Origin of the sequence: Streptomyces luteolus (assembly GCF_029968015.1) — a bacterium.
Lineage (GTDB): Bacteria > Actinomycetota > Actinomycetes > Streptomycetales > Streptomycetaceae > Streptomyces > Streptomyces luteolus.
The window spans coordinates 57,672-112,259 of sequence record NZ_JASCIS010000003.1 but is presented as its reverse complement, the minus strand read 5'-3'; the positions used below and the strand labels follow the sequence as shown (position 1 = coordinate 112,259).

Genomic DNA, 54,588 nt, shown 5'->3' with positions numbered 1-54,588 from the left:
CCGACGATCGTGAAGCTCCGCGACGGGCAGCGCAGCAACAGCATCTGCCACTCCGCGTCGGTCAGCTCCTGCGCCTCGTCCACGACGACATGGGCGAACGGCCCGGCGAGCAGGTCCGGTTCGACGACCGGCAGCGCGCCCTCGTCGATCAGGCTGTCCTGCAGATCCTTGCCGCGCAGCATCGTCACCGCGCCCTCACCGTCCGCGTCGGCCGCGATCACGTTCTCGATGACCCCCGCCATCCGCTCCCGCTCGGCGGCCACCGCGGCCTCGTGCCGGCGCCTGCGCCGCGACGCCTCCGGATCGCCGAGCCGCTGCCGGGCCGCGTCCAGCAGCGGCAGGTCGGACACGGTCCATGCCCGGGGTGCGGAACGCTGCAGCCTGCGGACGTCCTCGCGATCGAGCCAGGGCGCGCACATCCGCAGATACGCGGGCACCGACCACAAGTCGCCCACCAGATCAGTGGGTTCGAGCAGCGGCCACGCCCCGGACAGGGCCCGCACCAGCTCCCGGTCCTGCCGCAGCACCCGGCCGAACTGCTCCTCCGTCACCTCCTCGGCGCGCCCGGCGAGACGGGCTTGTTCGAGCAGGATCGTCACCAGCTCCTCCCAGACCACGTCCCGCGCCTCGTTGTGCGGGGTGCTCGGCCCGGCCGCGCGGAACGCCTCCGCCCAGTCGTCGGCGGTGAGCCGTACGTCGGCCCACGGCGTCGAGACGGTCATCGGCTCCGTCGGCGGCTCCTCGTAGAACCGCACGGCCGTCTCGATGGCCCGCACCATGTCCGCGGACGACTTCAGGCGCGCCACCTCCGGATCCGTCTCCTCCTGCGCGCCCGCGCCCTCCGCCACGAGATCCCGCACCGTGCACGTCCGCACCCCCTCCTCGCCGAGGCTGGGCAGCACGTCCGAGACGTACGCGAGATACGGCTGGTGCGGACCGACGAACAGGACGCCGCCCTTGCGGTGCCCGAGGCGCGGGTCGGAGTAGAGCAGGTGGGCCGTGCGATGCAGGGCGACCACGGTCTTGCCGGTGCCGGGCCCGCCGTCGACGACGAGCGCGCCCCGCGAACCGGCCCGGATGATGGCGTCCTGGTCGGACTGGATGGTGGCGAGCACGTCCCGCATCCGGCTCGACCGCTCGCCGCCCAGGCTCGCCACGAACGCCGACTGGTCGTCGAGCGCCGCGTGCCCCTCAAGGCCCTCGGCGGTGAACACCTCGTCCCAGTAGTCGCTGATCCGCCCGACCGACCAGCGGTACCGGCGGCGGCTGACCAGGCCCATCGGGTCGGCGTGCGTCGCCGCGAAGAAGGGCTCGGCCGCGGGCGAGCGCCAGTCGGCCAGCAGTCGGCGCCCCGAGGGGTCGGTGACTCCGAGCCGGCCGATGTACACGGGCTCCGCGTCGTCGGCGGTGACGATGCGGCCGAGGCACAGGTCGAGACCGAAGCGGCGCAGGGTGCGCAGCCGGCCGGTCAGGCGCCGCACCTGCTGGTCCCGCTCCATCGCCTCGCGCCCGACCCCGCCCGGAGCCCGCAGCTGGGCGTCGAGCTGCTCGGACAGCTCGGCGATCGACCGCTCCAGGCCGTCCGAGACGGCCGCGAAGTGCTTCTCGTCGGCGGCGATCAGGATCGGGTCGGCCTTGGCGGCGAGGTTCTCCGGGAGGGCGAAGGCGCTGGTGGTCAGTGGGGTCATGTCTCCCATTTCCGCAGGTCGTGGCATCAGGGGAGCGATTGTGAGGCATGGTGGGGGCCTTGCCGCAAGGCCCCCACTGCGCTATAAGTTGAAAGTGGCAAGGAGTGGGTACGCCCCCTTGCACTGCTCCCCGACCTTCCCTGACCTCTCCGACTGCACCGGCCGCGACGTCTTTCCCACGGGCTGGGACAACTCCCTTCACAGGCAGGGAGACTGGGCCGACCGCACCCGCCGGAGCCCAGGGAGCCCGTGATGCCCAAGTCCCCCGAGCCGTTCCTCGCCGCCTACGACGCGCTCCTCGACCGGTGGGGCCCCGGCGTCGAACGCCTCGACATCCGCACACCCCACGGCACCACCCGCGCCAACGGCCTCGGCCCGCACACCGCGCCGCCGCTGCTCCTGCTGCCCGGCGGCGGGGACAGCTCGGCCTCCTGGTTCGCCAACGCCGCCACCCTGGCCCGCACCCACCGCGTCCTGGCCGTCGACCTCATCGGCGATGCGGGCCGCAGCACCCCTGCCGACGACGGCCACCGCATCGCCACGGTCGCCCAACTCGCCGAGTGGCTGGACGCGTTGCTCGACGGCCTCGGCGTCAGCGGCACCGCTCTGGTGGGCCACTCCTACGGTGCCTGGATCGCCCTGCACTACGCCCTGGCCTCGCCCCGCGTCGAACGGCTGACCCTGCTCGACCCCACCGGCTGCTTCGCCGGATTCCGGCCCGCGTACCTGCTGCGCGCGCTCCCGGCACTGCTCGCGCCGAGCCCCGCGCGCGTACGGTCCTTCCTGCGCTGGGAGAGCGGCGGGGCGGCGTTCGACCCGGACTGGCTGCGCCTGCAGGAAGCGGCGGCCGGGGTGCGCCAGGCCCGCCCGGTCACCGGCCCGCGCCCCGCAGCCGAAGCGCTGCGCGCCCTCGACGTGCCGGTACAGCTCGTCCTCGCGGGCGCCGCCCGGACGCACGCCGCGGACCAGGTGGCCGCCACCGCGGCCCGACTGCTGCCACGCGCCGAGATCACCGTCCTGCCGGGGCAGGGGCATCACGGGTTCCAGCATCGGGCTGCGGACCAACTCGGCGCGCTGGTAGGGGAGTTCATCTCCGGGTGAGTGGGTGAGGTCACAGGCGTGCCCCGGCCCGGGAACACTCCGGGACCGGGGCACACTGCTCAGCTTCACCCGCGTACGCATCGATTCACCGGCGCGGCAACCGACTCACCTGCGCACGCATCAGAGCACCTGCGTACGTACCAGATCACCTGCCTACGCATCAGATCACCTGCCTACGCATCGGATCAGGCGCCGCTCGCGTCGAGCATCTCCTCGCGCTCCACGATCTTGACGCGATCGCGGCCCTGCGGCTCGCCGAGCGCCTTCTCCGCGGCGTCGAGCTTGTACCAGCCGTCCCACGTCGTGTAGCGGACGCCGCGCTCGCCGAGGAAGGCCTCGACGGCCTCGGGGGCGGGCTCCGACGGGGACTGCAGCCGGCCCTCGGCGTGGTCCTCCAGGAGGTTGGCGACGGTCTCGTTGGCGTCGCCCTTGGTGTGGCCGATCAGCCCGACGGGTCCGCGCCGGATCCAGCCGGTGACGTACGTGGACGACATGTGCGTGCCGCCGTCCTCGATCACCCGGCCGCCCTCGTCGGGGACCGTGCCGGAGGTGACGTCCCAGGGGAGCTTGGCCAGTTCGTCGGAGAGGTAGCCGACGGCGCGGTAGACGGCCTGGACGTCCCAGTCGGTGGTCCGGCCGGTGCCCTTCACGTTGCCCGTGCCGTCCAGTTCGGTGCGCTCGGTGCGCAGACCGACGACCTTGCCGTCCTCGCCGAGGATCTCCTGCGGCGACTCGAAGAAGTGCAGGAACAGTTTGTGCGGGCGGTCGCCGACGTCGCGGATCGCCCAGTTCTCCAGGGTCTTGGCGACCATATCGGTCTGCTTGTTCTTGCGCCGCTCGGCGATCGAGCCCTCGTCGTAGTCGATGTCCTCGGGGTTGACGATGACCTCGATGTTCGGCGAGTGGTCCAGCTCCCGAAGCTCCATCGGGCTGAACTTCGCCTGCGCCGGGCCGCGGCGGCCGAAGACGTGGATTTCCTTGGCGCGGTTGGCCTTCAGACCCTCGTGGACGTTCGGCGGTATCTCCGTCGGCAGCAGCTCCTCCGCCGTCTTGGCGAGGATGCGCGCGATGTCGAGGGCCACGTTGCCGACGCCGAGCACGGCGACCTTCTCGGCGGACAGGTCCCAGTCGCGGGGCACGTCCGGGTGGCCGTCGTACCAGGAGGCGAAGTCCGCGGCGCCGAGGGAGCCGTCGAGCTCAACGCCGGGGATGCGGAGTTCACGGTCGGCCATGGCGCCGGTGGAGAAGACCACCGCGTCGTAGAAGCCGCGCAGCTCGTCGAGGTCGATGTCCTTCGGGTAGTCGACGTTGCCGAAGAGACGGACCTGAGGCTTGTCCAGGACCTGGTGCAGGGCGGTGACGATGCCCTTGATCCGGGGGTGGTCGGGGGCGACGCCGTAGCGGATCAGGCCGAAGGGGGCCGGCATGCGTTCGAAGAGGTCGATGGACACCCCCGGATCGGCAGCCGCCGCGGACTTCAGCAGAGCGTCGGCGGCGTAGATGCCGGCGGGACCGGCTCCGACAATGGCTACCCGCAGAGGGCGCGGCATGTTCAGGTTCCCTTCGAGTGATGGCTGGTGCTCAAGGGGAAGCCTAAAGTAAGGCAAGCCTAAGTCGGTAGGCGGGTCCGCTTTATGAGCTCATAAGGCAGGGTTATGGCTTTGCCAAGTATGACTTTGGGCCGCTCGACGGCCTACCGTACCCGTCGCCGCAGGTCGGCCGCACATCACCGGAACAGCACCGCTCGGCAACCTCGCGGACGGCACCGACCTCTCCCTGCCGGTCGGCCCGGCCCTCGCCGCCGTCAGCTACCTCGGCCTGATGCTCCTCTTCCCGGAGCCCATCCAGCGGGGGGCAGGGTTCGGCCGTCGGGCCTAGGTCCCGCGCCCCATGCGCGCGGGGTTCCTGCTGGCTAGGGTCGGCGCTCATGCAAGCCGAGGAATTCACTCGCCGCGATACCGCGGAACGCAAGCGCGACACCCTGGACCGGCTGAACGCGGAACGTGACATATGGCTCTCGACGTCCCACCCGGAACACGGCCCGCACCAGGTGCCGCTCTGGTTCCTGTGGGACGGGCGGGCGGTGTGGATGTGCACCGGCGCGAACTCCGCGACCGCACGCAACGTACGAGCCGAACCGCGCGTACGACTGGCGCTGCCGGACACCTTCGACGTGGTCCTGCTGCAAGGCGAGGCCGAGCACTGGCCCGCGCGGGATGTGCCGAAGGGTCCAGCTGATGCTTTCGCGGGCAAGTTCGGCTGGGACCCGCGCACGGAACGGGAGCCCTTCCTCTACCTGCGCGTCCCGCCGCGGACGGTGCGCGCCTGGCGCGGAGAACCCGAGCTGAGCGGCCGGGTCGTCCTGCGCGACGGGGCGTGGCTTGCCCAGTGAGCGCGGTGTCACTCGGATGGTGCGTTCCCACCCGAGCGGGGCCGTCGTTGGGGGTGTGTGCGTATGACCAGTCATGATGCGAGTGAAGCCCCCCGGCCGACGCGGTGCACTTGCGGAGCAGGAGCGGGTGAAGTGGCCCAGGAATTGCCGGTGCTGGCAGATCTTCTGCAGGCACTCGACCGCCTGAAGAGCGATTTCGAAGCACGCCTCGTGGGAATCGACCCGACCGCCCGGACAAATGGCCCGACCGCTCGGGCTTCTGAACCATCATTCCCGCCTCAGTCCCCGCCGGAGCCGCCCTCACATCCCCGGATCCATGAACTCTCAGACGCGGCGGACCTTCTCCAGCCCTTCACGGACCTGCGCCCTGCGCAGCTTCGGAACGTACGCAGAGTCGCGGACGACATTCGCCTTCCGGCCCCCGAGAAACGTTTCTGCGCACAGCGGTTGGATATCGCCCTGGATTCCTTCGCAGGTGGGGTGGCCGTCGTACGCCACACGGACGGAGCCGCGCCGGTCACCTGAGACGGGTGCACTCCGCCACCGCCTTCCGGGCGGCGAGAAACCCGGCGACGCGGAAGGCCCGTTCATGGGACCCGAATGAATCGGCGCGGGCCTTTCTGAGTACGACACGGGCGGCGATCACGAACGGGTGCTCAGGCAGGCTCAATTGCTCCTGGATTCCGGTGGCGACGGCGGCGAAGAATCCCGGAAGGTCTTCGGCGGGTTCGTAGTCGACATCGATCCCGTCGGCGACCTCGAAGGTGAATCCCGCTCCCGGTTCGGCCGCAGGCTCGAAATCCACGGTGATGTCGGCGAATTGGGGTGCGCAGTTCTGCCGCTGATGCAGGACGCGTACGTCACGGATCGGGTGCGGCGGAAACCGGGGGAGCGCTGGCGTCATCCCGGCACGCTACCCGGGCCACCGACGCCCCGTCTCCCCGGACCTCATCAGGGGCCGGTTCTGGTACTGGGGCGTGACGGGACCGCCGGGACCGCCGGGACCGCAGCGCCTCGGTGGTCACGGTCTGACGGACTGCCAGATCCGGTCCGGCAGGGATGCCATGGCCGCGTCCAGATCCACGTCGGCGAGCGTGAGCCAGCGGCGGGCGACCGCGACGACCGGGCCCAGGACGAGTGCCTCGATCAACGGGGCGGGCAGCGCGGCCAGTTCACCGGCCGAGACGCGGGCCTCGATCCACTCGGCGACCGGCGAGAGGCGGGCCTCCTGGGAGTCGCGGACCGCCTCGATGTTCGCCATCTGGTCCTGGTCCACGGCGGCCGAGTGCAGCAGCCGCGAGGCGTCGGGGTGGTCGCGGACGAAGCCCAGGTAGGCGTGGACGACCCCGTCGACGGCCGCACGCGCCCCGGCGGCTTGCGTGAGGGCCGTGACCAGCTCGTCGAGCAGCCGCCCGAGCCAGCGCCCGGCGAGCGCGAGGACGACGCCGTGCATGCTGCCGAAGTGGTGGTAGAGACTCCCCGAACTCACCCCGCTGGTACGGGTGATGGCCTCCACGGTGAGGCCGGCCTCGCCCGACGAGGCGTAGATCCGCAGTGCGGCGTCAAGGACCTGCTCGGCGGTCGCTTGTCCACGCTTCTGCTTGGGGCTCATCGACGGGGCGTCCTCGGGGTCGGCACGGCTGGGGCGGGCGGGGCGCGGAACAGTGTGTACGCCGCAGCCGAAGCCTAGAGGACCCCTTCCGGAGAGGTTTGTGCGGGAACGGGCGTCCGGAACGGGATCCGGTCAACTGCCCCGCCCGAACTGGCCAGTTGTCGGCCAGCGCCTACGGCTTCCCGCCAGGGGCGCCGCACACTTCTGGAAGCGGTTGCTGTCGCTGACACGTCGACGACGACCCCGTTCCGCGTTCCGCGCCGCCGGCGGAAGGACGACAATGAGTGACCTCAACGACGTCGCCCCACGCCTCCTGCGGAGGCTGGAGAGCCGCCATCTCTTTCTCCGGGCGTCGGGGCCGGCACCGGCCGACCCGCGCCACCAGACCGTGATCCAGGTCTGCTGGAAGGACGGCGTCGACGAGTACGGCCTGCCCGTCGGCCACATGGTCCGCACCCGCTACCGCCGAGGCCTCATGGGCCACATCGTCGAACACTGGGCCGCCCACGCCTCCACGGACCCCCGCCGCCCGGTCCGCCCGGAGGTCGCCGCCCACCTCCACGACATCAACGACGCCCTGGGCGCGGTCCTGGACCACATCCATCCGCGATACAGCTAGGCCCGCGATCGAGCGCTACGAGGCGTTCGTCGCCCCGGACGGCCACCGCCGATGAGGTCCACCCCGATGAGTTCCGCGTCCGCCCCCGGTCTACCCCTTGAGACCGTACGTCGCGAACGCTGGAGGACCTCATGAGCCGCAAGGCGCTGCCCGAAGTCGTCGATGCCGAGACCTGGCAGCGGCACCTCGACGACCTGCGGATTCGGGAGAAGGCCGCGACCCGGGAGCTCGACGCGATCGCCGCGCAGCGGCGGCGTATGCCGATGGTCGAGATGCCGGACTACACCCTGGAGGGGGAGGACGGGCCGGTCCGGCTCGTCGACGTCTTCGACGGGAAGTCCCAGCTGATCGTCTACAACCACATGTGGTTCCCCGGAGAGAAGTGGCAGTGCTCGGGGTGCACCGGCTTCACCGCCCAGTTCACCCGGCAGGAGTTCCTCGACGCCTACGACGCGAGGTTCGTGATCGTCACACAGGGCCCGATCGACGAAGCCCTCGCGTACAAGCGCCGGGTCGGAAACCGGATGACCTGGTACTCCACCGCGAACAGCCCGTTCGGCACCGACGTGGGCGCGCCTCCCGGCGGGGGCTTCGCGCTCAACGTGTTCCTGCGAGACCGCGACACCGACACCGTCTACCGCACCTGGCACACCACCAGCCGAGGCGTCGAGCAGCTCAGCCACACCTTCCCCCTGATCGACACATTGCCGTACGGCCGCCAGGAGGAGTGGCAGGACGTCCCCGAGGGCTGGCCGCAGTCGCCGACGTACAGCCGCTGGCCCGGCTCCGAGGAGTTCGCCGCCTGGTACGGCTCCGAGGACTGAGCTCCTCAGGACGAGGAGTGCCCGGGGTGCCCGGGGTGCCCGGGGTGCCCGGGGTGCCCGGGGTGCCCGGGGTGCCCGGGGTGCACGGGGTGCCCGGTGTCAGGCGCGCGGCACGAGTGACCGTGCCGCGTCCCGTGCGTGCTCCAGCGCGCTCTCGCGGTCGGCGCCGCGCAGGCCGAGCACCACGCGCGTGCTCAACCCGTCGAGCAGCGCGAGGAGTTGGGCGGCCGCGGCCGCCGTGTCGTGCGGTGTGAAGCGGCCCTGCCGGACGCCGCGTTCGAGCAGGGCCGCCAGGTCGTCCTGCCAGCCCGCGTCAAGCTCGTCCTGCGGCTCGCGCAGCGCCTCGTCGGCCGGGGTGCGCGCCCACAGCTCGATCCACAGCGTCCACCGCGGATCGCGCGGGCCGAGCGGCAGATACAGACCCAGGAACTGGTCGAGTTTGCGGTCGGCGGTGACCCGGCGGGCGAGCAGCGCGCGCCGCTCGTCCGCGAGTCGGCCCTCGCTCCAGCGCAACGCCTCCAGGAAGATCCGGTCCTTGCTGCCGAAGTAGTACAGGATGTGGCCGCCGCTCATGCCCAGGCGGCGGCCGAGCGACGCCATCGTCAGCTCCGCCAGGCCGTGTTCGGCCACCGCTGTCATGACCTCGTCCAGGATCCGCTCCCGCGAGGGCCGCCCGTCGCGCTCCCGCGCCCGCACCGTCACCGCGGTGTCCTTCCTCCCGTACGCGCACTACGTGCCTTCCGGCTCCAGACCCTATCTGCGCAGCTCCAGGTCTTGACCTCGGGCCTTCCACCCCTCATCTTGAATGCTGTTCCAAAAATTTGAACGGCATTCAAGGAGCTTGGAGAGGCCCAGCCGATGACACAGCTGCCGACGACCCCATCGGAAGCGGATACGGACCACCCGGGCCGTACCGCACCGGACACAGGAACCGGCCGTGCCGACGAGGTCTTCCGGATCGAGACGTACGGCATCGAACCGATCCCCGAAGCCGCGCGCCACGGTGGCGCCAAGGACCTGTTCTGGCTCTGGTTCGGCTCCAACCTCACCTTCACGTACGTCATCAACGGAGCCCTCGCCGTCGCCTTCGGTCTCACCTTCTGGCAGGCCGTCGGCGTGATCGTCGTCGGCGGCCTCGCCTTCTTCGCCATCAGCGCCGCGGGCTACAGCGGCGTACGCACCGGCACCGCCACCCTCGTGATCTCCCGTGCCGCCTTCGGCGTACGCGGCAACTGGCCCGCGGGACTGCTCAACTGGGTTGTCTCGATCGGGTACACGGTCGTCAACACCGTCGTCGGCGCCCTGGCCCTGGAGGCGTTCTGCGCGCACCTCGGCTGGACCGGCACCTCCGCCCGCGCCTTCGCCCTCGTCGTCACCATGGCGCTGACCTTCGCCGTCGCGCTCTGGGGCCACGCCACCGTGCAGTTCGCCGAACGCTGGATGGCGTACGTCCTGGCCGTCGGCTTCGCCGCGCTCCTCGTCCTGCTGCTGCCTGGCACCGACACCGGCGCGAGCCCGACCGCGCCGGGTGCCGCCGGGTGGAGCCTCGCCTTCGTCGTCGCCCTCGCCGGGCCGTTCTCGTACCTGCCGATGCCCGCCGACTACACCCGCTACCTGCCCGCCCGCACCTCGCTGCGCTCGCTCACCTGGGCCGGTGCGCTCGGCGGCTTCACCTCGTCCGTGGCGCTCGGCGCGGCGGGCGCGGCCGCGGCCACCCAGGCCGATCTGACCGACGCCGTGGCCGGGACGGAGAGCCTGCTGCCCGGCTGGTTCAAGCCGCTGTTCCTCGCCCTGGTCCTTGGCGGCTGCGTCACCAACTCGATCATCACGCTCTACTCGTCCAGCCTGAACCTTCAGGTCCTCGGCATCCCCTGGAGCCGCGCGAAGACCATCGTGATCAGCGCCGCCGTCACCGCCGCGGGCTGCCTGTACGCGCTGTTCCTCACGGACTTCACCAGTGCCCTGCTCTCCTTCCTCTCCCTCCTCGTCATCGTGTTCGCGCCCTGGGGCGGCGTGTTCCTCGCCGACATGCTGCTGCGCCGCTGCCGGTACGACACCGCAGCGCTGCACACCGGACGCGCGGGCTCGTACTGGTACCGCGGCGGCTACCACCCGGCGGGCGTCACCGCCCTCCTCACCGGCATCGTGTTCGCCGCGCTGACCTGCGACTCGGAGCTGTGGACCGGCCCCCTGGTGGCCCCGCTCGGCGGAGCCGACCTGAGCCTCGCCTCGTCCCTGGTGGCGGGCCTCGTCTACTGGGCCCTTGCCGCGCGCACGGTCGCCCCGGCCTCGGACCCGGCGCCGACCGGCGACTGAACCTCACTCCCTCCCGTACCCCAACACCCCTCACCTCAGCTGGAGTTGACCGCACATGTCCCCGCACGACCCCGCCGCCACCCCCGCCGACCTCGTCGTGCGCGGTGCCCGTATCCACACCGTCGACCCCGATCTGCCCGAGGCGCAGGCCATGGCCGTGCGCGACGGGCGCATCGTCTGGCTCGGTGACGACGCGGACGCGGACGCGGCGGAGTGGACCGGGCCCGGCACCCGGGTTCTGGACGCGGGCGGCAAGCTCGTGCTGCCCGGTTTCATCGACGCCCACAACCACGTACGCCTCGGCTCCGACGACGCCAGCGCCCAGCTCGCCGGGGCCGCCACGCTCGCCGAGGTGCACGAGCGGATCCGGGCCTGGCGCGCGGACCACCCGGACGCGGAGTGGATCGAGGGCGAGGCCTTCGACTACGCGGCCCTCGGCGGCGGCAGGCTCCCCACCGCCGCCGACCTCGACCCGGTCACCGGCGGCACCCCTGCCTTCGTCCTCAGCTACGACGTCCACACCGCCTGGCTCAACACCGCCGCCCTGCGCCGCCTCGGCATCAGCCGCGACCGTACGGAACTGCCCTTCGGCACCGCCCACACCGACCCCGAGACCGGCGAACCCACGGGACTCGTCAAGGACTTCGCCATCAAGGGCCTGTCCCGGGACGGACACCGGGCACTCCAGGACCTCGGGGTGCCGTGGGCCTCCGCCGAGCGGCAGTACCGGCGCCTCGCCAAGTCCCTGGACGACGCGATCGGCTACGGCATCACCACGGTGGTCGAGCCGCAGAACTCCCTCGACGACCTGGCCCTCTTCGAGCGCGCCCGCAGCGAGGGCCGCCTCGCCTCACGCCTCGTCGCCGCCCTGTTCCACCCGCGCGGCACGAGCGACGCCGACCTGGACGACTTCGGCGCGGCGGCCCGGCGGCACGCGGACGACCGGCTGCGGGTCGGGCCGCTCAAGCTCTACATCGACGACGTGGTGGAACCGCGCACCGCGGCACTCCTCGAACCGTACGTGGGCTGCGGCCACCACCGCGGGGACACCTACTACCCGCCCGAGGAGTTCGCCGATCTGCTCGCCAAGCTCGACGCACGCGGCTTCCAATGCTTCGTGCACGCCACCGGCGACCGGGGCATCCGCGTCGCCCTCGACGCGTTCGAGCATGCCCGCCGGGTCAACGGTCCCCGCGACGCCCGCCACCAGATCGTGCACGTCGAATGCCTCGACCCGGCCGACACCGCCCGCTTCGCGGAACTCGGCGTGGTCGCCTGCATGCAGCCCCGGCACTGCGCGCCGGACGTGGCGGGCCCCGGCAAGGACTGGGCGGAGAACGTCGGGCCCGAGCGGTGGGGGAAGGCCTGGCCGATGCGCAGCCTGTACGAGGCGGGCGCGCGGCTCGCGTTCTCCAGCGACTGGAACGTGGCGGAGATGGACCCGATGACCGGCATCTACACGGCGGTCACCCGGCGCCCGCTCACCGGCGGCGAGCCGTGGATGGCGGAGGAGACGGTGGACGTGGAGACGGCCGTGCACGGCTACACCATGGGCTCCGCGTACGCCAACTTCCTTGAGGACGAACGGGGTTCACTCACCGTCGGCAAGGCGGCCGACTTCGTGGTCCTCTCCCGCGACATCCTGCGGGTGCCCGCGGAGCAGATCCCGGGGACGGTCGCGGAGACGGTGGTGGTGGGCGGGGAGGTCGTGTCCACCCGCTGACGCCCACGACGCGGGTACGGGGGCGGGGTGGGGGCCAGGCCCGCGCCCGCCCCTGCGATACTCCGTGCCATGCCCAGCACCCCCGTACGCGGCTCCCGCCGTGCCCTCGCCTCCGCCACCGCCCTCCTGGCCGCGCTCACCCTGACGGCCTGCGAAGGAGGGGCGGGCACGGCGGCGGCCGGGACCGGAACGGGCGGCGACGGCTTCGTCCTGCGCGACAGCGGCATCGCGACCGTCGCGCGCGGCGAGCGCCGCCCCGCGCCCGAACTGCGGGGCGAGACCGTGGACGGAGAACGACTCGACCTCGGCGCGGCCGAGTTCCGCGGCAAGGTCGTCGTCCTCAACCTCTGGGGCTCGTGGTGCGGCCCCTGCCGGGCCGAGGCCGAGCACCTCGTCGAGGTCGCGGCCGAGACGGAGGCCGAGGGGGTCGAGTTCCTCGGCATCAACACCCGTGACCCCAACCGGAGTTCGGCCCGGCAGTTCGAGAAGGAGTTCAAGGTTCCGTACCCGAGCTTCTACGACCCGATGGGCGAGCTCCTGCGGCGCTTCCCCGCCGGCACGGTCTCGCCGCAGGGCATCCCGTCGACCGTGGTCATCGACAAGGACGGGAGGATCGCGGCCCGCAAGATCGGCGAACTCGACGACGAGCATCTGCGGCACATGATCGCGCCGGTGGTGGCGGAGAAGTAGCGCGGCCCTCGGCGACGCCCGGCCCGTGGACGTGATCGAGATCCTGCAAGGCGCCTCCAGGAGCTGGGCGGAGCACCGCCTCCGCCGTCGTCGTTCTGGCAGGAGCTCGCCACCGCCGCCGGTCACCTGAGTCTGCTGCGCAGCGCTGCGTGGTGCCGCGTGGTGCCGTTGGCGGGCGGACGAGTCGGTCCACGGGGTCGTACGGGCCGACCTCACACTCGTACCCGAAGGCACGAGGACAACAGCACCGCGGGCACGGCGGTCGTCATCGACGTGCGCCCATCGCGGGAGCCGACCGCGACGTAGCGGGTGCCCGTGCGGGGGAGGACGATGGAAGGGACGGCGCCAGGCGGACCGGCGCGACCGGTGCCGGGACGCGGACGCCGAAGGGAGGTGCTGATCCATGACGCAGTTCATGGACGTCCACCACGGGATGCAGGGCGTGACGGAAGACCAGCTGAGAAAGGCCCACAAGGCCGATCTGGCCATCGAGAAGGAAGAGGGCGTCCACTTCGAGAGGGCCTGGGCCGACCCCAACTCCGGTACGGTCTACTGCCTTTCCGAGGGCCCCTCGGCCGACGCGGTCCAGCGCGTGCACGAACGCGCCGGGCACAAGGCCGACGAGATCCACCCGGTCCCGTTCAGCGTGTGACCGCCCAGGGTGCGACCGCCCAGGGTGTGACCGCCCAGGGTGTGACCGCCCAGGGTGTGACCGCCCAGGGTGTGACCACCCGCGCAGGACCGCCTCACTGACGGCCACCTGGGGCGGACCCCGGGTGGCCGCGCCCGATCCACACGGCCCCCGCCGTCGGCCGCTCAGGCGCCGGTGACCACCCGCATACATACGACCGGTCCGGCGCCCTCGTTGCGGTACGCGTACTCCTGATCGCTGCGGATCACCGCGTTCTGCCCCGCCGCGACGACCTGCGGCCCCGTCGGCAGCACCAGCGTGAGCCGTGCGGATCGGCTTCGCCGACGACACCGAGACGCTGCGTACCGGGCTGCGGTCGGTCGGCACGTTCCTCGACGGGCGGCGGTGACCGACCCTCCTCCGAATCGGTGAGGGTGCGGATAAAGGGTGACGTACCTGGACAGCGTGACGGCATGATGACCGACGTACCGCAGTCCATGACCCAGGCGGCCGCCGCCGCACTCGACCGTCACACGGCCGGTGGCCTGGGTGCCCGTATGGGATCGCGCCTCTGGGTCGAGTTCGCCCACGAGGACGCGAGCGTCGTCCTCCGCGCCATGGCCGACTACCTCGACCGCAGCACGGACACCCCCACCGCGATCTCCCTCGACCTCACCGACCGCCCGTCCACCGAGCCGGGTCCGGATGTCACGCACTACGACGAGGTGGAGTGGACCGGCACGTTGTATGTCGACGTCGCGGTGGACTGAGGGTGCGGTCGCGGTGCGGAAGGTTGATTCGGGAAGACTCCCAAATCCCGGCATTAGCACCGGAAATACGGGATACGGTGCTGATGTGGCGATCGCAGGGGAGGACACCGCACCGGACACCGCACCGGGCACCGCGCTGCTGCTCGCGGCGGCGCCCGTCGGGAAGGGCGCGCTCGTCGACGCGGCGGGTGTCCTGCCCGCCCTCGCCGCAGTCCCGCCCAGCACGCTCACCGGCACCCGGAGCGCGACCGTCGTCGAACTCGCCGATCCGGCAGACCCGCAGACCGTCCTCACCCGCATCCGCAGCGCCGCCGCGACGCCCGGCCCGCTCACCGTCCTGATCGCGGGGCAGCTCCACCTCGACGGCAAACAGCACCGCCTCCACCTGGCACTCGCCCGCACCACCCCGGCCACGCTGCGCTACACCGCCCTGCCTTGGCACTGGCTGGAGACGGAACTCGCGGTGCGCCGCCCCGGCACCACCACGGTCGTCCTCGACCTGGTCATGACCGCCGAGGCCTGGCAGCAACTCCCCACCGACGCCCAGCCGTACGACGCCCACCCGTACGGCATCCACCCGTACGGCATCCATCCGTACGGCATCCACCTGCACGGCACTCGGCTGTTCGGCCGGATCGCGCCGCCACCACCGAAGCGCCGCCTCGCGCAGCCCACGTACCTGAAAGCCCTCGCGGCCCTCTGGCGCAGCGGCAGCCGCGCGCCCCTCGGTCAACTCCACGAACAGATCGTGGCCCAGGGTGACTTCACCGACTCCCTCCTCCTCGCTGTCGACGGCGGCACACCGGCCCCCGCGCCACCGGCGCCACCCGCCCCGGCCCGACCCGCCCCCGTACCACCGGCATCGGCGACTGGTGGCGAGGACCCGCTGCCGGCCATCCTGGCCGCCGCCCACGCCGGGCGGCACAGCGAGGCCGCGGGGCTCGCCGCGCTGGGGGAGGGGCGCGCGCTGCGCGAACACGGCGCGGGTTCCGCTCAGGCGGTGCACTGGCTGGAGGTCCGCGCCGAGCTGGCCCGCCTCGACGGCGACGCGGCTCGCAGCTGCGAACTCTGGATGGCCGCGGCCGATGCCCGCCTCGCCCGCGGGGAGGCACCGGACGCGTCCGTGGTCGAGGCCGCCGTCGACCGCGCCCACCACCAGTGGCAGCAGGTCACCGACCCGCCGCGCGCCCGTGAACTCGGCGCTCTCCTGGTCGCGTTGCGCCGTCACGTACCCGGCCGCAGAGCCGAAGCGAGGGACGCCGTCGAGCACCGCATGCACCTCCTGCGCACGACCCCGCCGACGGCCACCGGCCGGACGGCGACGCCCTGAGGGAAGCCCCCGCCGTCAGGGCGCCAACCACGCCCCGTACCAGGCGCGAAACCCGGCGGCCAGGGGGACGAAGCCACCCCAGTCCGGATCGATCCGCCACACCTCACCCGCACGCGGCCCCGCGACCACCAGCCGGTCGAAGATCCCGCAGCCCTGTTCGCACAACACCAGGGTTCCCAGGGTCAGTTCATCGACCGGTACGCCACCACGGCCGCCGAGCGGGCCCGGCAGGGCGCTGGAGATCATCCGCAGCGCCCCGCTGAAGTCCTCCGGCTCCTTCGCCCTCTTCGACCCGGCCGAGGCGGTCCTCCTCGACCTCAGCCCCGACGGCGTCTTCCCCGTGGACCCCGAGCGCGGCACCCTCGTCCGCACCAACCACTTCCTCACCCCGACCCCCGCGGCCCAGGAGAAGACCTGGCTCTACCAGCCCGACTCCGGGCGGCGTCACGACCTGATCCGGTACCGCCTGACCCTGAACACACCGACCGGCCCAGACGAGCTCGTCGCCCTCCTCCGGTCCGGTGCGGGCGAGGCGCCGCTGACCTGCGTCCCGGACATGTCCCTGCCCCAGGGCGAACGCTGGGCCACCCTCGCCACGGTCATCCTCGAACCCGCGGCGCGTACGGCCCGCGTCCTCGACGGCACCCCCGTCGACACCGGCACGCGTCCGTGGCGCAGGCTCACCGCGTAGCCGTACGGGGCGACCGAAGCGGCCGCTGCACGCCTCTGGCTCTATTACTGACGCGTCAGTACGGTGCTGCCAACCCCCCATTCCCACAGGAGAGTTGGGAGAGCCGCATGACGTCAGCGTTACGCAGGCGACCACTGGCCGCAGGTGCCGTCCTCGCCGTGGCGGTACTCGGAATCCCCGGGTCCGCCGCCGCGCAGAGCACCCCCCAGGCACCCGACGCCACCCCTGGCCCGGTCGACCGGAAGTCCGCCCCGGGCGAGATCCTCACCTCGGAGCCGTCCTCCTTCCAGTACACCCCGGGCGTGCCCACCCCCACCAAGGCCTGGAAGATCACCTACAGCTCGACCTCCGCCGACGGCAAGCCCAACGCCGTCTCCGGCACGGTGATCGTCCCCGACGACGGCAGGACCACACCCCGCCCTCTGATCACCTATGCCGTCGGTACGGTCGGCATCGGCGACAAGTGCGCCCCCTCCGCGGGCTTCCCCGGCGGCACCACGGCCGAGGCACCCCTGGTCAACGCCGCTCTCGTACGCGGCTACGCCGTCGTCGTCACCGACTACGAGGGCCTCGGCACCCCCGGCGACCACACCTACATGGTCGCCGCCGCCCAGGGCAGCGCCGTCCTGGACGCGGCCCGCGCGGCCCAACGGCACCCGGAAGCGGCCGAGTCGGGCGTCAGCGCGGACGCTCCCGTCGGCATCATGGGCTACTCGCAGGGCGGCGGCGCCAGCGCCAAGGCCGCCGAGATGGCCGCGACGTACGCACCCGAACTGAAGGTCAAGGGCACCGCGAGCGGCGGTGTTCCGGCCGACCTCGCGAAGGTCGCCGAGTCGTTGGAGGGCGGCGACAGCGCGGGCTACCTGCTCATGTCCGCCGTGGGCCAGAACGCGGCGAAGCCGTCCCTTGACCTGGACGCGTACCTGAACGAGGAGGGCCGCAAGCTCGCCGACGTCGTCCGCAACGAATGCGTCGGCACGGTCCTGGAGGCGGGCCGGGGCAAGACCATCGAGGACGTGACGACGTCCAACCCGCTGGAGCGCCCGGAGTGGCAGCAGGCCATCGCCGAGCAACTCATCGGCACGGTACGGCCGTCGGCGCCGGTGTTCCTCTACCACGGGGACGCGGACGAGACGATTCCGTACGCGGTCGGGCAGAAGCTGCGGGCCGACTGGTGCGGGCAGGGGCACGCCGTCGAATGGAAGACGTTCCCGGGCCAGTCCCATGTGGGCACGGCGATCCAGGGCAACGGCCCGGCCCTGGAGTGGCTGGGCCAGCGCTTCGCGGACCAGCCGACCACGGGCAACTGCGGTACGTGAGCGGTTAGTTGATGCCTCGGTCGGGGCTCGGGGCTCGGGGCTCGGGGGTCGGGGTCTCGGGACTCGGGGCCTCGGGCTCCGGGGCTCGGGGGCCTGGCGGTCCCGGGTCCCGGGTCCCGGGTCCCGGTCGCGGGTGTCAGAGGCCGCTGAGCAGCGCCTGGAGTGGGGCGGGTGTGCGGCCCGCCGGCAGGGCCTCGGTGAGGACGCGGCCGTACTGGATCTTGCGTCCCTTCTTCGTTCCCAGAAACCGCCGCAACTGCTGCTCCGGGGCCCGCCCTTGCTGTGCGGGCTGCCGCTGAAACGTCTGCAGTGCACGCAAGTCGCCCTGTTCCTCGACAAGTTGCAGGACGCGTGGCACGCCGAGCGCGCGGATCAGCTCGTCCTCGAGGTCGGCCGAGCAGACGGAGAAGGTGTCCAACTCGCGTGCGTAGTAGGGCCGTTCGTTCTCGTCGCAGAGTCCGGTCAGGGCGAGGCCGAGTCCAGTGGGGCCGAGGATCCGGGTGAAGCGCCTGATGCTCATGGCGCCGCCCATCGGCAGGACGCACACTCCTTCTCCGGCCAGATCTCGTCCGTGGCCGACGGCCAGCGCCTCGATCGCCGCGAGGTCGCTGGGCCCTTCGAGGAGGACGACGGTCCGCACGCCCCGCCCTGCGGCCTGCGCACGGGCTCTGGCCTCGCCGTCCCCGCCGGTGTGGCCGACGGCCGCCCATGCGGTGACTGCTTCCTGGAACGCGTTGATGGTGGTCGCAGAGTTGGTCACGGTGTCAGTCTCCGCTGTCGCCGGGTCTCTGGACAGGGATTTTCCTGCGCCGGGCCTCTGGACAGGGATTTTCCCGCGCCGGGCGTCGTTCCGGGCCTCAGCCGGTGGCCGTGCCGGTGGGGGCCGCGGCTTCGAGCGCGTCCACGGTGCCGGACATGACGGTGGGGATGTGGCGGGTGAGGTGGTCGAGGGGCCAGTCCCACCAGGTGAGTCGGAGCAGGCGGTCGATGTCGGCGGCGTCGTACCGGGTACGGATGAGCTGGGCGGGGTTGCCGCCGACGATCCCGTAGTCCGGCACGTCACGGGTGACCACGGCGCCGGCGGCGACGATCGCGCCGTGCCCGATCCGCACACCCGGCATGACCGTCGTGCCGTGCCCGAACCAGACGTCGCTGCCGACGACGGTGTCACCGCGCGACGGCAGGCCGGTGAGCAGGTCGAAGTGCTCGGCCCAGGAGCCGCCCATGGTGGGGAAGGGGAAGGTCGACGGGCCGTCCATGCGGTGGTTGGCGCCGTTCATGAGGAACCGCACTCCGGTGCCCAGGGCGCAGAACTTGCCGATCACGAGCTTCTCCGGGCCGTAGTGGTAGAGGACGTTCCGCGTCTCGAAGGCGGTCGCGTCCTCGGGGTCGTCGTAGTACGAGAAGTCCCCGACCTCGATGAGCGGCGAGCTGACGAGCGGCTTGAGCAGGACGACCCGGGGCTGACCGGGCATGGGGTGCAGGACGTCGGGGTCGGCGGGGGTGGGGGGCAGGGAGGGCATGGACGGTGGTCCTTTCCGGGGAGGCCGGGGCCAGGGCACCCCACCCTCGTACCAGCTAACGCAACATCTGAAGTCGGTTGTCGCCCGAAGCCGTCCGCGGCGCGCCGCCCGGGCGGCCGTACGGCCCGAGTCCGTACGCAGGTCCTGGAGGCGGTCCTCGCCGAGCTGGGGGAGCGCGGTTTCGCAGGGCTGACGGTCGAGGGCGTGGCGGCGCGCGGGGGTGCACCGCACGACGGTCTACCGGCGCTGGCACGACGTCGGCGGCCTCCTCGCCGACGCGCTGGGCGCGGCGGGGGAGGACGCCACCTGGCAGCCCCCGGACACCGGCTCACTCCAAGGCGACCTGCACGCCCTCAAAACGGAGATCCACGACTCACTCCTCACCCCGGCGTCCGTCCCCGCCGCCCTGATCGCCGCCTCGTTCCACTCCGACTGATCCTCCTCCGTACCCCCGCGCACCCCCCAACTGCCCCTGGGCGCCCTTCCGCCGATGGCGCCCTCGAAGGCGGTCGAGCGCCGAAAGCTGAACTCCCCTACGAGCAGGGACAGTTGGGCCAGGTGCCCGCATGGCTCATTCGCGCCCTGGTGACGCCCACCGTCCCCTGGCTACTGTCCCGCGCATGCCTGATTCCTACACCGATCTGGCCGACCACTACGACCTCATCATGACCTCGGGCTACTACGACTACGACACCTACGCCCAAGCCCTCCTTGACGCCGTCGGCGACCGCCGCGACCTCCTCGAGGTCGGAGTGGGCACCGGCCTGGTCTGCGAGAGCCTCCTCCGACTGGGGCCGCCCGACCTGCGGATCACCGGTATCGACCACACCGACAGCATGCTGGACAAGGCCCGCGACAGGCTCGGCGACCGCGTCCGGCTCCAGGCCGAGGACGCCATGGACCTGTCGTTCTCCGAGGACTTCGACGTGGCGTACTCCGTGGGCGGTGTCTGCCTCATCGTCGAGGACGGCGAGCGCTGGTGGATGAGCAGCCACCTGATGGAGGAGGAAGAGACCGCGACCGCGCTGAAGAACATCGCCATGGCCCTCGAACCCGACGGCCTGCTCCTGATGTCGGTCCAAGGGCCGCACGAACCCTACGAACGCCCCCTGCCCGGAGGGCTCACGTACGCCCAGGAGGTGGAGGTGGACCCGGAGGGCAGGCACACCAAGGACTACTTCATCAGGCGGCACGGCACCCTCGTCGCGCACCAGCGCCTGCGCTTCCGCCTCTTCCCCCAGGAGAAGGCCGAGGCCCTCCTGGAACAGGCCGGATTCCGGTTCCTGACGGGTGACCGGCTGCTGCGCCAGTACGTCCGCCACTGACGGGGCACCCTTCGGCCCGCAGGTCATCCACGAGGGCGAAAAAATGCGTACCGGGATGTCGAGAACCAGCGAACGGCTCCGTCTCCGCTATGAACGCGACCACAAGGGGCCGCACAGCACCGAGGAGACCACGATGGCCAAGTACCTGCTGCTCAAGCACTACCGCGGCGCCCCGGCCGCGGTGAACGACATCCCCATGGACCAGTGGAAGCCGGAGGAGATCTCGGCCCACATGCAGTACATGCAGGACTTCGCGGACCGCCTGGAGAAGACCGGCGAGTACGTCGACAGCCAGGCGCTCGCCCAGGAGGGGGCGTGGGTGCGGTTCGACGGCGAAGGCCGCCCGCCGGTCACCGACGGCCCGTTCGCGGAGACCAAGGACCTGATCGCCGGCTGGATGGTGATCGACGTCGACACCTACGAACGCGCCGTCGAGCTAGCCGGGGAGCTCTCGGCGGCACCGGGAGCGGGTGGCAAGCCGATCCACGAGTGGCTGGAACTGCGCCCGTTCTACGGGGTGCAGCCCACCATCACGGAATGACACACGCCATGGACCCGATGGATCCCATGGACCCGATGGATCCCATGGACCCGATGGATCCCATGGACGCCATGGACGAGGCCCGGCTCAGGAGCCTCACACCGGGCGTGCTCGCCGTCCTCGTCCGCCGCGGAGCCGACTTCGCGGCGGCCGAGGACGCCGTCCAGGACGCGCTGGTCGAGGCGGTCCGTGCCTGGCCTGCCGACCCGCCGCGTGACCCGAAGGGCTGGCTGATCACGGTGGCCTGGCGCAAGTTCCTCGACGCGGCCAGGTCGGACACCGCCCGCCGCCGCCGCGAGGAGATCGTCGACCAGGAACCCGCGCCCGGGCCTGCGCCAGCGGCGGACGACACGCTGCAGGTCTACTTCCTCTGCGCCCACCCGTCGCTGACCCCGTCGTCCGCGGTCGCGCTCACCCTGCGCGCCGTCGGCGGCCTCACCACCCGCCAGATCGCCCAGGCCTACCTGGTGCCGGAGGCGACCATGGCGCAGCGGATCAGCCGGGCCAAGCGCACCGTCTCCGGCGTCAGGTTCGACAAGCCCGGCGACGTCGCGACCGTGCTGCGCGTCCTCTACCTGGTCTTCAACGAGGGCTACTCCGGCGACGTCGACCTCGCCGCCGAAGCCATCCGCCTCACCCGCCGGCTCGCGGCGGCCGTCGACCACCCGGAGGTGTCGGGCCTGCTCGCGCTCATGCTGCTCCACCACGCCCGCCGCGCCGCCCGGACCGCTCCCGACGGCAGCCTCGTACCGCTGGCGGAGCAGGACCGCGGCCGGTGGGACACCGCGTCGATCGCCGAGGGCGTCGAGATCCTGCAGTCGGCCCTCGCCCGTGACCGCCTCGGCGAGTTCCAGGCCGAGGCCGCCGTAGCGGCCCTCCACGCCGACGCCCCCACCGCCGAGGAGACGGACTGGGTGCAGATCGTCGAGTGGTACGACGAGCTCGTACGCCTCACCGGCAGCCCCGTCGTCCGGCTCAACCGCGCGGTGGCCGTCGGTGAGGCGGACGGACCGCGCGCCGGACTCGCCGCGCTCGCCGACCTTGACACGGCACTGCCCCGCCACGCGGCCGTCGCGGCGTACCTGCACGAGCGCGCCGGTGACCTCGCGACGGCACAACGGCTGTACGCGGAGGCGGCCCACAAGGCGTCCAACCTCGCCGAACGCGACCACCTCACCCGCCGGGCGGCCCGCCTCAACGCCCAACTCGCCTGATCTTGGGGCCGGTTCAGGCCGGTGGTCTCCCGACCGCAAGGATCAGTCTCATGGCGGTGTCCCGCGCCCACGCGACACGGCGCGGAGTGTGCACGGCGCCGTTCATGAGACGGGTGGCGCGCGCGAGTTGCTGCGTGGGGCGGCGGCGGATCGTGTCGTACGCGGTGAGGGCGTCCTGGACGTCGGCGCGGGTCGTGAGCGCGCGGGCCAGGGTGACCCCGTCGACGATCGCCTCGCACGCGCCACGCCCGAGGTCCGGCGTCATGGCATGGGCGGCGTCGCCGATCAGCGCGACGCGGCCGCTGGTGTAGCGCGGCAGGGGGGTGCCGAGGTCGTACAGGTCGTTCCGGCCGATGGCGGCGGCACCAGCCTCGGCGAGGTGGTCCAGGACGCGGCGGACCCCGGGATGCCAGTCGCCGAACCATCCCTGCAGAGCTGCCAGTTCACCGCCCGGCGACGGCTCACGCTCGGCGGCGGGCGCACAGGCGAACCAGTGGGTCAGGCCCCCGGCGCGCGGGATGACGCCGAAGCGTGCACGCCCGCCCCAGGTCTCGGTCATGCCGTCGGTGTCGAAGCCGACGGTGCCGTGCCAGGCGGTGACGCCGCTGTAGCGCGGACGGTGGGCGTCCCCGAAGAGAGCGGTACGGGCGCGACTGCGCAGACCGTCGGCCGCGATGACCACGTCATGGTCAAGGTGGTGAACGTCGGTGATGCGAGAGCCGTAGCGCACGATGCCCCCGTCGAGCGCGTCGGCGAGCGCCCCGAGCAGGGCGGGCCGGGCGACGACGCGGACGCGGTCTCCGCTGCGACGCTGCAGGGCGGCCATGTCGACGTCCCCGATGCGGGTGCCGTCGGCGCGTACGAAGGTCCCGTAGGCCGCGGGACGGGCCGCGCGGCGCGTGAAGTCGGCAAGTCCGAGCCCGTCGAGAGCCAACAGTGCACCGGGCCACAGCCCCAGCGAACTCCCGGTGTCCGGCGGCCCGGAGGCACGCTCGTGGACTTCCACGTTCCAACCGGAGGCCTGCAAGGCCACCGCGGTGGTGAGGCCCCCGACCCCACCACCGATGACGATCGCTCTCCTCTGCATGCCATGCAAGATACTACGTTCATAGTGATGAGTACTATGGACATAGTGAAGCTGGTGACGACGCGACGCACACCCGGCACCAAAGGCCGGGAGGGCAGGAGACGCGATGCCGGGCAGGCGTGACGAGGTGCTGGACGCGGCCGTGCGGGTGCTGGGCACCAAAGGCCTGCGCGGACTGACGTACCAGGCGGTCGACAGGACGGCGGGAGCGCCGGCCGGGACCACGTCGAATCACTTCCGCAGTCATGACCTGCTGGTGACAGGCGTGGTGGCCCACCTGGAGACCCTCGACGCCCGGGACTGGAGACACTTCGCGGCCACCGCCCCCGCAGGCGATCCCGAAGCGCTGACGCAGGCGCTCGCGCGCGTGGTGGGACACATGCTCGGCCCCGCCCGCCACCGCACCGCCGCCCGCTACGCCCTGGCGCTCGAAGGCATCGCCCGCCCCGCGGTGCGCGAAGCGATGAGCCGCGCCCGTACGTCGATGATCGAACTGACCTCGGCATGGCTGGCGGAACTCGGTTCACCGGCCCCGCTGGACCACTGCACGATCCTCTTCGACTACCTCGACGGCTTCCTCTTCCACCAGCTCGCCACGGCGCACACACCTGCCGACCCCGAACCCGGCATTCGCGCGCTCCTGGGCGCGTTCCTGGCTTCGCCCGCGCAGAGCTAGCCGGTGATGCGTCGTCACAGCATGGGCTGTCGCCCCCACGGCGCCGACGCGCACGACCGCGACGAGCCCCGCCCGAACGCCGGGCGGGGCTCGTACACCGTGAGCCGGTCTCAGTCGGTCTCAGTCGGTCTCAGCCGGTATCAGTCGGCCTCAGGCACCCTCAGGCGCGGAGGAAGATCACGGACCGCAGCGTCAGCCGGTCGGTGGCCGGGCGGCCGTGCGGGCGCAACGTCCATGAGCTGCCGCCGCAGTTGTACTCGGTGAAGACCTTCGCGTACGCGTCCGTGCTGTTGTGCGGCGCGAAGGCGGGAGGAGTCGCGGGGGAGTCGACCTCAGGGAGGGTGTGGCACCTTCCGTTCTCGGGGTCGTGGAGTGTGGCCGAGTGCCGGGCGCCGTCGGCCCCGAGGTAGCTGTAGGAGAAGTCGCCGGTCGCGGCGTGGGCGGGAGCGGTGAGGACGGCGGTGAGGGCGAGGGCGCCGCCGGCAGCGGCGAGGGTGTTGCGCAGACGCACGAAGGTTCTCGTTTCGTGTGGAAGTGGATCAGAGCGCCTCACCCATACCTGCCTCGCACCGCCCCGATGCACGGTCCCGCAGACGTAAGGTTTCGCCGTCACCCGACCGGCGTAGGGACGGGCCGTCCGAAGAGCCGGGGGGCCGGTTCCGACGCGTGCACCCGACGTTCCGTCCCATGTCGGCCGACCTGACGGCCGAGCTCACGGCCGACGCCACGGCGATCCCCGCATCAAGACCCGTCGCTGCGCGGCGTCTTGCCTCTCCTCACGAAGATCGCTACGGTCCCGCCCACGCGCGTCTACGCGCGTCTACGCGCGTCGCTCCCGTACGGGCTTCTCCGCCCCACGCCCACCCGAAAGGCCCTCATGCAGCCGCATCGCAAGCCCCTGTTCCTGGCCGCCGTCGCCACCGTCGCCACCCTCGCCCTGACGGCGACCGCCGCAAACGCCGGCGCCGCGCCGGAAGCCGCCTGGCGACAGGTCGGCGACGACGCGAAGACCGGCATCAGCGGCCTGGCGCTCACCGCGAGCCCGACCGAGGACATCGAGGCGCTCGTCGTACGCGACAACAAGAAGCCGGACGACAGCAGGATCGGCCAACTCTCCTACGAGCAGGGCGAGTCGGGCTCGGCGTCCGTCGTGCCGATCGCGTGGGAGGGCCCGGAGCCGGTCGACCTGGAGGCCGTGGAGGCGGTGCCGGGCACGCCCGGTGAGTACGTCGCGCTGGCAAGCCGCGGCCTCGTCTACCACCTGCGCGCGGGCGACAGCGGCGTGAAGGTGCTCGACGTGTCGCCCCTGCCCGCCATCGACGAGGGCGCCGATTTTGAGAGCTTCGCGCTCACCTCGCAGCGCGGCGGGACGGTCGCGGTCTGGGCCGACAGGGGAGCGGGCGCGAGCCGCCCGGCGACGGTCTTCGCCGCCCCGTTCTCCTTCGACGCGTACGGGAAGGCCTCGTTCGGAGCCGTGGAACAGGGCCGCTTCCGCGCCTCGGCGCCCCAGGGCGAGGTGCGGCACGTCTCCGACATCGCGGTCACCGACTCCGGGCGGATCCTGGTGAGTTCGGCCTCGGACGGGGGCGACGACGGGCCGTTCGCCTCCGCGGTGAGCGAGGCCGGCACGGTCGCCGTCGACGCGGCGGGCTCGGGGGTACGGCTGCGCATCGACTCCTCTCCGACCGTTCTCGGGACGTTCGACGACCGCAAGATCGAGGCGCTGGAATGCCTCCCGGACAGCCCCGAGGCTGTGCTCGGCACGGACGACGAGAACCTGGGCGGATTCGTCGCCACGGCTTCCGTCTGCGGGTAGCGCAGGGCGACTTCTTCCTGGCGTGCGGGGCCGGTGATGTGTGCCGCCAAGCATGCGTGATGTTTGCGGCCGTGCATTCCGGTCAACCCGTCACGCAGCCACAGAGGGGCAAAAGCCCTGGACCCCCGACGACGACCCCGTCCGCACCCCTGAATTCCCGAAAGCCTTCACTGAATCCCGAGACCGTTTCCCTTGGACCGGGACGGGAACTGCTCGCGCGCGTTCACCACGAAACGCGACCCGTCGGGGTCGCTCAGGATCGCCTCGCCGATCTCACGTTCCTCTCGTACGAGACAGCCGCCGTGGGCCAGCGCCGCCTCGATGCACGCGTGGACGTCGGTGACCGCGAAGTGGATCTGCCAGCGTGGCCGCATCGAGGGGTCGCGCGCGGAGTCGACCGCACCCGAATGAATGTGGGCCACGACATCGCCCCGGCTGCGCAGGATGACCTTCTCGTTCTCGTAGTGCACCTCGCAGCAGTCTGCTGTGTCCGAGGCCCAGGCGAGGACCTCGGCGTAGAAGATGGCCGCGTCGAAGGCGTCCCGCGTATGGAGTTCGACGAAGACGGGAGCCGCGCGGCGCCATTCCTCCCAATGGGAGACCAGTTCCCCCTCCCAGATACCGAAGACCGCGCCGTCGCGGTCGGCCAGCAGAGCGGCCCGTCCCGGAGGAAAGGAAAGCGGCCCGACGGCGGTCGTGCCCCCGCGCTCCTGGCTGCGGGCGACGGTTTCGTCGGCATCGGCCGTCGCGAAATACGGGGTCCACGCGAAAGCCTTCGGTTGCATGGCCGCCACCGCGGAAATGCCCGCCACCGGGACTCCGCCCACACTCGCGAACCGGTATTGCTCGCCCAGCTTTCCGGTGCGCCATTCCCACCCCAGTACGGCGGTGTAGAACTTCTCGGCGGCCGACAGATCGCAGGTGGTCAGGCTCACCCAGCAGGGCGCCCCATACACCGAGCCACTGGCGACGGTTCTGTTGCTCAATGCCCTCTGGCTGTTCATATGCGTACCGTTCCGGTCCTGCTGCCGCCGGCCTTTCGGGCAGGCCGACTCTCGATGCCATCGGCCGGGTTCCCGCCCCCTCGCACGCGAAACGCCGCGCGGCACGGACGTCCCCGGCTCGGAGATCGTCCCTCCGGAGCTCGGGGATCGTCCCTCCGGCGAGGGCTTTCCGGACCCCATCCGGATGCCCCGAGTCGCGGGCCGCTGCGGTGAGGCATGAATGGTCACTGTGGGCGAACGGCAGGCCAGGTGACCTCCGCGGACTTCAGGAGCCGCGGCCTGCCGGGTTGATCGACAGTCGGCGCGACCACGGAGGGTAGGCCAGACCGCATGCAGGAGAAGTCTTCCGGCGCCGACGACCCGGGCTCAGAGGGCGACGCGGACGGCGGCGGGTCGGTGTGGCGGCGGATGTACCGCGCGACGGTGCGGTCCGCCGCGGCCCGTGGCTGGCGGCGGAGCGGCGAGCTGGAGCTGATGCACCGCTCGATGGGGCTCGCGGCCCTCGGCTTCCTCACGCTGGTGCCGCTCCTTGTCGTGGTGGCGGCGGTCGACCCGGCCCAGGGCCAGGGCTTCGCCGAGTGGCTCGGGAGGGGCCTGGGCGTGTCGGTGAGCGCGCAGGAGGAGGTGGAGGACCTGTTCGCCGAACCCCGCAGGGCACTGGAGGCCACCACCGCGTACGGCCTCGCCGCGCTCGCCGTCTTCGGCCTCACCTTCGGCTCGGCCCTGCAGACCGGCTACGAAAAGGTGTGGGAACTGCCCGCAGCCCGCTGGCACACCATGTGGCGGCACGCGGTCTGGCTCGGCGCGCTCATCGGCTACCTGTTCGCGGCCGCCCAGATCACCCAGGACCGCGCCGCGCAGGGCGCCGCGTTCGTGACGTCCCTGTGGCACCTCGCCACCGCCGTACTGAGCGCCGTGCTGTTCTTCTGGTGGTCGCAGCGGCTGCTCCTCTGCGGCCGGGTCGCGTGGAAAGCCCTGCTCCCCGGCGCGGTGGCGACGGCGCTCGGCCTCATCGGCCTGCGGGTCTTCTCGCAGCTGGTGTTCTCCCCGCTGATCGCCTCGAACGCGTTGACGTACGGGCCGTACGGCACCGTGCTCGTCGTCCAGTCCTGGCTGGTCGGCGTCTCGGTCGTGGTCTTCGGCGGCGCGGTCGTGGGACGGCTGGTGCACGAGGACTACCCGCGCTTCGCGCAGTTGCTGCTGGGGCGCCGCAGATAGCGCCCACGGCGGTCGTGGCAACTCCGTCAGAACGTCCCTCGCGCAGCACGGGAGCCCCGCACCCCTGGGTGAGTCTCCAGGGGACGCGGGGCTCTCCACGGCGCCGGCTCAGGACTTCGCCGGCGACTCCCCGGGGTCCGCGACGCGTTCGACCCTGCCGACGAGAAAGACGTACGACAGGACACCCACGACGGTGATCACGGTCATGTAGGCGAAGCCGGGCGCGAAGCTCTCATCGGTGATGATCATGCCGATGACGATCGGCGTCGCGATCGACGACAGGTTGCCGATGAAGTTGAACATCCCGCCGGTGAGCCCGAGCAGCCGCTGCGGCGCCATCGCGGACACCAGCGACCAGGTGATCGAGGCCAGACCGTTGCCGAAGAACGCCACCGACAGGAACACGATGACCAGCGCGGTCGAGTCGGTGAAGCTCGCACCGACCATCAGCGTGCTCAGCAGCAGGCCCGTGATGATCGGGCCCTTGCGGGCCGCGCCGAGCGAAACCCCGCGCCGCAGCAGGAAGTCCGACAGGACACCGGAGGAGAGCACACCCACCAGCGCGGCGACGAACGGCAGCGAGGCCAGGAATCCGGACTTGATGTAGTCCATGTTCCGGTACTCGACCAGGTACGTCGGGAACCACGTCAGGAAGAACCAGAGGGTCGACGTCAGGCAGAACTGGCCCAGGTAGAGGCCCCACAGCTTCCGTCGGCCGAGCACCGCGGCCAGGTCGGCGCGGCTGATCCGCGCCCGCTGCGGCCGCTCCCGCACCGCGTCGACCAGGCCCCCGCCCTCGCGGATCAGCTCGATCTCCGCCGCGTTGGCCCGCGAGTCGCGCGGCTCGCGGAACCAGCCGTACCAGACCAGCGCCCACACGATGCCGACCAGGCCCGTGGCGATGAAGACCCAGTGCCAGGAGACTGTCGCCTGCAGCCAGGACAGGACGGGAGTGAGCAGCGCGAGCCCGATGAACTGGCCGGAGGTGTAGAAGCCGATGGCCGTGGCGCGTTCCCGCTCCGGGAACCACACCGTCGCGACCTTGCTGTTGATCGGATATGCGGGAGCCTCGAAGACACCCACGAGCAGCCGCAGCACGATCAGCGCCACGAAACCGCCGACGATCCCCATGAAGAGGGTCGCGAGGGACCACAGGGTCAGGCACACCGGGTAGAGGACCCGCGCGGGCACCCGGTCCACCAGCCACCCGCCGGGTATCTGCAGCGCGGCGTAGGTCCAGCCGAACGCCGAGAGGAGCAGGCCCTGTTGGGCCGTGTTCAGGTCGAGTTCGCGCGCGATCTCGGGCAGCGCGATCGACAGGTTCGAGCGGTCCAGATAGTTGATCACGACGGTGACGAACAGCATCACCGCGATGAGCGCACGGGCGCGGGACGCTCGCGTGGCCTGGGCGGCACGCGCGGGGGAGGTCTGTGTCATCGTCCGCTCACCACTCCGCGAACGAGCCGTCGGAGTGCCGCCACACGGGGTTGCGCCAGCGGTGCCCTTCGGCGGCGCGCTCGGCGATGTACTCCTCGTCGACCTCGATGCCGAGCCCGGGACCACGGGGGATGGTGACCTGGCCGTCGCGGTACGTGAACACCGAGGAATCCACCAGGTAGTCGAGCAGGTCGTTGCTGGTGTTGTAGTGGATGCCCAGGCTCTGCTCCTGGATCGTCGCGTTGTAGCAGCCCGCGTCGATCTGCAGGCAGGCGGCGAGCGCGATCGGGCCGAGCGGGCAGTGCAGGGCGAGGCCGACGTCGTACGCCTCGGCCATGTGCGCGATCTTGCGGGCCTCGGTGATGCCGCCGCAGTGCGACGGGTCGGGCTGGACGATGTCCACGGCCCCGGAGGCGAGCACCGACTTGAAGTCCCAACGGGAGTACAGCCGTTCGCCGAGCGCGATCGGGATCGGCGAGTTGCGCAGTACGTCGGCGAAGCCGTCGACGTGCTCGGAGAGCACCGGCTCCTCGACGAACATCAGCCGGTACGGCTCCAGTTCACGCAGCAGCACCTTGGCCATCGGCTTGTGCACCCGGCCGTGGAAGTCGACACCGATACCGACGTCCGGGCCGACCGCCTGACGCACCGCGTCCACATTGGCGATGCACTGGTCCACCTTGTCCCAGGTGTCGAGGTACGACAGCTCCTCGGTGCCGTTCATCTTCACCGCGGAGAACCCGCGGTCCACCACCTCGCGCGCGGCCCGGGCCGCCTCCGCGGGACGGTCGCCGCCGATCCACGAGTACACCTTGATCCGGTCGCGGACGCGCCCGCCGAGCAGCTCGTGCACCGGCACACCGAGCGCCTTGCCCTTGATGTCCCACAGGGCCTGGTCGATCCCGGCGAGCGCACTCATGTGGATCCCGCCGCCGCGGTAGAACCCGCCCCGGTAGAGCACCGTCCACAAGTCCTCGACCTGCGAAGGGTCCTTCCCGATCAGGTAGTCGGAGAGCTCCTCCACCGTGGCGGCCACCGACGCGGCCCGGCCTTCGAGGACCGGCTCGCCCCACCCGGTGATGCCCTCATCGGTCTCGATCTTCAGGAAACACCAGCGCGGCGGCACCTGATACGTCGTCACTGACGTGATTCTCATGCGTTCCTCACTCCTGCAACGGGGCCGCCCGCGTCCCGGCCGACGGCCTCTTCCCAGATCCGGCAGAGCTCACGAGCCCGGGCACCGACCGCCTCGGCCGTGTCGCCCGGCCGGTAGAGACCGGAACCGAGCCCGACCCCCGCCACACCGGCAGCCGCCCACGCGGCCAGATTCGATACGTCGACCCCGCCCACCGGCACCAGACCGACGTCCGGCGGAAGGACCGCCCGCCAGGCCCGCACCCCGCTGATGCCGACCGTCTCCGCCGGGAAGACCTTCAACAGACGGGCGCCCGCCCCGATCGCGGCGAACGCCTCGGTGGGCGTGGCCACCCCGGGGTACGGCGTCAGGCCCGCCGCCACCGCCGCGGAGACCACCGCACGGTCGCAGTTCGGCGCGACCACCATCCGCGCCCCGGCGGCCCGCGCCCGCTCCACGTCCTCCACGGCGAGCACGGTGCCCGCACCGATCGCACACCGCTCGCCCAGTTCGTCGGCGAGCAGCCGCACACTCGTGAACGGGTCCGGCGAGTTGAGCGGCACCTCGATGGTGGTGACGCCGGCGTCGGCGAGCGCGCGGCCCACCCCCACGACCTCGGCGGGCGTGACGCCTCGCAGGATCGCGATCAGCCCTGTCATCGTCTCCGTGTCCCTTCCATGCGTACGTCGTGTCCGTCGCGTACGTCACGTCCGTCACGTCCGTCACGTCCGTCACGTCCGTCACGTCCGTCACGTCCGTCACGTCCGTCACGTCCGTCACGTCCGTCACGTCCGTCACGTACATCGTGTTCGTCGTTCTGTCGGCCGAGCAGCCCGGCACGGCCCGCGATGCGCCACAGGCCACGGGCGGTTACCTCCTCGCCGAGGACGGTGGCCCGCACCCCCCGGTCGGCGAGGGCCGTGGCATAGCGCCGGCACAGATCGGCCGCGCCGCACAGCACCACCTCGCCCGGCGTGCCCGAGCTGTCGGCGGGCAGCAGATGGGCCACCTCGTCGGCGATGAGCACGCCCGAGACGTAGTCCGGCAACGAGGCCGGATCGAGCAGGCCGTCGAGCACCAGCGGCCGCGCCCCGAACAGCTCCGCGGCGAGACCTCGCGACCGGTCGGCGGCAAGACCCCGGGCGAACGCCGCGTCGTCCCGTACGGCGGAACCGGCCGTGCGCGCGAGGATCCCGTGCCGGGTCAACAGGCCGTACACCTCGCCCGACATCGCTGTGCTGAAGCCGGTCACCCGGCCGCGGTCGACGCGGACCCACTTGGTGTGCGTGCCCGGCAGCACCACCGTGAACGGCTCGTCGCGCTCGCCCAACTCGTCGAGCACACCGGCGAGTTGGCACTCCTCGCCGCGCATCACATCGCCCGGCGCCGCGCCCGAGGCGGCACGCAGCCCCGGCACGACACGCAGCACGCCCGCGCGATGCTCCACCGGCACGAGCGAGGCGGAGTCCACCTCGGTCGGCACGGTGCGGTACCCGCTGTCGACCCAGCCCTGCGCGCTGCCCACCATCCCGCAGGCGGCCACGGGCACCCGCGGGTACGAGGTGAGCCAGTCGCCGCACGCCGCCCACAGGGCCTCTTCGTAGGCGGCCTCTCGTGCCGTCGGATCGTGGGCGTCGATGCCCTCCGTGGTGGTGAGCAGTCCGCGCCCCGACCTGCGGGTGTCGATGATGCGGCCGCCGGTGTCGAGCAGCCAGGCGCGCAGGCCGGTAGTGCCCCAGTCGAGCGCGACCAGGCCCGGTTCGGTGTCCGTCATGGGCGTCACTCTGCGAGGCGCTTCCCGATAATGCGAACGCCGTCCCTATATGTAGGATCGAGATATGTAGGATCGAGTCATGGTTGACACCCCGGCGCCCGGCACCCAGACACTCGCCCGCGGTCTCGCGATCATCCGCGCGGTCGCCGACGGCGCCGACGACCTGCGCACCGTCGTCGAACGCACCGGCCTGGGCCGCAGCACCGCCCACCGACTCGCCCAACTCCTCGTCACCGAGGGCTACTTGCGCAGCAGACGGGACGGTTACACCCTCGGCCCCACCCTCATCGAACTCGGCTTCCAAGCCCTGCACGGCAACCCGCTGCCCGTGGTGGCCAGACCCGTACTCGAGGAACTCTCCGCGCAACTCCACGACACCCTGCACCTCGCCGTGCGCGACGGGGACTCGGTCCTCTACCTCGACAAGCTCCCCGGCACCCGCGGAGCCGAAATGCGCTCCCGCATCGGCCACCGCATGCCGCTCACGCGCACCGGCGTCGGCATGGCCCTCCTCCTGGACTCCGAACCGCAGTGGCCCGCGCTCTACCAGGCGGAAGCCCCCACGGCACCCGACCAGGTCCACCCCCAGGACCTCGACGCCTTCCTGGCACGCATGCGCACGTACGCCGAGTCGGGCGTGGCGATGGACCTGGAGGACAACGAACCCGGCATCCGCTGCGTGGCCGCCCCCGTCCGCGACGCCACCGGGTCCATCGCCGGTGCCATCAGCGTCTCCGCCACCCGCCCCTACATGCCCGCCGCCCGCATGCGCGGCCTGACCACCGTGATCGGCCGCGCCGCCCAGCGCATCTCAGCAACCCTCGGCCACCGTGAACCCTGACCCGCCGCCGGCCGGTAGCTTTTCCCGTACGAGGCACATCAACACAGCGGACAGCAGGTGATCGTTTTGACCGGCGCACCCGAGGCCAAGTCCTGGCAGGAGATGCGGGACTGGCAGATCGGCCTCCTGGAACGCGGCAGCGGCGCGTCCCTTGCGGAGTGGACGGAGCGCATCCGTGAACAGGCACCGGGATCGGAGCAGGAACTGCGTGACTGGCTGAGCGGCCAAGGCGTCCACGGGTACGCGCAGATGCTCCTGGTGCACGAGACCTTCGGCTACCCGCGGTTCCTCCTCCAGAGCGCGGACGAACTCATCGACGCCCAGTACGAGGACCGCCCCGGACTGCGCCCCGTCCTGGACGCCGTGCTGCTGCGGGCCGCCGAACTGGGCGAGGTGACCGTCCAGGCACGCAAGACGTTCGTGGCCCTGGTCGGCCCCCGCCGGACCTTCGCCCGCGTACGCCCCACCACCCGCACCCGTCTCGACGTGGGCCTGCGGATCCCCGGGGCCGAGCCGGACGGACGACTGCTCACGGCGAAGGGCCTGGGCGACGGCATGGACGTACGCGTTCCTCTCACCACCGTCGAAGAGGTGGACGAAGTCTTCGCGGGTCTCCTGCGCTTGGCGTACGGCGCGAATGCGCTGTGAGCGCCCGGGGGGGACTGTGACGGTGCTCGGCCCGGCGGCGTCCTTCATGAACCCGAGTCGCCGGGTGCCCGCGAGGACCTCAGCAAGCCGTACGGCAGGTAGCCGGAGCGGACACCCAGCTCCCACCCGTGCACCTGGACCGCGAGCGCGGCCGTCGCGAGGACGCCGAGCGGAAGCAACGACCGGGGAGCCGGGTCGGACCCCACGCTCTCGCGGTGCCGTACGAGTCGAGCCATCAGGGCCTGCTCGAACGCCTGCTGGTCGTCGTCCAGAAGCACGCGCAGGGGCACCCGGGGCCAGTCGCTGGGACGGTGGCCGGTGGCCGGGGTGGAGGTACAGGCGCAGCGCGTCCATCTCCGCCGGCCCCGCGGGCTCCGACTGCGACTCCAGCTCGGAGTAGGGCACTCCGCTCCGGATCCCGGCCACGTACTCGTCCCTCAGGAGCAGGCCGATCACCCGTATCGCCATTCCAGGACCAGGCCGCTGACCAGGCACAGCGAGAAGGCCTCCACCCACGACCTCGGACACTCTCCGGTCGGCCTGACCACGGTCGAGCGAGCAAGGGCCCTCAGGTGGCGCCGTGGCGCGTCGGATCCGGATCCGGATCCGGATCCGGTGTCGGGGGCGGGGTCGATGTCGGGGTTCTGACGGTGCGGAACAGGGATTCCAGCAGGGCCAAGCCGGACGCCAGTCCGGTGAGGCGGCCTGCCCCCGGCTGCTCGGAGGGTGCGCTCTCCCAGCCCGGCCCCGCCGGGAGCGCCAGGGGATGACTCCGCGCTCCTCGCATTCCCCATTCCAGAGCCAGCAGAGCGCGGACCACACCGACGTCGGCGGTGTGCCGGGACTGGGACCACAGCACGACGGCGCAGGGGCCGATCCTGCGGACGGCCGACTGCAGCGCCTCGGCGGGGACGGCGGCGCCGAAGATGCGGGTGGGGAGCCCGCGCTCCACCAGGGCCGCCCAGAGTGCCTCGATCGGAAGGCTGTGCTGCTCGTCCGGCATGCAGGCCAGCAGGATCGGAGGGAACTCGTCCCCGGGCACGGTGACGGTCGAGCGCAGCGTGGTGGAGACATGCCAGGACAGCAGATGCTCCACCTCCACGTACGACGCGTCCGCTGTGGCCCATTTGCGGCCGACGGCGTGCAAGGTGGGCGCGATGATCTGTTCCCAGGCCACCACGACCCCGTACGTGTCGATGGCGGAACGCAACTGGGCCTGTACCGCGGCGGAGTCGAGGCGGACGGCGGCGCGCGCCAGGCCCCGGCTCTCCGGCCAGACCTGTCCCAGGGGCAGATCGCGGAAGCTGCCGATGCCGCGCGGCCGCGACCCACCAGGGGGCGCGACACTCTTCGAGGGGCGGGTTCCCGACAACGCGAGACGGGCCGCTTCCGAGGGGGCCACCCCTCGCGCGGTGAGACGGCACATGTCCTCGAGCCTGGCCACGTCCGTGGGGGACCAGCGGCGGTGCCGCCCCTGGTCGCGGTGGCTGGGGCCGATGCCGTAACGGCGTTCCCACGTACGCAGCGTGGTCGGTGCGACACCGAGCCTGCGGGCGAGCGCCCCGGTGGTCAGGTGGGCTTCCGGTGCGTCGGCCGCGCCAGCGGGCTCCGCGGCGGGGCGGCGAACCTCGCGCCGAGGTGTCACAGCAACCCCGAGGCCAGAACCTCGCGCGCCGCCCGCGCCCCCGACGCCAAGGCCCCCTGGACCGAGCCGGTCGCGCGGTGGTCGCCGCACACGTACAGCCGGGTCCCGATCCTGGTGGGACGCGACAGCGGCCAGGGCGGGACCATGGCGGGCAGGGCGCCGCGGATCGTGTAGTGGGCGATCTCCTCCCAGCCGGACGCGTCGGTCCCGTAGGCGTCCGCGAGCGCCTCGCGCAGCGCCGGGCTCCCCTCGGAGGTGTGCGCGCCGAGCACCGACGCGGAGACCAGCGCCTGACCCCGTGGCGCGTAGCCGGGAACGACCTGGCTCGGCACACAGGTGTTGAGGAAGCGGCGCCGCGAGTCAAGCAGCAACGTGGGCTCCTTCAGGGGAGAGTGGGGCGCCGCGTAGTAGTACGTGGTGACGGTGCGCGTCGGCGGCACCGTCAGCTGCGGCACCAGGCGCGACGCGGTCTCCGCGTCGGTGGCCACCACGACAGCGGACGTGTCGAGCTCCTGGCCGTCGGCCAACAGTACGCCCCCGGTGGTGAGTTGAGTGACCGGGCTCCCGAACCGCACGGTGCCCGGCGGGAGTCGGGTGGCCAGATACGCGGGAACGGCGCCGATTCCTCCCGCAGGCAGCGTGACCGTACCGCGCAGGAAGCTCCGCCAGACCATGTGGAACACCCGGCTCGACGTCTCAAGGCGGTCGTCGAGGAACACCCCGGCCAGGAACGGGTGCAGAAAGTCCTCAAGGACGTCGCCCTTGATACCGCTGCGTCCCAGTTCATCGCTCGTCGTGCGTTCCGCACGGCCCTTGAGCGCACGGGCAGGGGCGAGTGCCGCCAGCAGGGACTGCGCCGCGAGTCCGGCACCGTCCCGTACCGAGTGCCGCCCCCGACGTGCGAGGAGGGCGATGTCGCGAGGCCGCCGGGTGGGATCGCTGTAGCGGAGCCGGCCCTGTGGGGTGTGCGTCAGGACGGAGGGCGTGAAGGGGCTCAGGCGCAGGTCCCGAAGCTCTGCCCGGCGCCTCAGCTGGGGGTAGGAGGTGTTCAGGACCTGGAATCCGCGGTCGAGCAGGAAGCCGTCGCTCGCGTCCGTGCGCATCCGTCCGCCCACGGCGTCGGACGCCTCCAGAACGCGTACGTGCTGTCCTGCCGCCGAGAGATCGTGGGCGCAGGCAAGCCCGGCCAGACCCGCACCGACGACGATCACGTCACTCCGGGCTCGTTCGCATGTCACGGGTGGCTCCTCAGTTCCGCGTCGGTCTCGCCACTTCCGTCCCGGGAAGTGCGTCACCCCTTCCCGTCCCGGACGGCGCGTCGCTCCTTCCCGTTCCGTGAAGTGCGTCGTGCCGTCCCGGACGGCGCGTCGCTCCTTCCCGTTCCGTGAAGTGCGTCGTTTATTCGTGATCCGGGGGACCTCCGGATGCGCCGCCGTACCGGATGGCTTGTTCTATGGCGTGCCACAGCCGTTCCGGGGGCGGCTGCGGAATGTCGGCGGGCGTGCTCGACCTGGCGGCTTCCACGATCCGCACCAGCGCTGCCAGGTGCTTCGAGCAGGTGGCGCAGTGCGACAGGTGACGGTGATCGGATGCGCGCGGCGGCTCGCCCAGCGCGACGGCGATCAGCGCGTCCGCCTGGATGTGCGTCACCTCCGCCTCCCTTCCCGGCCGCCGCTCACCTGCGGGATCACGCGTCGCTCGGCGGCGACATCCTCCTGACCTGTTCGGCGGCAGACCCGCTCCCGGTTGCGGCCCTGGAGCAAAACGACTCACAAACGATGCACATTGTCCATCGCTGTCACTCTGGCCGAACCTTGCGGCGGACGCGATTCCGCGTCGACCGGCGGCCATCGCAGGGCCCCGGTGGACCTGTCCGAGGAGCGTGCAGGATGACCTCGTCACGACTGCTGAACCAAGGCCGTGGCGCAGCCGCAGCCAAGCCCACGGACATGGCCACGGGCATGGCCAAGGCCACGGGCACAGGCACAGGCACAGGCGCCGGCCATGTCACCCCCGCTTCCGCCTCCGCCGAGGACGCAAGGATCCTGCGCGAGCAAGCGATCGCGGCTTCGTTCAGGGCGGGCGACGAAGAGGCCTTCAGACAGCTGTACGAGCAGTGGGCCGGGCTCGTGCACACCATCGCCCGGCGCACGCTCGGCGACTCGTTCGAGGCGGAGGACGTCGCCCAGCAGGTGTTCATCGCCGCCTGGAGAAACCGCCGTGGCTACCGGCCGGTCCGGGGGACCGCGGGCTCCTGGCTGGTCGGCATCGCTCGGCACAAGATCGCAGACGCGCTGACCGCGCGGACCCGTCGAGCACGCCTCGCCGCCTCGGTGGAATCGGAGCTCGCAGCCCGGTCCCCGACGCGCGACGGTCATCTGGCACAGCAGGCCGTGGACCGGGTCGCCGTCCAGCACGAACTGGCACAGCTCCCTCCCGCGCAGCGGGCGGTGCTCCGTCTTGCCTTCTACTCGGACCTCCCGCAGACCCAGATCGCCGCGTGCCTGGGCATGCCGCTCGGAACGGTCAAGAGCCACGCACGACGGGGCATGCACACCCTGAAGCGGCGTCTGGAGAGCAGCGAACCCTGACCGTCGGACCGACAGGTGCGGGCTACCGGACGGCCGCATGAGCACCTCGGTCTCCCCGGACTCACGCCTTACCTCCAGGCGCATCCGAACCACACGTACCGGCGGAACAAGGGGTGTGGCAGATGGGCAGAGGGCCCGACCCCCGCGCCCTCGATCGAGGAGGAACGAGTCATGAAAACCTCAACACTTCGACGCTCAGCCGTCTGCGCGAGCGTGCTCGCCCTGCCCCTGGCCCTCGGAGCCGCACCGTCCGCCCTGGCCGCGGCACCGGCAGAGCCGTTCGGGCCGGCCTGTTCGTCGCTGCCGACCTCGGGCGAGGGCAGTGCCGAGGGGATGGCGGACGACCCGGTGGCCACGGCGGCGTCCAACAACCCCGAGCTGTCGACGCTCGTCAGCGCGGTCAAGAAGGCCGGGCTCGTCGACACGCTGAACAACGCCAAGGACGTCACGGTGTTCGCGCCGACCAACGACGCGTTCGCGAAGGTTCCCAAGGCCGACCTCGACAAGCTCCTGGCCGACAAGGAACAGCTGACCAAGGTGCTGACCTACCACGTGGTGGGCGAGAAGGTGTCCAAGGACAAGCTCGCCGACGGCACGTACAAGACGCTGGAGGGCGGCGAGCTGACCACGGCCGGCTCCGGCGACTCGTACAAGGTCAACGACAGCGCCTCCGTGGTCTGCGGCGACGTGGCGACCCAGAACGCCACCGTCCACGTCATCGACACCGTCCTGATGCCCAAGGCGTGAGCGAGGCGTGAGCGGCGGTCCGGAACCGGTGGCCCTCGTAGACTCGCACCGAGCTGGTGCGGCTCCTGTCCGGCCTCATCAGCTCGGCGCGTTCCCGCGTACGGGCGCGTTGCTGCATACGACGGTGTCCTCGCTCCTCAGTCGCGCCCGCGCGCCCGCTTGAAGCGGGCCAGTCCGTCGGCGAGGTCGATCAGCGGTTCCGGGTAGTCGATCCGGGAGCGCTCGTCGTCCGGGAGCTTCCAGGGTTCGTGCACCCAGCGGTCCGCCACGTCGCGCAGCTCGGGCACCCATCGTCGTACGTACGACCCCTGCGGGTCGAAGCGCTTGCCCTGGACTACGGGGTTGAGGACCCGGTGCGGGCGGGTGTCGGTGCCGGTGCCTGCGACCCACTGCCAGTTGAGCTGGTTGTTGGCGACGTCACCGTCCACCAGCAGATCCAGGAAGTGCCGTGCTCCGACCCGCCAGTCCACGTACAGCGTCTTCGTCAGAAAGCTTGCCACCAGCAGCCGGGCGCGATTGTGCATCCAGCCCTCGTGACGCAGCTGGCGCATCCCCGCGTCCACGACCGGGTAGCCGGTACGCCCGTCCCGCCAGGCGGCGATGTCCTCCGCCGCCTCGTCCTCGCTCCGCCAACGGTCGTCCCTGCCGCGGTAGTCGGCTGTGGCCGCGTCGGGGCGTGCCGCCAGCACCTGGTGGTGGAAGTCGCGCCAGCACAGCTGCCGCACGAACGCGTCCGCCCCGGGCCCTCCGTGGTCGCGGGCCCGCGTGACCAGCTCCACCGGTGAGACCGCCCCGAAGTGCAGGTACGGCGACAGCCGGGAGGTGGCGTCCCCGGCCAGGTCGTCGTGCTGCTCCTCGTACCGGCCGAGCTCCCCGCCGGACCACCACCGAGAGCAGTGCTCACGCCCAGCTGTCTCGCCGCCCTCCGCGAGATCGGGTGAGGTGCCCTCGACGTCGGCGGCCGCCGGCGGTGCGAGACCGTCCACCGCGTCCGGCACACGCACCGCGCGGGGCGTCGGCAGGGGCTTGCGCAGCGGCACCTGCGACCAGCGCCGGAAGTACGGGGTGAACACGGCGTAGTGATCGGAGCCGGAACCGGACGGCGTCACAACTCCGGGCGCCACGGCGGTCGTCACGGTGTCGTGCACGTGCAGGGCCACGCCCCGCTCGTCGAGCGCCTCGCGCAGTCGGCGCTCACGCCGGTGCGCGTACGCCGTGACGTGCGCTGCCATGTGCACCTCCACGGCCCGGCACTCCGAGACGACGGCGCACACTTCCCGTACGACCGGCCCCGCCCGCACCACCAGTCGGCCACCACGGGCGCGCAACGCGGCGTCGAGGTCGGTGAGGCAATCGGCCAGGAACGCCTGCCGGTTGGGGGCGTCGAAGCCAGCGGCGTGCACACCGGGGTCCTGTACGAACAAGGGGACCACCTCGTCCGCCGCGCGCAGGGCGGCGCGCAGCGGGGGATGGTCGTGCAGGCGAAGGTCTGAGGTGAACAGGACGACCGCGACGGCCATTTGGGAACTCCTGGTGCGGAAGTGCGGAAGTGCGGAAGTGCGGAAGTGCGGTGGTGTAACGGTCCAAGGGCCGGTCATCGTCGGACTCTTCGCCGGACTCTTCGCCTGCGGACGGCCCCTCGGATGCGCTCGGCCGGTGAATCCGGCGGCCGCTTGCCGTTGGCGGCGGTCTCGGTGATGTTGCGCGCCATGCCGCCGAACACGGCGTTGTGGAACGGATAGACGGACCACCAGTACGCGTGTCCGAGGAGCCCCCGCGGATGGAACAGCGCGCGCTGCCCGTACCGGGTACGCCCCTCGTCGTCCTTCTCGACGTACATCTCCAGCCAGGCCAGACCCGGCAGCCGCATCTCCGCCCGCAGCCGCAGCAGCCGTACGGGCTCGATCTCCTCGACCCGCCAGAAGTCGAGCGAGTCGCCGACCCGCAGGCGTTCGGCGTCGCGTCGCCCGCGGCGCAGGCCGACGCCGCCGATGAACCGGTCCAGCCATCCGCGGACGGCCCAGGCGAGCGGGAAGGAGTACCAGCCATTGTCGCCGCCGATCCCCTCGATCACCTTCCACAGCGCTTCGCGGGAGGCGTCGACCGGCAGGTGCCGCTCGTCCTCGTAGAGGCTGCCACCGGCCCAGTTCGGGTCCGTGGGCAGCGGATCGCTGGGCGCCCCCGGGACGGAGGCCGACGACCAGCGGGTGGCGACCTGCGCCTCGCGGACCCGCCGTACGGCCAGGGCCAGCGCCTCGTCGAACGACAGCGGCCTGCCGGGGAGATCCGGCACGTAGCGGGCGATGTCGTGCTCCCGGCACACGACCTCGTGGCGCAGGGACTCCGTGAGCGGGCGGGCGAGCGTGGTCGGAACGGGCGTGACCAGGCCGACCCAGAGGCTGGACAGCCTGGGGGTGAGGACCGGCACCGGGACGATGACGCGCCGCGGGAGCCCGGCGACACGGGCGAAACGGCGCATCATCTCGCGGTACGTGAGGATGTCCGGCCCGCCGATGTCGAACGCCCGGTCGACGTCATCGGGCATGCGGGCGGAGCCGACCAGATAGCGGAGCACGTCCCGTACCCCGATGGGCTGCGTCCGGGTCTGGACCCAGCTCGGCGTGACCATGACGGGAAGCCGCTCGGTGAGATACCTCAGCATCTCGAAGGAGGCCGAACCCGATCCCATGACGACGGCGGCGCGCAGAACCGTGGCGGGCACGGGTGAGTCCAGGAAGACGCGCCCCACTTCGGCACGGGAGCGAAGGTGCGGGGACAGGGACCGTTCGGGTACGCCGTGCGGAGTGAGTCCGCCCAGATAGACGATCCGGCGCACACCGGCGGCCTGCGCCTGTTCGGCGAAGATCCGCGCCGCGCGGCGGTCGGTGTCCTCGAAGTCCGAGCCGGACCCGAGGGCGTGCACCAGGTAGTACGCGACGTCGATGCCCGCCATCGCGCCGGCGACCGACCCGGCGTCCGTGACGTCGCCGCGTACGGTCTCGACCTCTTCCGACCAGGGGTGGTCGCGCAGCTTCCGGGGGGTGCGCGCCAGGCATCGGACGCTGTGCCCGGCCTGAAGAAGTTCCGGCACCAGACGACCGCCGATGTACCCGGACGCCCCCGTCACCAGGCAGCGCAGCGGCCGCTCCTCCCCTTGTCGACCCTCCCGCCCCTGCCGCCCCTCCCGCCCTTGGCGCCCCTCCCGCCCTTGGCGCCCCTCCCGCCCTTGGCGCCCCTCCCGCCCTTGGCGTCCCTCACGTCGCTCGTCCTGCGGGCTCACGCTCACGGCTCCTTCCTGCGGACGCGTCCACGGGTGGTTCGCCCGGTACGTCAGGTGGTTCGTCCCGTACCGCGGTCACGGTTGCAGGAGCATCACCGAACCGGTCGCGACGGCGCGCCCGGCGGCCGTGACGAGGAAGCGCGCGCCCCCGGACTCGGCGTCCACCTCGATCGCGGCCCCGCGCGACGGCACCGGCCCCCGCAGGTCGACGGAGAGCCCGACCACCGCGTCGGCCGTCCGCCCCGCGTGCAGCAGCGTCGCCTGGCGGCCTGCTTCCAGGACGGCGGGGGCCGGGAGGAAGTCCGGGCGGCCGGGCAGGAGCACCGGATGTCCCGGATCGCGGGGGAGGAGCACAAGGCGTCCTTGCGGGGCCCGCGCCACCATGACGTCGGTGTCGGCGGCGGCGCCCACCGCGGCGGCCGGGGGATGGAGCAGGCGCGCCAGGCCCCCCTCGTCCGAGCGGAACTCCCAGGGGCGGGTCCCGGCGGCCAGGAGCATGGTGCAGGACGCGAACGGCACACCGCCGTGGGCGAACTCGGCTGTCACCCGGTACGAGGTGGGTCCGTACGAGCAGGTGGAGAGGTCGCTCAGCAGCAGCCGGGCCTCGACAGCGGTGGCACTGCCAGCCTCCTGCGGCTGTACCTGCGGTCGCAGACCGGCACTCACACTGACCGGTTCGAGTGCGGCGCCCGCCGCCTCGCGGAGGTGACGGCGTTCGATGGCCCTGGCGAGCTGGCGGGTCGACTCGACCATGATCAGGGGATGGGGCGCGGCCGGGAACCGACGCTCGTTGAGGGGATGCAGCCGGGGCCACTGGCAGCGCCCGGTGAAGCTGTGGCTGCTGTTCCGCCCGAGCGAGACGACCAGCATCGACGCCATCGTGTCCAGGCCGATCTCCGACCAGGTGACGGAGCTGTCGTTCTCGTCGGCCAAGGCCGCGGTGCCGGGCGGGACCGCCCCGGGGGAATCCCTGCCGACCGGCTGTTCGCTCCTCATGACACCGTCCATGCCGCCGCGCTTCCTACCGCGAGGTGCGGCAGTCGCTTCCGTCTCTCCATGATGTTCCGCGGCGCGGGTCTTCGCGGATGCAAGCCGGTGCCGGCACGCGTGCCGATCCCGGAGCGACCCCGCCTCACCCGAGACGGGGGCCGCTCCGGCGTACGGGTCGGTCAGCTGTCGGCGTCCCTTCGGCACATGGCGCTCGGCCACCACGCCCGGGGGCCGATGTCGATCACCAGCGCGGGGACCAGCAGCGAGCGAACGACGAGCGTGTCCAGGAGGACGCCGAAGGCCACGATGAAGGCGATCTGCACGAGGAACGCCAGCGGGATCACCATCAGGGCGGCGAACGTCGCGGCGAGCACGACGCCCGCCGACGTGATCACTCCGCCGGTCGTGGTGAGCCCGCGCAGCACGCCCTGCCGGGTTCCGTGTACGAGGGCCTCTTCCCGTACGCGGGACATCAGGAAGATGTTGTAGTCGACCCCGAGCGCGACCAGGAAGACGAATCCGTACAGGGGCACCGACGCGTCCGTACCGCTGAATCCGAGCAGGTCGAAGACGAGCGTGGATACACCGAGCGTCGCCAGGAAGTTGAGCGCGACGGTCGCGACCAGCAGCACGGGCACGAGGAGGGAGCGCAGCAGGAGGACGAGGATGAGCAGGATGATGCCGAGCACGATCGGAATGATCAGCGCCCGGTCCTCCGCGGCCGTCTGCTGGGTGTCGACCTGCTGCGCCGTGTAGCCGCCGACCAGCGCGTCCGCCCCGGAGACCGCGTGGACCTCGGCGCGCAGCCGCTCGACGGTCTCCTTGGCCGCGTCGCTGTCGGCGGCGGCGTGCAGGGTGGCGTCGATGCGTACGCGGCCGTCGACGACGAGGGGCTCGCCCCCACCCGGTCGCCCCGAAGCGGAGACCGGGGCCGCGGCGGCCACGCCCTCGGTCCTCCCCGCCGCATCCCTCACCTGTCCCGCACGGTCGGCGTCCGCGATGATGACCGCCGGATTCCCGGAGCCGCCGGGGAAGTGCCGGGCCAGCGTCTCCTGGGCGGCGACGGACGGCGCGTCGTTGACGAAGATCTCGTCGAGCGGCACGCCCTTCGCCGACAGCGACGGCGAGAAGGCCGCGAACACGCCGAGCGCCACGGCCGTCGCCACCCACACCCGCCGCGGGCGACGGTCCACCGTCGCGGCGATACGCCGCCACACCCCGTGCCCCTCGACCGAGGCGTCGGCCTCCTTGGGCCGGGAGGGCCAGTACGCGGCGCGACCGAGCAGTGCGAGGACCGCCGGGAGGAAGGTCAGCGCGGAGAGCACGGCGCAGACGATGCCGATGGCGCCGACCGGACCGAGGGCGCGGTTGTTCGTGAGATCACTCGCCAGCAGGGCCAACAGGCCGAGGGCCACCGTGCCCGCGCTCGCGGTGATCGCCCCGAAGGACCTCCGCGCGGCCGCCGCCGCGGCCCTGGCCGCGCTGTCGCTCGTCGCGAGCTCCTCGCGGAAGCGGGCGGCGAGGAGCAGGGCGTAGTCGGTCGCGGCGCCGATGACGAGGATGGAGAGGATGCCCTGCACCTGGCCGTCGACGCGCACCACATCCCGCTCCGCCAGCGCGTACACGACCGCGCAGGCGAGCCCGAGGGCGAAGACCGAGCCCAGGATGATCACGAGAGGCAGCAGGACACTCCGGTACACGAGCAGCAGGATCAGCAGTACGGCGCCGAGGGCGACGCCCAGGAGCAGCCCGTCGATCCCGCCGAAGGCGTCCGACAGATCGGCCTGACTGGCCGCCGGACCCGCGAGCCGAGCCGTCGTCCCCGGCACCCGCTCCGCCGCCTGACCCACCTCGCCCAGGACGTCCGGCAGCTCCTCGCCGAGGTCGGGCCGCAGCTGCACGACGGCCTGCATGGCCTCGGCGTCGTCGGAGATCAGCGCGGGAGAGGGGCGGCCGACCACGCCCTGCTCGCCCGCGAGGTCCGCCATGGCATCGATGGCGGCCTTCCGCTGCTCGGCCGTGACGCGCTTCCCGTCCGCTGTCCACACCACGATGGCGGGCAGGGTCTCGGACTGGTCGAACGCCTCGCGTGCCTCAAGGACCTGCGTGGACTCGGCACTCTGCGGCAGGAAGGCCGCCTGGTCGTTGGTCGCGACTTCGCCCAACTTGCCCGCGTAGGGACCGAGCATGCCGCCGACCCCCAGCCAGACGAGGAGCAGGACGAGGGGTACGAGCCACCTGGCCCAGCGCGGTGCGGTTCGCGGTCCTGCTGCGCCGCATGAACGGAGAGTTCAACCGCATCGCCCAGGAGTTCGCGCATGCCCAGGGCCTGCATCTGACCGACGTACAGGCCCTGATCGCGATCCTGGACGCCAGGGAGGACGGGACGGCCGACCCCATGACCCCGGGCCGCCTGCGCAAGCAGCTCAACCTGACGTCCGGAGCGGTGACGGCATGCCTCGACCGCCTGGAGAAGGCGGGACACATCCACCGCGTCCGGGCGGCCGACGACCGCCGCGTCGTGCACCTGCACTACGCGGAGGCCGCCAAGGGCGTCGCGAGGGACTACTTCCGGCCGCTGGCCCACGGCACCGAGGCCGCCCGAGGCCGCTTCACCGTCGAGGAACTCGAGGTGGTGGCGCGGTTCCTCGCCGAGATGAACCGGGAGCTGGAACTCCTGAGGTGAACCACGGCAGCGGCGACGGGACGGCCCTCCACGGAGAGTTCCGTCCCGGCCGCACTTGCAAGTAACTCGCAACAGGGCTCTATCATCAACCGCCAGCCCCCGAAGGCCGAGAGCGGAGCCCTGCCGATGCATGTACCCGACGGATTCATCAACGCGCCTGTCTCCGCGGTCACCGGAGTCGTCGCGGCCGGCGCCGTCGCCGTGTCCCTGCGGGGTGCGCGCAGGGAGCTCGACGAGCGCACCGCGCCGCTCGCCGGTCTGGTGGCGGCGTTCGTCTTCGCCGTCCAGATGCTGAACTTCCCGGTCGCCGCGGGCACCAGCGGCCATCTCCTGGGCGGCGCACTCGCGGCGATCCTCGTCGGCCCGTACACAGGAGTGCTCTGCATATCGGTCGTGCTGCTCATGCAGGGCGTGCTCTTCGCGGACGGCGGCCTCACCGCGCTCGGCGTGAACATCACGAACATGGGCGTCGTCACCGTCCTCGTCGCCTACGCGCTGTTCCGCGGCCTGGTCAAGGTGCTGCCGAAGAAGCGCCGTTCGGTGACCGTCGCCTCCTTCGTCGCCGCGCTCGTCTCCGTGCCCGCGGCCGCCGCCGCCTTCACCGGCATGTACGCGCTCGGCGGCACCACCTACGTCCCCGTCGACACCGTCCTCACGGCCATGGTCGGCGTGCACACGCTGATCGGCCTCGGCGAGGCCGCCATCACCGCCGCCACCGTCGGCGCCGTCATCGCCGTACGCCCCGACCTGGTGTACGGCGCCCGTGGCCTCACCGCGCCGCTGAAGCTGCGGGTCGGCGGCGAGCTCGTGGACGCCGCCCCGGCCACCGTCCGGGAACCCGTCCGATCCCCGCGCAAGGTGTGGATCACCGGGCTCGTCGCCTCCGTCGTCCTCGCGGGCTTCGTCAGCTTCTACGCCTCCGCGAGCCCCGACGGCCTGGAGAAGGTCGCCGCCGACAAGGGCATGGACAAGAAGGCCGAGGAGCACGCGGCCGCCAACTCCCCGCTCGCCGACTACGGAGTCGAGGACATCGCGAACGGGCGCCTCTCCGGCGGCCTCGCCGGAGTGATCGGCGTGGGCGTCACGGTCGCCGTCGGCACCGGGGTCTTCTGGGCGGTCCGCCGCCGCAACGCCCCCGCCGACACGGCCGCTTCGACGCGGTCCGAGGAGACCGCCTGAGATGGGCGCCGGGCACGCCCACCGGCTCTACCGGCGAGGAGACTCACCAGTGCACGCGCTGCCGCCGCACTGCAAACTCGCCGCCGTGCTCTGCTTCGTGGTCGTCGTGGTCGCCACACCCCGCGAGGCCATGTGGGCCTTCGGCCTGTACGCCGCGCTGCTCGCGACGGTCGCGTACGCGGCCCGCGTACCCGCCGGGTTCCTGCTGAAGCGGCTGCTCATCGAGGTGCCGTTCGTCGCGTTCGCCGTGCTGCTCCCGTTCGTCGCACGCGGCGAACAGGTCGACGTCCTCGGCCTGTCGCTCAGCGTCGACGGCCTCTGGGGCGCCTGGAACGTACTCGCCAAGGGCACCCTCGGAGTCGCCGCATCCGTCCTGCTCGCCGCCACCACCGAGCTGCGTGAACTGCTGCTCGGCCTGCAGCGCCTGAAGCTGCCCCCGCTGCTCGTCCAGATCGCGTCGTTCATGATCCGGTACGGGGACGTGATCACCGACGAGATGCGGCGGATGCGGATCGCCCGCGAGTCCCGCGGATTCGCAGCCCGCGGCGTACGTCAGTGGGGCGTCCTCGCCAAGTCGGCGGGCGCGCTCTTCATCCGCTCCTACGAGCGTGGCGAGCGCGTCCACCTGGCGATGGTCAGCCGGGGCTACGCCGGGTCCATGCCCGTCATCGACGAGGTGACGGCCTCGCGCGCGCAGTGGTCGTACGCCCTGACGCTCCCGCTGTCCGCCCTGGCGGTCTGCCTGTTGGGATGGTTCCTGTGACTCCACCCGATCCCGCACCCGATCCCGCACCCGAGGCGGCTCCTGACGCGGCCCCCTCGCTGGAGGTCTCCGGCCTCGCGTACGCCTACCCCGACGGCCACCAGGCCCTGTTCGGCGTCGACTTCCGTATCGGCCGCGGCGAGCGGGTCGCCCTGCTCGGCCCCAACGGCGCCGGGAAGACCACACTGGTCCTGCACCTCAACGGCATCCTGACGGCGGGCGCCGGTTCGGTCGCCGTGGCCGGGCTGCCCGTCGGGAAGCGGCACTTGTCCGAGGTGCGGCGCCGGGTCGGCATCGTCTTCCAGGATCCGGACGACCAGCTCTTCATGCCTACGGTGCGCGAGGACGTGGCGTTCGGCCCGGCGGCGGCGGGCCTGCGCGGCTCGGAACTCGAAGCCTGCGTACGCAAGGCACTTGAGCGGGTCGGCATGCAGGAGTACGCGGACCGGCCCCCGCATCACCTGTCGTTCGGGCAGCGCCGCCGTGTCGCCGTCGCCACCGTCCTCGCCATGGAGCCGGAGATCCTGGTCCTGGACGAGCCGTCGTCCAACCTCGACCCCGCCTCCCGGCGCGAACTGGCAGACGTCCTCCGGTCGTTGGACGTCACGGTCCTCATGGTCACGCACGACCTGCCGTACGCCCTGGAGCTGTGCCCCCGCTCCCTGGTGCTGAGCGAGGGCACCATCGCGGCGGACGGGAGGACCCGGGACATCCTGGCCGACGAGGACCTGATGCGCACCCACCGCCTTGAACTGCCCTTCGGCTTCGACCCGCGAACGGTGGCGGCGGGTTAGCGCCTGCCGGACGGTCTCACCGCGAGGCGGTGGCGACGTAGCGGCGGCGCCCTCTGGGTATCCACGCCGCCACGGTGACGATCGGAACGGTTCGCCGGGGTGGAGAGCCGGTGCGCGGCGGGGGAGGGGCGGCAGCCGCCCCCGGTGTCAGGCCTTCGCGTTGACCGTCGTCACATCCCCGCCCGTCGTCCGCCGGTACCGCTCCGTGATCGCCGCGACGGGGTCCCCGCCGACCCTGCCGCGCATGCTCCGGTCCATCTCCCGGTTCGCGCGCAGCACGTCGCCCGTGGGCCCGACCCGCGCCGCCTCGTAGCGGGCGAGCGCGCCGGCCACGTCGCCCCCGGAGGCCACACCGCCCCCTGCGACCGCACCGCCCGCAGCGGCCAGTTCCGTCGCGAGAGCGCGGGCGTCCACGATCGCCTGGGAGGCGCCGTTGGCACCCGTCGGATACAGCGGGTGCGCGGCGTCGCCGAGCAGCGTCGTACGCCCCTGGCCCCAACGCGGCAGCGGGTCCCGGTCGACCATGGGGTACTCGAAGACGGCCTGACTGCCGGTGATCAGCGCGTGGATGTCCAGGCCGAGAGGGGCGAAGTCCCAGCCCTCCAGGTGGCGCAGTACGTCGGCGGCGCTTCCCTCGCGATTCCACCCCGCGGTCTCGACCAGCGCCCCCGGCTCTGCCTCCGGCGCCGCGCACACCCAGTTGAGCAGCGGGCGCCGCGCCGAGATCGGGTACACGACCAGTTGGACGTTCCGCTCGCCGCTCGCGATGACCGAGGTCCGGCCCGTCAGGAACGGCGCCATCTCCGTGACGCCCCGCCACATCCGTACCCCCGACCAGCACATCGGACCCTCGTCCGGGTGCAGCGCCGCCCGCACCCTCGACCTGGCCCCGTCCGCGCCGACCAGTGCCCCGGCCTCGACCAGCGCGGGCGTCCCGGTCGCCCGGTCGGTCACCCTGACCCGTACCGCGTCCCGTTCCTCGGCGAAGGACTCCAGACTCGTGCCCGTGCGGACCGCGTCCGGGCCGAGCCGCTGCCGTACCGCGTCGAGCAGCAGGAGCTGCAACTCGCCCCGGTGGATGGCGTATTGCGGCCATCGGTACCCGGCCGCCACACCGACCGCCTCGGCCAACCGGCGGCCGCCGCGTTCGTCGGCGTAGACCTGCTCGGCGGTGGGGACACCGGTCGCGGCGAGCGTGTCCCCGAGGTCGAGCCGGGTCAGTTCCCGCACCGCGTGCGGCTGGAGGCTGATGCCCACTCCGAGGGGGGTGATCCGCCGGACCCGTTCGATCACGGTCACCCTGACGCCTTCCGCGTGCAGGGCGAGCGCGGCGGTCAGCCCGCCGATGCCGGCACCGGCGATCAGGACGCCGGTCTCCTCGGCGGTCTCCTCGGCGCTGCTGCGTTCGTTGGTTGCCATGGATTCACTGTCGATCAGCGGGAGTCCAGAAGTCCAAGTAGTTCTTCTTCGTCCAACTATGCTTGCCGGTTATGGAGTTGAGGCAGCTCGAATATCTGCTGGCCGTCGTCGAGGAGGCCAGTTTCACCAGGGCCGCGGCCCGGCTCCATGTCACCCAGCCGGGCGTGAGCTCCCAGATACGCCAGTTGGAGCGCGAACTCGGCCAGCGGCTCCTGGACCGCACCGGCCGCACGGTCCGTCCCACCGAGGTCGGTGCCACCGTGCTGGAGTACGCGCGGTCCGCGCTCGCCTCGGTGGCGGGCGCCCGACTCGCGGTGGACGAGTACACCGGACTGCTGCGCGGCCAAGTCGCGGTCGGCACGGTCACGTTGGCGCCCGAGCTCGATCTGCCCGGGCTCCTCGCCTCCTTCCACCGCCGGCACCCGGCCGTGGACCTCAGCCTCAGGGAGTCCGGCTCGGACGAACTGGCCGCGGCCCTCACCGCCGGCCGGCTCGACGCGGCCGTGCTCGCCCCGGACCGGACGCCCCCGCCTGGCGTCGAGTTGCAGATCATCGCCGACGAACCGCTGGTGGTCGCCGTGAGCCGGGACGACCCGTTCGCACGGTCCGGGCGGGATCGGCTCGCGCTCACGGAACTGGCCGACCGCACGCTGATCACCTTCACCCACACCAGCGGCACCCGGGGAGTCATCGACGCCGCCTGCGCCGCCGCCGGTTTCCGGCCGCGCATCGCCTTCGAGGCGAGCGACCCCCGCGTACTGGCACGGCTCGCGGCGCACGGCATGGGCGCGGCGATCCTGCCGGAACCGATCGCCCGTGACCACCCGGAAGAGCTGCATGTCCTGTCCCTCGACCCCGCCGTGCGCGGCCGACTCGCCCTCGCTTGGCGCACGGCAGAGACCGAGAGCCCAGCGGCCCGGGCCTTCCTGTCCCATGCCCGTACGGCTTTGACGACTACGGCACCCCCGCCACCGTGACCAAGGACAACACCACACCTGCGGTACCGACACACAACGCGTCGCCACACTCCGTGGCGGGCGCTCTTCGAGGGGGCGCAAACAAACTGGGCGCAAACAGAAGGGCGCAAACAAAAGGGCCCGAACGAAACGGGCCCGAACAAAGCAGTCCCCGGAGTCCTCACCGTTGCCATCTACCTCAGTCGTCGCTGAGGCTCCGGTAGCGAGGGGCTTCGGGGGCCTGGCCAGAGCCTTCAGAATCTCTTGCCGACAGACGTCTCTGATCGACGGTGCGATTCCTCGGTTTTCTGGTGTGTTAACCAGTGTCCTCCGCGTACCACTCATGTCAAGAGAAATCCTGATAATTCGTAGCGACCTACGATCCGCTCCGCGCACCCAGATCTGATCGATGCCGACAGGCGCACCGCCGGAAGCGTCGCCGCGGCGCGGCGTCACTTCCGGGGGCGGTTCATCTCGCTGAGCGCTGAGGCGAGTTGCTCCGCGGTGAGGGGTTCCGTCGGCAGCTCGTGGGCCCCCTCGGCGCGCAGCCCGTCGATCAGGAGGGCGAGCGGCCGCCGCCACGAGCCGGGTACGGCGGCCTCCAGCGCGGGCGCCGTCCGGCCGAGCGCGGCGAGGCTGAGCAGCAGATCCTCGGTGACCACGTCCGCGCGTACGAGGCCCTGGCGGCGGCAGCGTTCCAGCAGGCCGCCGAAGGTCTCCGCGTTGTGGACGTGCAGCTTCTCCAGGGTCGGCACTCCCTCGATGCCGGTCGTCATCAGGTCGTTGGCGCCCCGGTCGGCGGCGAGGACCGTGAACACCCGGTCCAGGTAGCCGTTCAGGCCCGCCCAGGGGTCCTCGGCCTGCCGTGCCTCCTCGCCGGCGTCGATCACGGCGCCGAGCGTCGCCTGGAAGACGGCCTCGATCAGGGCCGCCCGATCGGGGAAGCGGCGGTAGAGGGTGGCGTTGCCGACTCCGGCCCGGCGGGCGATCACGTCGAGCGGCGCCTCGACGCCCTGCTCGGCGTACACCTCCCGGGCGGCGGCGAGGACCAGCTCACGGTTGCGCTGCGCGTCCCTTCTCACGTACCGCACCGTACAGGATCTGTGGAGCACTCCCCAGTTCCTGTTAGGGTCCCCCGGAAGAGGAAACGGGGAATAGTCCCCACTTCAAGGGAGCTCGCCATGCCCGCACAGCCCGCCGAAGAACTCGCCGCCTGGACCGAAGATTTCGCCACCGACCCCTACTCGGCCTTCCGGGCCCTGCGCGCCAAGGGGCCCGTCCACTACGTCCGCTTCCCCACTGGGGACACGGCCTGGATGATCCTCGGCCACGAGGAGGCCCGTGCCGCCCTCGCGGACACGCGACTGCGCCACGACGTCCGCCACTCCGCGGAGTACGACAGCGACGGGCTGTACTCCATCGGCCGCAACATGCTGCAGACCGACCCGCCCGACCACACCCGGCTGCGGTCCCTCGTCGCCCGCGAGTTCACCGCGCGCCGCATCAAGGCGCTGCGGGCACGCATCCAGGAAGCGGCGGACCAACTCCTCGACGCCATGGGCCCGTTGGGCAGCGCCGACCTCATCGACGCCTTCGCCTTCCCCCTGCCGCTCACCGTCATCTGCGAACTGCTCGGCGTCCCCGGCGTCGACCGCGACCGCTTCCGCGCCTGGACCGCGAAGATCCTCACCATCGGCGAACCGGAGGCCTCGGGCCTGGCCGCCCAGGAGATGACGGCGTACCTGGCAGGCCTGATCGAGTCGAAGCGGCGCTCCGCGGGAGACGCGGGAGACGCGGGAGGCGCAGAGGTCGCAGGGGCCGCAGGGGCCGCAGGGGCCGCAGGGGCCGCAGGGGCCGCAGGGGCCCTGGAGGCTCCGGAGGCCGCGGAGGCCCCAGAGGCCCCAGAGGCCCCAGAGGTCCCAGAGGCCCCAGAGGCCGCGGAGGGCGACCTGCTGCACGCCCTCGTCCGCGCCCACGACGAGGACGGCGGCCGCCTCACCGACGAGGAACTCCTCGGCATGGCCTTCCTGCTGCTCGTCGCCGGGCACGAGACGACCGTCAACCTCATCGCCAACGCCGTCCATCTGCTGCTCACGCACCCCGACCAGCTCGCCGCCCTGCGCGCCGACGGCGACCTCCTGGAGAACGCGGTGGAGGAGGCACTGCGCTTTGAACCGCCCAGCCCGGCCGGCACGTACCGCTACACCGCCGAGCCCGTCACCGTCGCCGGCACCCACATCCCGCAGGGCGCGCGCGTGGTCATCTCCCTCGCCTCCGCCAACCGCGACCCGGAACGCTTCCCTGACCCGGAACGCTTCGACATCCACCGGAACCCGGCGCTGACCCGCTCCCATCTCGCCTTCGGCCACGGCATCCACCACTGCCTCGGCGCGCCCCTGGCCCGCCTCGAGGCGAACCTCGCCCTGCGCGCCCTCCTCGACCGCTTCCCGGACCTGGCCATCGACGGCGACCCCGCCCCCGACTGGCGCCCCAGCCTCCTCCGCGGCCTGAACCACCTGCCGCTGCGCTGGTGACGCGAGCTCCAGGGGTCAGTTCAGCAGGGAGAACTTCTTGGTCAACGGGTCCAGTTCGTCTCGCAGACCGAACAAGGCGATTCCGTAGTAGTCCAGGCCCTGTTCGGACGTGGTCTGCATCCGGTCGAGCTGTTCGGCGTAGGTGTCCCCGGTCATCTCCGCGGTGAAGTCGGTGTACAGGAGCCCTGAGGCGTCGGCCTGATCACGCAACCGCCGGACCCAGGCCGGGCGCCCTGCGAGGACGACGAGGGAGAGCCCGGAAATGGGGGCGTGACGTCCGCCGTCGGCGTCCGGGAACCCGAGGAAGGACATCTTGCGCAGCAGATCCGGCTGTTCGGTGGCGGCCTTGGCAGCCAGTCCCAGACACAGGTGCGACGCCGCATTCGCCGCCACGCCCGGCGGAAGCTTCCCCTTGAGAGCGACGACGAACTTGTATCGAGTGTCGACCTCGGTCGCCGCGACACAAGCGGGGTTGGCGGTGCTTACGGTCATCGGTACCTCTTTCGATGCCACGAACGAACATCACCGAGGGAGCCTCAGCTTGTGCTCCTTGTGCTCCTTGTGCTCCTTGTGCTCCTTGTGCTCATGGTGCTCCCTGGCTCCCTTGAGGCTGGCCCAAGACCGGACCGCCGGTCTTGTACGTTCTTGCACCCTGCTCTGCCCCGGTTCGTCGATCACCGGGGGCCGTCGGCGGGGCGGACATCGTTGACGTGGAGCGTGAGCCAGCTCAGGAAGGGCTTCAGGTCCTCGCACGTACCGCGTACGCGGTCCACGGCGGCCGTCGTGTGGATCCAGTTCCCGCCGCCCAGGGGCCGTTCGGCGATGAGCGAGCGATGCCGCAGGAGGTCGCTGCGCGGATGGTCCGGCGGAAAGCCACGCGGAGGGCGCTTCATGACGTCGCCGGTGATCTCGTACCCCAGCGCCTTCAGCGACTCGACGACACCGACCAGTTCGTCGCCGCGCCCGCTGTCGGCCACCGCCGCGCGGAACCTGGCGAGCTGCGCCGGTTCCGGGTACCACCAGACCCCGCGTACGTGCAGGCCGTCGAGGTCGAAGCGG

Annotated in this window: 56 protein-coding genes and 1 pseudogene (2 of these 57 running past the window's edge); 29 read left to right on the top strand and 28 right to left on the bottom strand. The window is 71.8% G+C overall.

Annotation, left to right across the window (positions count from 1 at the left end):
* Positions 1-1,688, bottom strand: the 5' portion of a protein-coding gene (gene helR, locus QIT00_RS03715) for an RNA polymerase recycling motor ATPase HelR (protein ID WP_282533599.1). It extends 472 nt beyond the left edge of the window; only the first 1,688 of its 2,160 coding nucleotides appear in the window; its start codon is at positions 1,686-1,688; the stop codon falls past the left edge of the window.
* A gap of 252 nt (positions 1,689-1,940) precedes the next feature.
* Between helR and QIT00_RS03710 the strand changes: the two genes are divergently transcribed.
* Positions 1,941-2,789 (top strand): alpha/beta fold hydrolase, encoded by an 849-nt coding sequence (locus QIT00_RS03710; RefSeq protein WP_282533598.1) that lies wholly within the window; start codon positions 1,941-1,943, stop codon positions 2,787-2,789.
* A 185-nt stretch (positions 2,790-2,974) separates the two neighbouring features.
* On the opposite strand, the gene QIT00_RS03705 is transcribed toward QIT00_RS03710, so the two are convergent.
* Complete coding sequence (locus QIT00_RS03705; protein ID WP_282533597.1) at positions 2,975-4,339, bottom strand: FAD-dependent oxidoreductase; 1,365 nt, start codon at positions 4,337-4,339, stop codon at positions 2,975-2,977.
* 377 nt (positions 4,340-4,716) lie between these two features.
* On the opposite strand from QIT00_RS03705, the gene QIT00_RS03700 reads away from it, so the two are divergent.
* Positions 4,717-5,181, top strand: a complete 465-nt coding sequence (locus QIT00_RS03700; protein WP_282533596.1) for a pyridoxamine 5'-phosphate oxidase family protein — start codon at positions 4,717-4,719, stop codon at positions 5,179-5,181.
* 517 nt (positions 5,182-5,698) lie between these two features.
* Here the strand turns inward: QIT00_RS03700 and QIT00_RS03695 are convergent.
* Together QIT00_RS03695 and QIT00_RS03690 are read right to left on the bottom strand one after the other, a co-directional pair.
* On the bottom strand, positions 5,699-6,085 hold the full coding sequence (locus QIT00_RS03695) for a hypothetical protein (RefSeq protein ID WP_282533595.1): 387 nt from the start codon (positions 6,083-6,085) through the stop codon (positions 5,699-5,701).
* Between the two features lie 117 nt (positions 6,086-6,202).
* A complete protein-coding gene (locus QIT00_RS03690; protein WP_282533594.1) occupies positions 6,203-6,793 on the bottom strand; it encodes a TetR/AcrR family transcriptional regulator in 591 nt (196 codons plus the stop codon).
* A 280-nt stretch (positions 6,794-7,073) separates the two neighbouring features.
* On the opposite strand from QIT00_RS03690, the gene QIT00_RS03685 reads away from it, so the two are divergent.
* Positions 7,074-7,412, top strand: coding sequence for a hypothetical protein (locus QIT00_RS03685; RefSeq protein ID WP_282533593.1), 339 nt, complete (start codon positions 7,074-7,076; stop codon positions 7,410-7,412).
* A gap of 131 nt (positions 7,413-7,543) precedes the next feature.
* Positions 7,544-8,236 carry a DUF899 family protein gene (locus QIT00_RS03680; RefSeq protein WP_282533592.1) on the top strand — a complete coding sequence of 231 codons (693 nt, stop codon included), beginning with the start codon at positions 7,544-7,546 and terminating at the stop codon, positions 8,234-8,236.
* A gap of 99 nt (positions 8,237-8,335) precedes the next feature.
* Here QIT00_RS03680 and QIT00_RS03675 read toward each other — a convergent pair whose 3' ends face one another.
* Positions 8,336-8,938: a TetR/AcrR family transcriptional regulator gene (locus QIT00_RS03675; RefSeq protein ID WP_282533591.1), complete on the bottom strand. Its 603-nt coding sequence runs from the start codon at positions 8,936-8,938 to the stop codon at positions 8,336-8,338.
* A gap of 156 nt (positions 8,939-9,094) precedes the next feature.
* Between QIT00_RS03675 and QIT00_RS03670 the strand changes: the two genes are divergently transcribed.
* The 4 genes from QIT00_RS03670 to QIT00_RS03655 all read left to right on the top strand — a co-directional run bounded on the left by QIT00_RS03670 (position 9,095) and on the right by QIT00_RS03655 (position 13,617).
* Positions 9,095-10,552: a purine-cytosine permease family protein gene (locus QIT00_RS03670; RefSeq protein ID WP_282533590.1), complete on the top strand. Its 1,458-nt coding sequence runs from the start codon at positions 9,095-9,097 to the stop codon at positions 10,550-10,552.
* Between the two features lie 55 nt (positions 10,553-10,607).
* Positions 10,608-12,275 (top strand): amidohydrolase, encoded by a 1,668-nt coding sequence (locus QIT00_RS03665; RefSeq protein WP_282533589.1) that lies wholly within the window; start codon positions 10,608-10,610, stop codon positions 12,273-12,275.
* 69 nt (positions 12,276-12,344) lie between these two features.
* Positions 12,345-12,965 carry a TlpA family protein disulfide reductase gene (locus QIT00_RS03660; RefSeq protein ID WP_282533588.1) on the top strand — a complete coding sequence of 207 codons (621 nt, stop codon included), beginning with the start codon at positions 12,345-12,347 and terminating at the stop codon, positions 12,963-12,965.
* 403 nt (positions 12,966-13,368) lie between these two features.
* Positions 13,369-13,617: an SCO4226 family nickel-binding protein gene (locus QIT00_RS03655; protein ID WP_282533587.1), complete on the top strand. Its 249-nt coding sequence runs from the start codon at positions 13,369-13,371 to the stop codon at positions 13,615-13,617.
* A gap of 164 nt (positions 13,618-13,781) precedes the next feature.
* On the opposite strand, the gene QIT00_RS03650 is transcribed toward QIT00_RS03655, so the two are convergent.
* On the bottom strand, positions 13,782-13,910 hold the full coding sequence (locus tag QIT00_RS03650) for a hypothetical protein (RefSeq protein ID WP_282533586.1): 129 nt from the start codon (positions 13,908-13,910) through the stop codon (positions 13,782-13,784).
* 159 nt (positions 13,911-14,069) lie between these two features.
* Between QIT00_RS03650 and QIT00_RS03645 the strand changes: the two genes are divergently transcribed.
* Both QIT00_RS03645 and QIT00_RS03640 read left to right on the top strand, forming a co-directional pair.
* Positions 14,070-14,366, top strand: a complete 297-nt coding sequence (locus QIT00_RS03645; RefSeq protein WP_282533585.1) for a hypothetical protein — start codon at positions 14,070-14,072, stop codon at positions 14,364-14,366.
* Between the two features lie 85 nt (positions 14,367-14,451).
* Entirely contained in the window at positions 14,452-15,696 is a 1,245-nt protein-coding gene (locus QIT00_RS03640; RefSeq protein ID WP_282533584.1) for a hypothetical protein, read from the top strand.
* A gap of 15 nt (positions 15,697-15,711) precedes the next feature.
* On the opposite strand, the gene QIT00_RS03635 is transcribed toward QIT00_RS03640, so the two are convergent.
* Positions 15,712-15,942 carry a hypothetical protein gene (locus QIT00_RS03635; protein ID WP_282533583.1) on the bottom strand — a complete coding sequence of 77 codons (231 nt, stop codon included), beginning with the start codon at positions 15,940-15,942 and terminating at the stop codon, positions 15,712-15,714.
* Between the two features lie 94 nt (positions 15,943-16,036).
* Between QIT00_RS03635 and QIT00_RS03630 the strand changes: the two genes are divergently transcribed.
* Positions 16,037-16,387 carry a C45 family peptidase gene (locus tag QIT00_RS03630; protein ID WP_282533582.1) on the top strand — a complete coding sequence of 117 codons (351 nt, stop codon included), beginning with the start codon at positions 16,037-16,039 and terminating at the stop codon, positions 16,385-16,387.
* 107 nt (positions 16,388-16,494) lie between these two features.
* Positions 16,495-17,706 carry a lipase family protein gene (locus QIT00_RS03625; protein ID WP_282533581.1) on the top strand — a complete coding sequence of 404 codons (1,212 nt, stop codon included), beginning with the start codon at positions 16,495-16,497 and terminating at the stop codon, positions 17,704-17,706.
* Between the two features lie 136 nt (positions 17,707-17,842).
* On the opposite strand, the gene QIT00_RS03620 is transcribed toward QIT00_RS03625, so the two are convergent.
* Both QIT00_RS03620 and QIT00_RS03615 read right to left on the bottom strand, forming a co-directional pair.
* A complete protein-coding gene (locus QIT00_RS03620) occupies positions 17,843-18,466 on the bottom strand; it encodes a TOPRIM nucleotidyl transferase/hydrolase domain-containing protein (protein ID WP_282533580.1) in 624 nt (207 codons plus the stop codon).
* A gap of 97 nt (positions 18,467-18,563) precedes the next feature.
* Entirely contained in the window at positions 18,564-19,229 is a 666-nt protein-coding gene (locus QIT00_RS03615; protein ID WP_408909718.1) for a CatB-related O-acetyltransferase, read from the bottom strand.
* A gap of 99 nt (positions 19,230-19,328) precedes the next feature.
* On the opposite strand from QIT00_RS03615, the pseudogene QIT00_RS03610 reads away from it, so the two are divergent.
* The 4 genes and pseudogenes from QIT00_RS03610 to QIT00_RS03595 all read left to right on the top strand — a co-directional run.
* Positions 19,329-19,659, top strand: a pseudogene (locus QIT00_RS03610) (TetR/AcrR family transcriptional regulator); the annotation flags it as partial.
* Between the two features lie 190 nt (positions 19,660-19,849).
* On the top strand, positions 19,850-20,554 hold the full coding sequence (locus tag QIT00_RS03605; RefSeq protein WP_282533579.1) for a class I SAM-dependent methyltransferase: 705 nt from the start codon (positions 19,850-19,852) through the stop codon (positions 20,552-20,554).
* A 133-nt stretch (positions 20,555-20,687) separates the two neighbouring features.
* A complete protein-coding gene (locus QIT00_RS03600) occupies positions 20,688-21,095 on the top strand; it encodes a YciI family protein (RefSeq protein WP_282533745.1) in 408 nt (135 codons plus the stop codon).
* Between the two features lie 71 nt (positions 21,096-21,166).
* Positions 21,167-22,309: an RNA polymerase sigma factor gene (locus QIT00_RS03595; protein ID WP_282533744.1), complete on the top strand. Its 1,143-nt coding sequence runs from the start codon at positions 21,167-21,169 to the stop codon at positions 22,307-22,309.
* 13 nt (positions 22,310-22,322) lie between these two features.
* Here QIT00_RS03595 and QIT00_RS03590 read toward each other — a convergent pair whose 3' ends face one another.
* On the bottom strand, positions 22,323-23,396 hold the full coding sequence (locus QIT00_RS03590; RefSeq protein WP_282533578.1) for an FAD-dependent monooxygenase: 1,074 nt from the start codon (positions 23,394-23,396) through the stop codon (positions 22,323-22,325).
* Between the two features lie 106 nt (positions 23,397-23,502).
* Here QIT00_RS03590 and QIT00_RS03585 point away from each other — a divergent pair, with 106 nt between their 5' ends.
* Entirely contained in the window at positions 23,503-24,072 is a 570-nt protein-coding gene (locus QIT00_RS03585; RefSeq protein WP_282533577.1) for a TetR/AcrR family transcriptional regulator, read from the top strand.
* A gap of 160 nt (positions 24,073-24,232) precedes the next feature.
* Here the strand turns inward: QIT00_RS03585 and QIT00_RS03580 are convergent, their stop codons facing one another.
* Positions 24,233-24,583: a hypothetical protein gene (locus tag QIT00_RS03580; RefSeq protein ID WP_282533576.1), complete on the bottom strand. Its 351-nt coding sequence runs from the start codon at positions 24,581-24,583 to the stop codon at positions 24,233-24,235.
* 366 nt (positions 24,584-24,949) lie between these two features.
* Here QIT00_RS03580 and QIT00_RS03575 point away from each other — a divergent pair, with 366 nt between their 5' ends.
* Positions 24,950-25,888, top strand: coding sequence for a hypothetical protein (locus QIT00_RS03575; protein ID WP_282533575.1), 939 nt, complete (start codon positions 24,950-24,952; stop codon positions 25,886-25,888).
* Between the two features lie 167 nt (positions 25,889-26,055).
* On the opposite strand, the gene QIT00_RS03570 is transcribed toward QIT00_RS03575, so the two are convergent.
* Positions 26,056-26,892, bottom strand: coding sequence for a VOC family protein (locus tag QIT00_RS03570; RefSeq protein WP_282533574.1), 837 nt, complete (start codon positions 26,890-26,892; stop codon positions 26,056-26,058).
* Positions 26,893-27,300: 408 nt separating this feature from the next.
* On the opposite strand from QIT00_RS03570, the gene QIT00_RS03565 reads away from it, so the two are divergent.
* Positions 27,301-28,110, top strand: coding sequence for a YhjD/YihY/BrkB family envelope integrity protein (locus QIT00_RS03565; protein ID WP_282533743.1), 810 nt, complete (start codon positions 27,301-27,303; stop codon positions 28,108-28,110).
* 108 nt (positions 28,111-28,218) lie between these two features.
* Here QIT00_RS03565 and QIT00_RS03560 read toward each other — a convergent pair whose 3' ends face one another.
* The 4 genes from QIT00_RS03560 to QIT00_RS03545 are packed head-to-tail and all read right to left on the bottom strand — an operon-like array spanning position 28,219 to position 32,456.
* Complete coding sequence (locus QIT00_RS03560) at positions 28,219-29,547, bottom strand: MFS transporter (protein ID WP_282533573.1); 1,329 nt, start codon at positions 29,545-29,547, stop codon at positions 28,219-28,221.
* A 7-nt stretch (positions 29,548-29,554) separates the two neighbouring features.
* Positions 29,555-30,703, bottom strand: coding sequence for a galactonate dehydratase (gene dgoD, locus QIT00_RS03555; protein WP_282533572.1), 1,149 nt, complete (start codon positions 30,701-30,703; stop codon positions 29,555-29,557).
* Positions 30,700-31,341 (bottom strand): 2-dehydro-3-deoxy-6-phosphogalactonate aldolase, encoded by a 642-nt coding sequence (locus tag QIT00_RS03550; RefSeq protein WP_282533571.1) that lies wholly within the window; start codon positions 31,339-31,341, stop codon positions 30,700-30,702. Before QIT00_RS03550 ends, dgoD begins: the two co-directional genes overlap by 4 nt.
* Positions 31,338-32,456, bottom strand: a complete 1,119-nt coding sequence (locus QIT00_RS03545) for a 2-dehydro-3-deoxygalactonokinase (protein WP_282533570.1) — start codon at positions 32,454-32,456, stop codon at positions 31,338-31,340. The genes QIT00_RS03550 and QIT00_RS03545 overlap by 4 nt, the downstream gene beginning before the upstream one ends.
* A 79-nt stretch (positions 32,457-32,535) precedes the next feature.
* Between QIT00_RS03545 and QIT00_RS03540 the strand changes: the two genes are divergently transcribed.
* Together QIT00_RS03540 and QIT00_RS03535 are read left to right on the top strand one after the other, a co-directional pair.
* Complete coding sequence (locus QIT00_RS03540; RefSeq protein WP_282533569.1) at positions 32,536-33,297, top strand: IclR family transcriptional regulator; 762 nt, start codon at positions 32,536-32,538, stop codon at positions 33,295-33,297.
* Between the two features lie 66 nt (positions 33,298-33,363).
* Positions 33,364-33,945 carry a DUF5655 domain-containing protein gene (locus tag QIT00_RS03535; RefSeq protein ID WP_282533568.1) on the top strand — a complete coding sequence of 194 codons (582 nt, stop codon included), beginning with the start codon at positions 33,364-33,366 and terminating at the stop codon, positions 33,943-33,945.
* A 44-nt stretch (positions 33,946-33,989) separates the two neighbouring features.
* Here the strand turns inward: QIT00_RS03535 and QIT00_RS03530 are convergent, their stop codons facing one another.
* The 4 genes from QIT00_RS03530 to QIT00_RS03515 all read right to left on the bottom strand — a co-directional run bounded on the left by QIT00_RS03530 (position 33,990) and on the right by QIT00_RS03515 (position 37,240).
* A complete protein-coding gene (locus QIT00_RS03530) occupies positions 33,990-34,235 on the bottom strand; it encodes an Imm49 family immunity protein (RefSeq protein WP_349017156.1) in 246 nt (81 codons plus the stop codon).
* A gap of 278 nt (positions 34,236-34,513) precedes the next feature.
* A complete protein-coding gene (locus tag QIT00_RS03525) occupies positions 34,514-35,590 on the bottom strand; it encodes a MerR family transcriptional regulator (protein ID WP_349017155.1) in 1,077 nt (358 codons plus the stop codon).
* Positions 35,587-36,828, bottom strand: coding sequence for an NAD(P)/FAD-dependent oxidoreductase (locus tag QIT00_RS03520; protein ID WP_282533567.1), 1,242 nt, complete (start codon positions 36,826-36,828; stop codon positions 35,587-35,589). Before QIT00_RS03520 ends, QIT00_RS03525 begins: the two co-directional genes overlap by 4 nt.
* A gap of 160 nt (positions 36,829-36,988) precedes the next feature.
* A complete protein-coding gene (locus tag QIT00_RS03515; protein ID WP_282533566.1) occupies positions 36,989-37,240 on the bottom strand; it encodes a hypothetical protein in 252 nt (83 codons plus the stop codon).
* A gap of 239 nt (positions 37,241-37,479) precedes the next feature.
* Here QIT00_RS03515 and QIT00_RS03510 point away from each other — a divergent pair, with 239 nt between their 5' ends.
* Together QIT00_RS03510 and QIT00_RS03505 are read left to right on the top strand one after the other, a co-directional pair.
* Complete coding sequence (locus QIT00_RS03510; protein ID WP_282533565.1) at positions 37,480-38,181, top strand: RNA polymerase sigma factor; 702 nt, start codon at positions 37,480-37,482, stop codon at positions 38,179-38,181.
* 171 nt (positions 38,182-38,352) lie between these two features.
* On the top strand, positions 38,353-38,928 hold the full coding sequence (locus tag QIT00_RS03505) for a fasciclin domain-containing protein (RefSeq protein ID WP_282533564.1): 576 nt from the start codon (positions 38,353-38,355) through the stop codon (positions 38,926-38,928).
* Positions 38,929-39,065: 137 nt separating this feature from the next.
* Here QIT00_RS03505 and QIT00_RS03500 read toward each other — a convergent pair whose 3' ends face one another.
* The 4 genes from QIT00_RS03500 to QIT00_RS03485 all read right to left on the bottom strand — a co-directional run bounded on the left by QIT00_RS03500 (position 39,066) and on the right by QIT00_RS03485 (position 45,387).
* Complete coding sequence (locus QIT00_RS03500) at positions 39,066-40,448, bottom strand: cryptochrome/photolyase family protein (RefSeq protein ID WP_282533563.1); 1,383 nt, start codon at positions 40,446-40,448, stop codon at positions 39,066-39,068.
* A 74-nt stretch (positions 40,449-40,522) separates the two neighbouring features.
* On the bottom strand, positions 40,523-42,067 hold the full coding sequence (locus tag QIT00_RS03495) for an SDR family oxidoreductase (protein WP_282533741.1): 1,545 nt from the start codon (positions 42,065-42,067) through the stop codon (positions 40,523-40,525).
* A gap of 216 nt (positions 42,068-42,283) precedes the next feature.
* Positions 42,284-43,204 (bottom strand): hypothetical protein, encoded by a 921-nt coding sequence (locus tag QIT00_RS03490; RefSeq protein ID WP_282533562.1) that lies wholly within the window; start codon positions 43,202-43,204, stop codon positions 42,284-42,286.
* A 173-nt stretch (positions 43,205-43,377) separates the two neighbouring features.
* Complete coding sequence (locus QIT00_RS03485; RefSeq protein WP_282533561.1) at positions 43,378-45,387, bottom strand: MMPL family transporter; 2,010 nt, start codon at positions 45,385-45,387, stop codon at positions 43,378-43,380.
* Between the two features lie 89 nt (positions 45,388-45,476).
* Here QIT00_RS03485 and QIT00_RS03480 point away from each other — a divergent pair, with 89 nt between their 5' ends.
* The 4 genes from QIT00_RS03480 (at position 45,477) to QIT00_RS03465 (ending at position 48,620) form a co-directional block, all read left to right on the top strand.
* Positions 45,477-45,884, top strand: coding sequence for a MarR family winged helix-turn-helix transcriptional regulator (locus QIT00_RS03480; protein ID WP_282533560.1), 408 nt, complete (start codon positions 45,477-45,479; stop codon positions 45,882-45,884).
* A gap of 126 nt (positions 45,885-46,010) precedes the next feature.
* Complete coding sequence (locus QIT00_RS03475; RefSeq protein WP_282533559.1) at positions 46,011-47,063, top strand: energy-coupling factor ABC transporter permease; 1,053 nt, start codon at positions 46,011-46,013, stop codon at positions 47,061-47,063.
* A 1-nt stretch (position 47,064) separates the two neighbouring features.
* On the top strand, positions 47,065-47,826 hold the full coding sequence (gene cbiQ, locus QIT00_RS03470) for a cobalt ECF transporter T component CbiQ (protein WP_282533558.1): 762 nt from the start codon (positions 47,065-47,067) through the stop codon (positions 47,824-47,826).
* Positions 47,814-48,620, top strand: a complete 807-nt coding sequence (locus QIT00_RS03465) for an energy-coupling factor ABC transporter ATP-binding protein (RefSeq protein ID WP_408909717.1) — start codon at positions 47,814-47,816, stop codon at positions 48,618-48,620. The genes cbiQ and QIT00_RS03465 overlap by 13 nt, the downstream gene beginning before the upstream one ends.
* Before the next feature lie 147 nt (positions 48,621-48,767).
* On the opposite strand, the gene QIT00_RS03460 is transcribed toward QIT00_RS03465, so the two are convergent.
* On the bottom strand, positions 48,768-50,039 hold the full coding sequence (locus QIT00_RS03460; RefSeq protein WP_282533556.1) for an FAD-dependent monooxygenase: 1,272 nt from the start codon (positions 50,037-50,039) through the stop codon (positions 48,768-48,770).
* A 71-nt stretch (positions 50,040-50,110) separates the two neighbouring features.
* Here QIT00_RS03460 and QIT00_RS03455 point away from each other — a divergent pair, with 71 nt between their 5' ends.
* Positions 50,111-51,016, top strand: a complete 906-nt coding sequence (locus tag QIT00_RS03455) for a LysR substrate-binding domain-containing protein (protein ID WP_282533555.1) — start codon at positions 50,111-50,113, stop codon at positions 51,014-51,016.
* Between the two features lie 431 nt (positions 51,017-51,447).
* Here the strand turns inward: QIT00_RS03455 and QIT00_RS03450 are convergent, their stop codons facing one another.
* A complete protein-coding gene (locus QIT00_RS03450; protein ID WP_282533554.1) occupies positions 51,448-52,077 on the bottom strand; it encodes a TetR/AcrR family transcriptional regulator in 630 nt (209 codons plus the stop codon).
* Between the two features lie 99 nt (positions 52,078-52,176).
* Between QIT00_RS03450 and QIT00_RS03445 the strand changes: the two genes are divergently transcribed.
* Complete coding sequence (locus QIT00_RS03445; RefSeq protein WP_282533553.1) at positions 52,177-53,529, top strand: cytochrome P450 family protein; 1,353 nt, start codon at positions 52,177-52,179, stop codon at positions 53,527-53,529.
* A gap of 15 nt (positions 53,530-53,544) precedes the next feature.
* Here QIT00_RS03445 and QIT00_RS03440 read toward each other — a convergent pair whose 3' ends face one another.
* Together QIT00_RS03440 and QIT00_RS03435 are read right to left on the bottom strand one after the other, a co-directional pair.
* Positions 53,545-54,021 carry a DUF2000 domain-containing protein gene (locus QIT00_RS03440; protein ID WP_282533552.1) on the bottom strand — a complete coding sequence of 159 codons (477 nt, stop codon included), beginning with the start codon at positions 54,019-54,021 and terminating at the stop codon, positions 53,545-53,547.
* Between the two features lie 182 nt (positions 54,022-54,203).
* Positions 54,204-54,588: the 3' portion of a DUF2461 family protein gene (locus QIT00_RS03435; protein ID WP_282533551.1), read on the bottom strand. The gene runs 266 nt beyond the window's last position; 385 of the gene's 651 nt are visible here — the last part of the coding sequence; the start codon falls outside the window, past its right edge; its stop codon occupies positions 54,204-54,206.

Bases quoted from the DNA above. Each gene is read 5' to 3' on its own strand.
- QIT00_RS03710 (WP_282533598.1), top strand. From the start codon at position 1,941: ATGCCCAAGTCCCCCGAGCCGTTCCTCGCCGCCTACGACGCGCTCCTC.
- QIT00_RS03705 (WP_282533597.1), bottom strand. From the start codon at position 4,339: ATGCCGCGCCCTCTGCGGGTAGCCATTGTCGGAGCCGGTCCCGCCGGC.
- QIT00_RS03700 (WP_282533596.1), top strand. From the start codon at position 4,717: ATGCAAGCCGAGGAATTCACTCGCCGCGATACCGCGGAACGCAAGCGC.
- QIT00_RS03695 (WP_282533595.1), bottom strand. From the start codon at position 6,085: ATGACGCCAGCGCTCCCCCGGTTTCCGCCGCACCCGATCCGTGACGTA.
- QIT00_RS03690 (WP_282533594.1), bottom strand. From the start codon at position 6,793: ATGAGCCCCAAGCAGAAGCGTGGACAAGCGACCGCCGAGCAGGTCCTT.
- QIT00_RS03685 (WP_282533593.1), top strand. From the start codon at position 7,074: ATGAGTGACCTCAACGACGTCGCCCCACGCCTCCTGCGGAGGCTGGAG.
- QIT00_RS03680 (WP_282533592.1), top strand. From the start codon at position 7,544: ATGAGCCGCAAGGCGCTGCCCGAAGTCGTCGATGCCGAGACCTGGCAG.
- QIT00_RS03670 (WP_282533590.1), top strand. From the start codon at position 9,095: ATGACACAGCTGCCGACGACCCCATCGGAAGCGGATACGGACCACCCG.
- QIT00_RS03665 (WP_282533589.1), top strand. From the start codon at position 10,608: ATGTCCCCGCACGACCCCGCCGCCACCCCCGCCGACCTCGTCGTGCGC.
- QIT00_RS03660 (WP_282533588.1), top strand. From the start codon at position 12,345: ATGCCCAGCACCCCCGTACGCGGCTCCCGCCGTGCCCTCGCCTCCGCC.
- QIT00_RS03655 (WP_282533587.1), top strand. From the start codon at position 13,369: ATGACGCAGTTCATGGACGTCCACCACGGGATGCAGGGCGTGACGGAA.
- QIT00_RS03645 (WP_282533585.1), top strand. From the start codon at position 14,070: ATGATGACCGACGTACCGCAGTCCATGACCCAGGCGGCCGCCGCCGCA.
- QIT00_RS03635 (WP_282533583.1), bottom strand. From the start codon at position 15,942: ATGATCTCCAGCGCCCTGCCGGGCCCGCTCGGCGGCCGTGGTGGCGTA.
- QIT00_RS03625 (WP_282533581.1), top strand. From the start codon at position 16,495: ATGACGTCAGCGTTACGCAGGCGACCACTGGCCGCAGGTGCCGTCCTC.
- QIT00_RS03615 (WP_408909718.1), bottom strand. From the start codon at position 19,229: ATGCCCTCCCTGCCCCCCACCCCCGCCGACCCCGACGTCCTGCACCCC.
- QIT00_RS03605 (WP_282533579.1), top strand. From the start codon at position 19,850: ATGCCTGATTCCTACACCGATCTGGCCGACCACTACGACCTCATCATG.
- QIT00_RS03600 (WP_282533745.1), top strand. From the start codon at position 20,688: ATGGCCAAGTACCTGCTGCTCAAGCACTACCGCGGCGCCCCGGCCGCG.
- QIT00_RS03595 (WP_282533744.1), top strand. From the start codon at position 21,167: ATGGACGAGGCCCGGCTCAGGAGCCTCACACCGGGCGTGCTCGCCGTC.
- QIT00_RS03590 (WP_282533578.1), bottom strand. From the start codon at position 23,396: ATGCAGAGGAGAGCGATCGTCATCGGTGGTGGGGTCGGGGGCCTCACC.
- QIT00_RS03585 (WP_282533577.1), top strand. From the start codon at position 23,503: ATGCCGGGCAGGCGTGACGAGGTGCTGGACGCGGCCGTGCGGGTGCTG.
- QIT00_RS03575 (WP_282533575.1), top strand. From the start codon at position 24,950: ATGCAGCCGCATCGCAAGCCCCTGTTCCTGGCCGCCGTCGCCACCGTC.
- QIT00_RS03570 (WP_282533574.1), bottom strand. From the start codon at position 26,892: ATGAACAGCCAGAGGGCATTGAGCAACAGAACCGTCGCCAGTGGCTCG.
- QIT00_RS03565 (WP_282533743.1), top strand. From the start codon at position 27,301: ATGTACCGCGCGACGGTGCGGTCCGCCGCGGCCCGTGGCTGGCGGCGG.
- QIT00_RS03560 (WP_282533573.1), bottom strand. From the start codon at position 29,547: ATGACACAGACCTCCCCCGCGCGTGCCGCCCAGGCCACGCGAGCGTCC.
- dgoD (WP_282533572.1), bottom strand. From the start codon at position 30,703: ATGAGAATCACGTCAGTGACGACGTATCAGGTGCCGCCGCGCTGGTGT.
- QIT00_RS03550 (WP_282533571.1), bottom strand. From the start codon at position 31,341: ATGACAGGGCTGATCGCGATCCTGCGAGGCGTCACGCCCGCCGAGGTC.
- QIT00_RS03545 (WP_282533570.1), bottom strand. From the start codon at position 32,456: ATGACGGACACCGAACCGGGCCTGGTCGCGCTCGACTGGGGCACTACC.
- QIT00_RS03540 (WP_282533569.1), top strand. From the start codon at position 32,536: ATGGTTGACACCCCGGCGCCCGGCACCCAGACACTCGCCCGCGGTCTC.
- QIT00_RS03510 (WP_282533565.1), top strand. From the start codon at position 37,480: ATGACCTCGTCACGACTGCTGAACCAAGGCCGTGGCGCAGCCGCAGCC.
- QIT00_RS03505 (WP_282533564.1), top strand. From the start codon at position 38,353: ATGAAAACCTCAACACTTCGACGCTCAGCCGTCTGCGCGAGCGTGCTC.
- QIT00_RS03500 (WP_282533563.1), bottom strand. From the start codon at position 40,448: ATGGCCGTCGCGGTCGTCCTGTTCACCTCAGACCTTCGCCTGCACGAC.
- QIT00_RS03490 (WP_282533562.1), bottom strand. From the start codon at position 43,204: ATGAGGAGCGAACAGCCGGTCGGCAGGGATTCCCCCGGGGCGGTCCCG.
- QIT00_RS03485 (WP_282533561.1), bottom strand. From the start codon at position 45,387: ATGCTCGGTCCCTACGCGGGCAAGTTGGGCGAAGTCGCGACCAACGAC.
- QIT00_RS03480 (WP_282533560.1), top strand. From the start codon at position 45,477: ATGAACGGAGAGTTCAACCGCATCGCCCAGGAGTTCGCGCATGCCCAG.
- QIT00_RS03475 (WP_282533559.1), top strand. From the start codon at position 46,011: ATGCATGTACCCGACGGATTCATCAACGCGCCTGTCTCCGCGGTCACC.
- cbiQ (WP_282533558.1), top strand. From the start codon at position 47,065: ATGGGCGCCGGGCACGCCCACCGGCTCTACCGGCGAGGAGACTCACCA.
- QIT00_RS03465 (WP_408909717.1), top strand. From the start codon at position 47,814: ATGGTTCCTGTGACTCCACCCGATCCCGCACCCGATCCCGCACCCGAG.
- QIT00_RS03460 (WP_282533556.1), bottom strand. From the start codon at position 50,039: ATGGCAACCAACGAACGCAGCAGCGCCGAGGAGACCGCCGAGGAGACC.
- QIT00_RS03455 (WP_282533555.1), top strand. From the start codon at position 50,111: ATGGAGTTGAGGCAGCTCGAATATCTGCTGGCCGTCGTCGAGGAGGCC.
- QIT00_RS03445 (WP_282533553.1), top strand. From the start codon at position 52,177: ATGCCCGCACAGCCCGCCGAAGAACTCGCCGCCTGGACCGAAGATTTC.
- QIT00_RS03440 (WP_282533552.1), bottom strand. From the start codon at position 54,021: ATGACCGTAAGCACCGCCAACCCCGCTTGTGTCGCGGCGACCGAGGTC.